The organism is Streptomyces sp. NPDC046870 (assembly GCF_040704595.1).
Lineage (GTDB): Bacteria > Actinomycetota > Actinomycetes > Streptomycetales > Streptomycetaceae > Streptomyces > Streptomyces argyrophylli.
Genome location: NZ_JBEYXM010000014.1, coordinates 55,819 through 112,585, shown reverse-complemented (window position 1 = coordinate 112,585; position 56,767 = coordinate 55,819). Strand labels below are relative to the sequence as shown.

Sequence of the window (56,767 nt, the reverse complement as noted above, 5' to 3'; positions counted from 1 at the left end):
GGCACCGTCCGGCGCGGCCGCCTCAAACAGCTCCTCATCTGCCGAGGCAGCGCGGACTGGCCGACTGGTGCGCTGTCGACTGGGCGGCGCTCGGCCGGACTGTACGTCGCCCGTACCTCGCACGAGGCGCTGGCGGCCCGGCCCGGACTCTGCTCGTGAACCCAGAAGCTCGGTGCTCAGTGGCCGCCGGACGGCTCGAAACAGCCGGTTTCCAGGAACCGGCCGTTGACTGTGACTTGGTAGTTGGTCGTCTGCACGAACGCGGTCACACAGGCGTCGTGACGGACGTTGAGGGCGATGCTGGTGCCTGGGTTGCTGTCGGGGTCGTGGGCCCGCACGAAGAGTGTTCCGCGCCCCCGCTCGCTGTCCGGACCCTCGTTTCGGTAGCCGAGCTTGAGCAGCGCCGTGCGCACACTCTCGGCATCCCATGTCCTGGCCGTCCAGAGCCGCTTGAGGACGGGCTCCATGCGGGCAGCTTCCGCGCGCGCAGCCTCCTCACTGGCAGGCGACATCTCTTTGGGGATCTTGAAGCCGTTGTTCTCGTGGTAATGCGGGGCTCCGTCATGGGAGCCGGGTTCCACGTTGCCCCGAGCAGGGCCGGCGGGGGAGCCGCTGCGTGAGGGGGAGACGGGGCCGCTGAGGCTCGGGGCGGGGCCGGCCGCCGTCGGGCCTGAGTGCTCCTTGCCGCAGGCGGTCAGGGTCAGGGCAGTGCCCAGGAGAAGTCCCGCAGCAACGTATCTCGGTCTGGGTATCCGCATGAGGACGACTCTGCCACAGTGCCGATGCGGTCAACTCGCTCACCATGGACGGTCGAGGCTTCGTCTCCTCACACGAGTGCCGACACCGTCTCCGAGCTCTATGCGCTCAGCTAGAGGGAGGTCACTCGGTCACGGTCGGGTTCGACCCGCGTGGCCTGGGGATCATGCCCGGCGAGCACTGTCTCCTCCATCTGGTCCGCCCGCAGATCGAGCACGATCTCGGCATCCGCGGCCCCGTCGTCCGCGTCCCGCATCACTGAGCGATGCTCGGCATCGACCGAACGGGGAGATTCGTCGGCCACCGCGCGCGAACGCGACAGATCACCTGTCTGCATCGCGTACACGATGATCGGACCGTCGCTCGTGTCGATGATCATCGCGGTCTCGTGATCGACTCCCTCAGCGGCGAGCGACTCCAAGGCTTCAGCACGACGCGGACCATCTACCTCGCGCAACCAGGCGACCACTCGCTCGCGTTGGTCGGGACGCACGCGACGGGCGATGAGATGGATCACGAAGAAAGCGTAGGGCAAGTCAGGCCGGACGACGGCTTCATCAGACGGGTTCGCTCGGCACCACGCACCCGGCCCTCGTCCGGGGAAGGGGGCCGGGTGCGCGGCGATCCTCGGGGTATCGCTCAGAGCGCGTGGCGGGCCTTGCGGCGGCGTACTGCGAGAGCGGTGCCGCCACCGGCGGCGATCAGCGCGGCAGCCACGCCGACGATCACCGGGGTGTTGTCGTTCGTGCCCGCCTCGGCGAGGTCGGAGCCCTTGGCCGCGGTTGACGGAGCACTGTTAGTCCTCATGGTCTTGTCGATCCAGCCCGCGTAGGCAGGCGCGCTGGTGTAGAGGCCGGGGCCGTGCGAGCACGGCACGTTCGGAGCACCGGGCCCCGAGGTGACGCCGATCAGCTCCCAGCGGCCGTCCCGGCCTTTTTGGACCTGCGGTCCTCCGGAGTCCCCGAAACACGCCATGGCCTTCGGCACGGTGGTGATCGTGCACAGCCGGGTCCGGTCCGCGTAGCCGGGCGCGCACTCGGACTCGGCGCCCCTGCGGGTGTTCAGCTCCTGCAGTCGGTCCGGGAACTTGAACTCGGTGTCGACGGTGGTGCCGAAGCCCAGGAGCCGGGTCGGGGTGCCGGGCGGCCCTGCCTGCTCGGCGATCTTGATGGGCTGCTGGGCGACCGGGCGGTCCAGGCGTATCAGCGCGATGTCGTTCTTGTTGGCGGCCTTGTTGTCACCGTTCACATAGCCGGGATGGACGAAGGTCCGGTCGATCTTCCGGACGGTGCCGCCGGACTTGCGGTGGTCGTTGCCGACACGCACGATGCCGTCCAGCTCGAGCCCCTCGCCCTCTATGCAGTGGGCCGCCGTCAGCACCCACTGCCGATCGATCAGCGACGCCCCACAGTTTCCGTCGATCAGACCCTGGTCCGGGGCCGACTCCGGGATGACCGCCATGAAAGGGTAACTGGCGGTGGAGTCCGACCCGTTGACGATGGCTCCGGCGCTGGCGGCCATGACAGTGACGCAGCCCGCGGCGACGAGAGCGCCGACTGCAGCGGTACGGGCGGTGCGGGCGGTACGGCGGCGCGGCGGCGCGAAGCTGGACACAGAGGGTTTCCTTTTGCTTGGTGATCCGTGCGCGATCAGCCTCGTCGGCCGGAACTTGCCGCACCATCCAGGCAACGGGTCGGTCGATGGTGTGGCCAGCCCCCTTCTGTACTGCGGGAACCCCGCAGAGGGGGGCACCGGCCGGGAGCCGAGACACAGACGTAGGCCCTACTCGCGCTGGGGCACGTCGTACTGCAGACCGGCTAGGACGCGGAACGGTCGAAGCGGCGAACGCCCCGCCGACGACTGGACAGACAGACCCATCCCAGCGACCGGCAAGAACCACGTCGCCTGCGGCATGAGCAGGAAAGCGGTCGGCACCGTTATGCACGACGGCTGCCCACCCTGCCCCGAGGAGACGTGGCCGCCTTCCGCGAGGAGTGCAAGTGCCGCCTGAACAAGGCCGACTTCGCCCACACAGGCGGCTGGTGACAGGCGGGCTACGCCGCCCGCACCTGGCTCGCCCGCCGACCCGCACCAACAGCCGCGAACCAAGGACACCAAGAGCGCTGTCCCCGCGGGGCCAGGACGGGCGTCGGCGAAGACAGCGGTGACTGGCCGGACGTGGAAGGGTCGCGCCTGTTCCTGGCCCGCCTCACCGTCTCAAGCCCCAGCCCCCAGTCCCCAGCACACCCTCGCCCACGTACGCGGAGCCCAGAGAGGATGCCTCAGCCAGCACCTCCCACTCGACGTCCGGGACGACCTCAGCGAGCGGGGCCGGCACACGGATCAGTCCCTGCCGGCCACGACCCAGATGGCCGGCGTCGACGAGCATTCCACCCGCCTGGCCAGCGACCGCGACGCGCGGATCCACATCGGCATGCGTCCCGCCCTGCGACACATGTACGCCATCCCGCCCTGTGCCCGCCCCATGCTCGCCGCTGCGCTCACCTTCCGCCGCCGCATCCCGCGCACCACCGACCACCTCGGGCTGTTCGCCTGCTGTTTCGGCACCCCATCCGCTTCGACAACCGCGTGCGCGACACCGGCCTCGACATCCCGGCCGTCACGCACCCGCACCCGCACCCGCACCCCACACACGACTGGCACACCGCCGCCCGCTGCCGGCACCTGCCCGCCGCACTCGGGGCATGATGGTCGAGTGCAGCAGCCCCCTCCCGAACCAACACCGGTCATCCTCGCCATTGACGACCTCAGAGCGCTGCCCCAAGCGACACGGCTCGCCCGCACCAGCCGTGAAGGAGTCCAACTCCTCCAAGAGCACCGGGACATCTTCATCGACGAGCTCTGGCTCGACCACGACCTCGGCGGGGATGACAGCATCCTGCCGGTGGTGACCCTCCTGGAGGAGGCCGCCTTTCATGGAAACCCGTTCCAGGTCGGCACTGTCTACGTGCACAGTGCCAACCCCATCGGCGCCGAGACTGTTGTGCGCTCTCTTTCGCATTGGAAGTACCGCGTGAAAAGAGCCGTCGCCCAATGAGTAGCCAGTGCTCTGACCGGGAAGGTTCGCCGGATTGGCGGATCATTCCTGCTCGGAGGCAGCAGCGAGGTGACGGCGGCAGAAGTCGGCAGCCGTGAGGTGGGGCCTGTGCAGCGCATCGCTGTGAAGCCGCATCTCACGAGCCGCCTGGTCCAAGTGCTGCCAGAAACTGAGGGGCAGGTCGAGGGCGTCACCGAGATCGACCAGGCAGTCGAAGGCGAGTCCCAGCTCGTTGTGCTCCAGGAACTGCAGCGTTGTTGAGAGATCGATGTCCGGCAGACGTGTGAGGTGGGCGCGGGCGGCGTCGAGGTGGTCACGGATCTGATTCCAGCCCGCCCTCAGAGCCTCACGATCATCGGTCATGGCGCCAGTGTCGCCGGTGCCCTGATCGAGGTCACGCGACTTTCGCTGGTCGTCCGCCCCAGCGCAGGCCCTTGCGGCTGCGGATGCGAGCCCGCTCCTTGCGCTGCGCGGCGAGGACGTCGGGTTGCCGGGCATTCTCGTTGTGCCACCGCAGGCGGGCGTGCAGGGCCCGGGTCTGGGGGAGGGGGCGACGACGGTGTCGTTGACCTTGGCCTTCGCCGCCGCCACGTGCGCGACGCTTCGTTGCTCCAGCCAGTACCGCAGCCGCATGACCTGCCCCCACGCCTCGTCCGCGGTCACCCACGCGAACGGCACCTCAGCGCCCAGAGCGCAATGGAGCATGCCTGCACGCGCTCGCTCTTCGTGGCGAACGGCACCTCGTCCGGGATGCCAGGCGCCCGTCACCGCTCCCGGTCGTCCGTCCGGTCCTACGGCAGATACAACACCCGGTCGATCAACGCCCGCCCCCGCCGGGAGCCGTAGGCGAGGGAGGTGCCGATCCGGCAGTCCTCCCGTCCGCCCCGCAGTGGCCGAACACCGCCGCTGCACCCCAGCCGGTCACCGGGTTCTTGAAGAAGGCGATCCGCTCGTCACCGGTCAGCACCGCGCCCTCGCCACCGATGCCGTCGATGACTTGCACGCAATCACACCGGACCCATGACTGTGATCGCGGTACTGACCGGCAGAGGGGCACGGCACAGCAGGCCCACCCTGGCAAGGTGATCGGGTCCGCACACGTCTCGACGAGGTACCGGCCCGCGGCGGCGGAACCGATTCCTGCCGCCCGCAGTGGTCGAGCGAGCCGCCCTTCGGCCATCGCGGCACCGGTCGCGGGCGGCTGGCGCGGCGCCCCCTGTTCCCAGGTTTCCGGCCGAAGGTATTGACGCTCACGACAGCCGGTGAGAACGTTCTCTCACTCCGCAACGAGAGAACGTTCTCTCGCGGCGGAGGGACATGCCGCACGTGTCATCGCTTCGGCCCCGTCGGCATCTGTCCCACCTGTCCTCTCGTCCGGGTCGGTCAGTCGGATCCGGACCTCAAGCACACGCGCGAGTGTCTCGGCATGCATGGAGGAGTTATGGGGAAGGCCCGTCCAGCGAAGAGAGGGGTCGCCGCGGTGGCCCTGCTGCTGCTCGCGGTGACCGGCTGCGGTTCCGGAGGAACGCCCACGGGGGCGGGCTCCGGAGGGCAGGCACATGGGGTCGGCCGAGCGGGCGTACTGAAGATCGGTACCTCGAACAACATGAAGCCCTACGCCTACGAGGAGAACGGCAAGCTGACCGGCTTCGAGGTCGATCTCATCTCGGCAGCCGCGCGCGAGCTCAAGCTGGAGCCGCAGATCGTGTCCCTGGACTTCTCGGCGCTGCTGCCGGCGGTCAGCAACCGGCAGTTCGACGTGGCCGCCGCCGCGATCGGCATCACCGCGCCGCGCAAGAAGATGGTCGACTTCTCCGACGGCTATCTCGCCGGCTACTTCGGCGTCCTGACCAAGCCGGACAGCGGGATCACCTCCTCCGTCGCGAGCGTCAAGGGCAAGCGCATCGCCGTACTGCAGGGGTCCATCGAGGACGCCAACGCCGGCACGTTCCTGCCGGGCGCGGACATCGTCCGGTTCCCCGACGACAACTCGGCCGACCTGGCGCTGAAGAACAACCGGGTCGCCGGATTCTTCAACGACTTCGGACCCAACCTCGGCATCGTCAAGAAGTACCCGGACCTGCACCTGAAGCAGCCCATCACCCTCCCGGCCACCGACTTCCCCGCCGGCTGGGCGGTACGCAAGGGCAACACCGAGCTGACCGGCGAACTCGACGGCGCGCTGCGGCAGCTGGTCGACGACGGCACCTGGCTGAAGCTGTACAAGAAGTATTTCCCGCAGGACCCGGTGCCCACCGCCAGCCAGATGCCCCCCTACACCCCCAAGGGGTAGCCATGAACGCGTTCCTGCACAACTTCTTCGACTGGCAATTGATCGGCCAGGTGCTGCCGGACCTGCTCACCTACGGGCTGCGCAACACCCTGGTCCTCGCGGTGGCCTCCGCGCTGCTGGGCAGCGTCATCGGCATGGTCCTGGCGGTCATGGGCCTGTCGCACCGCTGGTGGCTGCGTATGCCCGCCCGGATCTACACCGACCTCTTCCGGGGCCTTCCTGCGGCCCTGACCATCCTCATCGTCGGCGAGGGAGTGTTCTCCGCGCAGGTCAGCTGGCTGACCTCGCCGTACCCGGTGGCCATCCTGGCGATGAGCCTGATGTCGGGCGCGTACATCGGCGAGATCTTCCGCTCGGGCATCCAGAGCGTGGACAAGGGCCAGGGGGAGGCGTGCCGGGCCCTCGGGCTCACCCACGGCCAGGCGCTGCGCCTGGTGGTGGTCCCGCAGGGCGTGCGCAGGGTCCTGCCGGCCATGGTCAACCAGTTCATCGCCATCATCAAGGACTCCAGCCTGGTGTACTTCCTGGGCCTGGTCACCAGCCAGCGGGAGCTGTTCCGCATCGGCCAGGACGACGCCATGACGACCGGCAACCTCTCCCCGCTGCTGGCCACGGGACTGTGCTACCTGCTGCTGACCGTACCGCTGACCCACCTGGTCAACTCCATCGACCGGCGGCTGCGCGAAGGCTCCCGCCCGGCCCCCGCGGCCGACGAACCGTCCCTCGTGGACCCGAAAGAGGCGCTGGTATGACGACGCCGGATGTGGCGGTCCCCTCCCACTCGCACCGCTACGAGGGGACCTCGCTCGAAGCCCGCGACGTGCGGATGAGGTTCGGGCCTGTCGAGGTCCTGCGCGGCGCGGACCTCCTCGCCCCGGCCGGCGAGGTGGTGTGCGTCATCGGCCCGTCCGGTTCGGGCAAGTCGACGCTGCTGCGCTGCCTGAACGGGCTGGAGACCCGCTCGGCGGGCCGGATCCTGCTGGGCGGCGAGGACACCTCGACCATGGACATCAACGTGCTGCGCCAGCGGGTCGGCATGGTCTTCCAGCACTTCAACCTGTTCCCGCACAAGACCGCGGCGCAGAACATCATGCTCGCGCTGCGGCACGTGAAGAAGATGCCGCGGGAACAGGCGGAGGCCATCGCCCGGCAGCGGCTGCGGGACGTGGGCCTGGCCGACCGCGCGGGACACCGTCCGACCCAGCTGTCCGGCGGTCAGCAGCAGCGGGTCGCCATCGCGCGGGCCCTGGCCATGGAGCCGCAGGTGATGCTCTTCGACGAGGTCACCAGCGCGCTCGACCCCGAACTGGTCAAGGGTATCCTCCAATTGATGGCAGACTTGGCCCGGGGCGGCATGACCATGGTCGTGGTGACCCACGAGATGGGGTTCGCCCGGAAGGTCGCCGATACGGTGGTGTTCATGGACGCGGGAGTCGTGGTGGAGTCCGGGCCGCCCGAGCAGATCTTCGACGCGCCCTCCTCGCCGCGGCTGAAGACCTTCCTGTCGCAGGTGCTGTGATGCCGGCCGGCACAGGAGCCGCACCGGGGCGCAGGCGCCCGACGGTGGCCGACGTGGCCCGCGAGGCGGGTGTCTCGGTGGCCACGGCCGGCCGCGCGCTGGGCAACTACGGTCGGGTCAGGGACGACCTGCGCGAACAGGTGCAGGCGGCCGCACAACGGCTCGGATACTCACCCAACGCCGTGGCGCGCAGCATGCGCTCCGGTGGCACGCGCAGCATCGGCTTCGTCGGCGCCGACATCTCCAACCCCTACTTCGCCACCGCGATGCGCGGCATCTGCGACGTGGCCCGCGAACAGGGCTACGAGCCGATCCTCGCCAACAGCGACGACCGGCTGGAGGTGGAGCGCGCCGCGGTCAGTGTCCTGCTGGACAAGCAGGTCGAGGGCATCGTCGTGGCGCCGACCTCGGTCACCGACGTCGCCCACCTGGAGCGGGCGAAGGAACTGGGCGTGCCGATCGTCCTGCTCGACCGGCACACCGGTGCGCTCGAAGCCGACAGCGTGGTGATCGACAACGAGGCGGCGGCGTATCAGGCGGTCGCGCACCTGCTCGGCCTCGGCCACCGCCGGGTCGGCCTGCTCGCGTGCGTCGACCCCGCGGAGGGCCCGGAACTGGTGACGCGGACCGGCACCGGGCGGCTGACGGTCCGGGGCGCCGCCCGCCCGTCCATCGACCGTATCCGGGGCTACCTGGCGGCCGTCGACGACCACCGGGCGACCTCCTCGGCCGAGCTGATCCAGTACACGCCGCTCAGCGACGCGGCACAGGCCGAGCGGAGAGCGGAGGCCCTGCTGACGCAGCCGCAGCCGCCCACGGCCGTCTTCGCCACCGACAACGTCACCACGCAGGGCCTGTTCATGGCGGCACGCCGGCGTGGACTGGCGATCCCCGCGGACGTCTCCCTGGTCGGCTTCGACGACCTGGACTGGACCACGCTCGTCGATCCGCCGCTCACCGTGGTGGCCCAGTCACCGCTGGACATGGGCCGCGCCGCCGCGGTGCGCCTCTTCGAGCGGATCAAGGGCGACGACCGCCCGGCCGAGCGGATCGTGCTGCCGACCGAACTCGTCGTCCGCTCCAGCACCGCCGAGCACAGCCACGGCGTGCGCGAACACTCCGGCTGAAGCCACTCCGACCCCGGCTGATCCCCGTACCACGACTCCCGGCTGATCCACCGCACCCGCGTCGTCGGCCGGAACACCCGCGGGGCACCGTACCCGGCCCACGAGCAAGCGCCGTGCCCCGGGCGTCTCGTCCATGCCCTTCTCATGAACACCGAGAGGTCTTTCCATGCGTACTTCCCTTTCCCGCCCTCGCGTCGCCGTCCTGGGCGGCGGTGTCATCGGGGTGGCGACCGCGACGCGGCTCGCCCTCCGCGGAGCCCAGGTCGTCCTGGTCACCGAGTCCGAACTGGCCGACGGTGCGTCGGGCCGCTCGCTGTCCTGGCTCAACTCCTTCGGCGGCATGCGCTCCGAGGCCTACCACCACCTGCGGGTCCTGGGCATCGACCGCTACCGCACCTTCGCCACCCGCGTGCCGTCCTCCGGCTTCCTGAGGTTCGACGGCGGACTGACCTGGGCGGCGCCGGGTGAGGATGCGCACCGCGCGGCGTTCGAGCACATGCGGCGCAACGGCTACGACGCCGTGTGGCTGACCCGGGACGAGGTCCCGCGGTGGGCGCCCGGCGTGAACCCGGCCGCGGTCCCCGAGGAGGGCGCCATCCTCAACCCCGGTGAGGGCTGGGTGGATCTGGTCGCGCTCGTCCGGCACCTCGCCGGTGCGTTCACCGAGGCCGGCGGTGTGATCCGCGCCGGTGGCGGCGCCGCCGACGTGGTCGTCGAAGGCGGCCGGGCGGTCGCGGTGCGCACGGGCACGGGGGAGCGGATCGACGTCGACGCGGTCCTGCTGGCGACGGGCGCCGACGTACCGCGCATGGTGCGCCCCTACGGGGTCCGGATCCCGGACGCGACGCCGCTGGCGCTGCTGGTACGCACCAAGCCGGTCGACACGGCCCTGCGCGCCACGCTGAACACGCCGCGCGTGGCGCTGCGGCCCGCCACGGGCGGAGCGCTGGTGATGGACTCCGATGCCTCGGCGGCCGAGGTGGTCGACCACGGGGACGGCAGCTACGAGGTCAAGGACTCCACCGTCGAGCAATTGCTGCGCGAGGCGACGGCGGTGCTGGCCGGCGATCCACGGCTGGAGCTGGACTCCTACGGCGTGGGCCGCAAGCCGATCCCCGGCGACGGCGAGCCGGTCCTCGGCGAACTCGACGAGGTCCCGGGCCTGTTCGTCGCGTTCACGCACAGCGGGGCGACCCTCGCCCTCATCGCCGGCGAACTGCTCGCCGACGAGATCACCACCGGCGAGCGCAGCCCGCTGCTGGCCGCGTTCAGGCCCGGCCGCTTCCGCTGACCACCGCCCCGGCACAGGAAGGACAACGCATGACCACGCCTGTACGCATCGGCCTGGTCGGTTACGGCTTCGGCGGCCGGTACTTCCACGCGCCGCTGATCGACTCCGCGCGGGACTGCGCGTTCCTCGGGGTGGTCACCACTTCGCCCGAGCGCCGCGCCCAGGTCGCCCGCGACCTGGGCCGGCCGACGTACGCCTCGCTCGACGAACTGGTCCGGGCCGGCGCCGAGGCGGTCGCGATCTCCACTCCGGCGGCCACCCACGTGACACTGGCGCGGCAGGCGCTGAAGCTGGGCCTGGCGGTGGTCTGCGACAAGCCGTTCGCGCTCGACGCGGAGTCGGCGCGGGAGACCGTACGGCTGGCGGACCGGCTCGGTGTTCCGCTGACGGTTTATCAGAACCGGCGGTGGGACTCGGACTTCCGCACGCTGCGGCAGTTGGTCGACGACCGGAGGCTGGGCACGCTGATCCGGTTCGAGTCGCGTTTCGAACGCTTCGAGCCCGAGCCGGGCCCGCCCGCCGCGGGCGGCGGCACCCTGCTCGACTTCGGCAGTCATCTGGTCGACCAGGCCCTCGTGCTGTCCGGGCCCGTTCAGCGGGTGTACGCGCAGACGCACCACCGCGACGACGCAGGCGGCCTCGACGACGACGTCTTCATCACGCTGACGCACCACAGCGGCGTGCAGTCACACCTGTGGGGAAGCTGGCGCCAGGGTGCTCCGGGCCCGCGCGTCCGGGCCACCGGCACCTCGGGCACCTACGTCGTGGACCGGATGGACGGGCAGGAGGCGCTGCTGGTCGCGGGCGTCCGCCCGGCATCGGAGGGCGACCGCTGGGGTACCGAGCCCGAGGACCACTGGGGACAGGTGCTGCGCGGAGCGCACGCCGAGCCCGTGCCGTCCGCCCGTGGCGCGTGGGACCTGTTCTACCCCGCCTTCGCCGCGGCGGTCCGCGGCACCGGTGCGGTGCCCGTCGATCCATGGGACGCGGTCGAGACCGCCACCGTGCTGGACGCCGCCCGTACCAGCGCCCACACCGGCCAGGCCGTACGCCTGCCCTGACCCCACACCCGTTGCCCCCACCGATCCGGCGAAGGAGTCCAGCCCCGTGCGCGTCAACGACCCCGTCCTGCAACCCCTGCGGATCAACAACCTGACCCTCAAGAACCGGATCTACAGCACCGGACACGCGCCGTCCGGCTACCTTGACGGCGGCGTGCCGGGCCTGCGGTACGAGCTGTACCACGAGGAGAAGGCCAAGGGCGGCATCGCCCTGACGATCATCGGGGGTTCGAGCAACGTCGCGGCGGACTCCGCCAACGTCTTCGACCAGATCAACGCCGGGGACGACGCCATTCTGCCGTTCTACCGCTCCATCGCCGGCCGGGTGCACCGGCACGGGACCGCCATCATGATCCAGCTCACCCACCTGGGCCGGCGCTCCAAGTGGGACATCGACCAGTGGCTGCCCGCCCTCGCCCCGTCCCCGGTGCGCGAGCGGGCCCACCGCAGCTTCCCCAAACAGATCGAGCGCTTCGACATCGACCGGATCATCACGGCTTACGGCACGGCCGCGCGAAGGGCACGCGAGGGCGGCCTGGACGGCATCGAGATCGCGGCCATGGCCGGCCACCTGATCGACCAGTTCTGGTCGCCGCGGACCAACCACCGCACGGACGAGTTCGGCGGAACCCTGCGGAACCGGCTGCGCTTCGGTCACATGGTGCTCGAAGAGGTCCGCAGACAGGTCGGCGACGACTTCGTCGTCGGCATGCGTGTCCCCGGCGACGAGGGCGTGGCCGACGGCCTCACAGCCGCCGACTGCGCCGACATCGCGACGGCCATGGCCGGTACCGGCAAGCTCGACTTCCTGTCCGTCGTCTACGGCTCCGGCAACACCGACCGCGAACTGGCCGAGGTCATCCCCGTCTTCGGCCGGCCGCTGGGCGCCCACCTCCCGGTGGCGGCCGCGATCCGCGAGGCGGCCGGCGGCATCCCGATCTTCCACGCCGGCCGGATCGCCGACCTGCCCACCGCCCGGCACGCCATCGACGGCGGTCACGCCGACATGGTCGGCATGACCCGGGCGCACATCGCCGACCCGCACATCGTGGCCAAACTCCTCGCCGGACAGGAGGAGCGTATCCGCCCCTGCGTCGGCGCCACCTACTGCGCCTCCCGCGTGGAGACCTTCTGCCTGCACAACCCCGCCACCGGCCGGGAAGAGGTGATCCCACAGCTCGTCGGCCCCGCACCGGCCGCCAAACGGGTGGTCGTGGTCGGCGGCGGTCCGGCGGGACTGGAGGCCGCCCGCGTCTGCGCGGCACGCGGTCACCAGGTCACGCTGCTGGAAGCCGCCGACCGGCTCGGCGGGCAGGTGATCCTCGCCGCGCGCACCCCACGGCACGCCGAAAAGGCCGGCATCGTCCACTGGCTGGCCAAGGAGGTGGAGCACCTGGGAGTGACCGTCCGACGCGGCTGTCTCGCGGAACCCGCCGACGTCCTCGCCCTGCGGCCCGACGTCGTGGTGGTCGCCACCGGCGGGCTCCCCAACACCGCCGTGGTCCAGAACGGGGAGGAACTGGTCGACTCGACCTGGGACGTACTCGGCCGCAGGCCCCGGCCCGGCCACCGGGTACTGATCTTCGACGACCACGGCGGTGAGCAGGCACTGACCGCGGCTGAGCACCTGACCACCGCCGGCGCGCACGTGGAGCTCGTCACCCCCGACCGCACGGTCGGCGCCGATGTGACCGGTACCCTCTACCCGGACTACCTGCGTGCCCTGTACGCACACGGCACGGTGCTGACCCCGGACCATCTCCTGCGCGCGGTCCGCCGCGAGGGCGGCGCGCTGGTGGCCACGCTGGCCAACGCCTACACCGACGCGGTGTGCGAGCGGACCGTCGACCAGGTCGTCGTCGAACACGGCACCATCCCGGCCGACGACCTCTACCACCAGCTGCGGGCGTGCTCCCGCAACCTCGGCGAGACCGACGTGACCGCGCTGGCCGAGGGCCGGCCACAGGACCGGGTGACCCATGAGGGCGGTACCTACCAGCTGTTCCGCATCGGTGACGCGGTGGCCCACCGCAACGTCCACGCCGCGCTCCTCGACGCCCGTCGGCTGTGCGGGTCCCTGTGAGGGCCCCATCGCACCGGGCGTCGGCTGGCCGGACTCCGTGATGGTGATCTTCGAGACAGGAACTCGCCTCGGGCCTGCTCAACACCAGCCTCCAGTGGGACCACGCCCGGACATTAAGTCGGTCTGCTCGGCGCGGGACGTGTGCTTGCGCTGGGGGCTCAGCGCGGCGCCCTCATAGTTCTGCGAGGCCGGGCTGAAGTCCCCTACGTCAGCCGCGCAGTCCGCGCTGTTCCCGACAGTCACCCGGCCGTGCAACGCGGGCGCCGGCGCCTGTACTCCCCACAACCTCCGGACCTGCTCCGACCCCGCGCGAGCGGGGCCGGGCAGAGTGGATTGTCGGCCAACATCGGTCCCGAACAAGGCATCACGTCCTGCAGGCCTCTCTCGTCGGGTCCAGAAGCAGTTGGATGACTTCCACTCGGCACCCTCGTCCGGGTGCCGTACCCAAGACAGGAGTGGAAGATGTTCCCAGTCAAACGAAGCCTCGCGGCAGCGGCCGTTGCCGGAGGGCTTCTGCTCAGCATGGCCGGTCCCGCCATAGCTGCTGACGCACGTGAGTCAAAAGCATCAGCCCGAGCCTCCGTCGTCTGCTCCGTCGTACCCATCGACGCCACCATCCGCAGCACACCTGGAGGCCAGACTGTCGGAACCATGCGCTCCGGCGACCGGTTCCGCGTGGACAACTTCAACGACAACGTGTGGGTGATCGGCGCGGGGTATCGCCTGGACACCGGCTACCTCATTGCCGCCGGGTACACCCTGCGCAGCAATCTCATCTGCAACCTCTGAGCCCAGACCACGGACGCCGGAACCTCTCACCCCCCGGTGCACAGCCCACCCGGGGGGAGAGGCGGCCCTCACCTCGACCTGACCGGCATCACCCGAGCAGTGGCCACGCTGAAAACGCTCGGTGCTTCCGTTCGCTCGTCGAGCCGGCACGGTAGCCGCGAACGAAGGTGCGCACCGCCGCGGTTGAGGGCTCAGGAGCTCTTGTACATCGAGACCGTGAAGCTGACATTCTTACCGCTGTGGTAGTCGGTGCTGTCCCACACCGAGATGTGAGACCTGTCCTGCATCCGCAGTTGCAGCACCTCATCGGCGTTGCTCCAGTTGTATCCGACGAACTGGAAGTTCGGCTCGGGACTGTCTCCCGTTCTCCTGTTGCCCCAGCTGCAGATATGCGACGAGTCGTTCTCGCAGACGGACCAGGCCCTGGCATACAGGTGACAGTCCTCTCCCTGCCATAGGTCGATGCGCTTGAGCCTCGCGTCGGATGAGCGCCACGTTCCGTTGAACCGGTTGGCGGAGCACAAGGCAGCTGCTTCTTTCGCCGAGGTGACGGTGAGCACCACCGAGAGGGAGAGCGTCAGTGCGACCGTCAGGAGCACGGCCATGATCTGGCGTAGTGGAATGCGGGCAGAAGATACCTGTGTCATCGTGAACCTCCGATAGCGGGTCGCAGCGCGGGGCATCCCGTCGTCACACGACGTGTCGTCCCCCTCGCTTCGGCTGAACGCCACTCATTCAAGCCCGCATCATTCAGCCCTTTACCCCCTGCATATTCCAGGGCAGCACTCCGCAATCCTGATCGCAAGTCGGCAGGATCTTACATTTCGCGCGCGATTCAATGATGAATGCGGTCGCTCAAAGAGGATCGGTCAAAACGAACCAGCGTCCGCACCAAGTCCCGTCCGAGCGACTTCCGTCGGGCCGCCGCCCGCCCGGGGGCCCTCTGTCCGTCCAGCCCGGGCCGGCACCGCCGGTTCCAAGGAACGACCGCCTTGGCGTCCGCGGTCTCGCCTGAAGCAGTGGCGCTGTCCTGGCCGGGGTGCACGGTGTACCTCACGGCCTTGTGCTGGCGTGACCTTTCGATGCGGCCCTTCTTGGCGAGGAGTTGGGAGGTGCTGCGCACGACTTGGACGGACGTCACCCGTTCGGGGTGCGCCACGTTGACCGTGTCGAAAACCTCACGCGCGGGATGCGGGTGTCCCGCAGACTTCACCAGCAGCTGTACCCCCCGGCGTGCGCGCTCGTGGAAGCCGACCGTGCCCGGCCCGGCACCGCGGAACACCTGGCCGGCGCTGCCGAGCATCACCGTGCTCGACCTCGACCTTCCCGCCGCGTGGACCGTCGCCCGCCAGGACACCTGGGCGGCGGCCCACTGCCGGAACGCGATCAGACTCAGTCGCTGTCGGCGTACGCATCCATTCACGGGCCCCATGACCGAGGCACCAACCACCCTCCCGGGAGCCGTTCGATGAGGGGAGAGCGCACTGCGGAGCACACCACGGCGCGACCTGCCACTGGTCTCGGCTGCCCCGTCAATCGCCACCTTGCTCGACGCCCAGATGGATCGGCCCGCGCAGAATGGGGCTGGGCCGGTACGGCGGTGGATCGGCGACCAGCCTGGGGCGGTGGAGTCGGCGTACCAGCTCGGTCAGCGCGATCTGGGTTTCCCGCCGGGCCAGCGCGGCGCCGAAGCACGAGTGGATGCCGCTGCCGAACCCCAGGTGCTGGTTGTCACGCCGATCCGGGTCGAAGTGGTCGGGATCGTGGAAGCGCTTAGGATCGCGGCTGCCCGAGGCCAGCATGAGCATGATCCGGGCGCCCTTGGGGATGACGGTGCCGGCTACGGTGATGTCGCTGTAGGCCGCCCGCCAGGGAATGATGTGCACGGAGGGCTCGTAGCGCAGCAGTTCCTCGACCAGTGGCACGACGAGCTCGGGTTCCTGGCGCAGTCGCTGCAGCACCTGCGGGTGGCGCAGCAGTGTCAGCATGCCGTTGGCGATGAGGTTGACGACGGTCTCGTGGCCGGCGATGAGCAGCAGTTTGGCTGTGGCGGCGATCTCTTCGTCGGTCATCCGGCCGTCGGGCCCGTCATCGTTGGCCAGCCGGGCCAGCAGACCGTGGCCGGGCCGGCCGTGGCGCTGTTGCACGAGCCCGCCGAGGTGCCGGCGCAAGTCCTTGCGGGCCTGTACGCCTTTGTCCAGCTTCTCCTTCGGGTCCGTCTCGGGGTTGTAGTCGACCGAGTTCATGATGTCGTTCACCCAGAGGTGGAACCGCGGTTCGTCCTCGCGTGGAACACCGAGCAAGTGGCAGGTCACGGTCACGGGGAACCGGCAGGCGAAATCGTCGACGACGTCGATCCGCTCCTTGCCCGCGAAGTCGTCGATCAGACTGTTGACGATGGAGGTCAGGTCGCCATCCATGCCCGCCACCAACCCCGGGGTGTGCGGGGGGCCGAAGTGGCGCATCGCCATACGCCGCAGGCGATCGTGCTCGGGCGGGTCCCTCTTGATGAACGCCGTCGTGACGCCTTCCTCGAGTGCGGGCAGAGGACGCGACAGGTTGCGCACGTCGGAACTCAGGCGCGGGTCGTGCAGTAGGTCGGTGATCTCGCGATAGGTGCTGACGACGTAGCTGCCGTCCTCCTGCACAGCCACCGGGGTCTGGCGCAACTCGGCGTACAGCGGGTACGGGTCGGCCCGAGTGGAGTAGTCGAAGATCCGCCGCAGTGTGTCGGACGTCCCGGTCGTGGTCATCCGGCCCTCTTCCTGCCGATGCTGGTGTACGGCCGTTACGCGGTGCTGACCCGGGTCCGGCCGGTGACGACGGCGGTGGCGCCCTGAGCGAGCAGGCTGGGACCGGGCAGGTCGACGGGTACCGGTTTCAGGCCGGCCGGCCGGTCCGGCGTGGGGCAGCGTGGCGGGAAAGGCGCGGCCGTCTCGATCAACCGTCGGTAGTGGCGCAGCCACTTCGCGTTGTCGAAGCTCACCGCAGCCGTGACGCGGCCCCGATAACCATATGCGGCGACGAAACGGTGGCAGTCCGGCGATCCCTGGGTGACGACCACCTCGTCGGCGAAGGTCGGCACGCCGACGGACTTGATGTTGACGCCGAACTGGATCGACCAGAACACCGGGATCGACAGATGGGGCCGGCGGTCCGCCTCGGCGCTGACCATGTTGTGCGCCGCGACCTCGGCCTGCTCCACCGCGTTGGCCCAGTGCTCCATCGAAACGAGCCGGTCTTCGTAGAGGGGATGCGGGCAGCGCGCCACGTCCCCCGCGGCGAAGACGTCGGCGGCGGCTCGGCCATCGACATCGAGGGCGCAGCAGCCCGTGTCGCAGGCGACTCCCCACACGCCCGCCGCCAGCCCCGACCCTCGTAGCCACTCGGTGTTGCGGATGCTCCCCAGCGCCACTACCACCACCTCGGCGTCGACCGTGCTTCCGTCGTCGAAGTGAGCGCGGCGGAACCGACCCTGAGCGTCACCCTCAAGCCGGGTGACCTTGACACCGCACCGCAGATCGACGCCACGAGCGCGCTGCAAGTCCGCCGCAACCTCACCGATCACGGCACCCAGCGCCCCGGCCAGCGGGGCCGCCGCGAGTTCTGCGACCGTCACCGGCAGTTCCCGCTCCCGGCAGACGGAGGCGATCTCGGAGCCGGTGAATCCTGCCCCGATGATCAGAACGCGGGAAGGCCTTGCGGCGAGGGCCCGATGCAGGCTCTCGGCATGCTCGCGCGTACGCACCACGAACACCCTGTCCAGAGCCGCCTCGGACTCGGTGAACCACGGCCGGGCCCGTACGCCGGTAGCGATCAGTACCCGGTCGAAGGGAACGTCGCGCCCGTCGGCGAGTCGTACGTGGTTCGTCGCGAGGTCCAGCCCGCTGGCAGGCACGCCCAGCAGCCACTCCGCATCGACGCTGCGACGGCGGGGCAACGTGGTGGCCCCGGCCGGCACCCACCCGGTCAGTACCTGCTTGGACAGGGGAGGCCGGTCGTAGGGCTCGCCCGACTCGTCACCGATCATGGTCAACGATCCTGTGAAGCCCTCGGCGCGCAGTGCCTCCGCAGCCCGCAGTCCCGCCAGTGACGCCCCGACGACCACGATGCGGCCATGGCGCTTGAACGCCCGCAGAGTGCCGGCACTGGTCACGGCGCCGACGCCTCCACCGGAGCGTTCCGCTCTTCCAGCCGGTCGACCAGAATCGCCTGGACCGGACAGGCTGCCGCGGCGCGCAGCACAAGGTCGCGCTGAGCGTCGTCGGGGTTCGAGTCGTACATCAGCGCCTCCTCACCGTGCATCCGGAACGCCTCCGGAGCCAGGAAGGCGCACTGTGCGTACCCTTCACATCGGGAAAGATCAACGACCACTCTCATCCCGGTCTCCACGGGGAGGGCGAACTCCGTACCCCCGAACCGGCCCCGCTCCGGCCCGAGACAAGCCTCGAAAGGGCTGTGCCGTCGCCGCCTACCCCTGCGAAGTGCGTCGGTCTCCATGGAAGGGCCTGATCATCGCAGTGCAGACGATCGACGTTCGAAAACATCTACGAAGCTCATGGTAGGTCCCGAAACACGCAAAGAGGGGGTGGCCGGCTGGCTGATGTCGAAGCCACGGACCGTTGAGGCCCGAGCCGGCCCTCCCCGGCCGCCGTATGGTTGCGCTGGGGCGCACCCGACCCGGTCCCCGTCGGCCCGCACCGCCGCCATCACCGCAGCTCGGTCAGAAGAGTGCAGGGATGGCTCAACAGCTGCTTGTGACCTCCCCTGCACGGCTGCCAACCTCCCGATGAGCCACTGTGGTAGCTGTGTGTCAGCACATCGTGACACCCCGTGGGCCGGGAACAGTAGGAAGACAGCCCAGCAGGGCGTCAGTCGGTGCCCGAGCCACGACCACCGGAACCTGAGTATCAGCATCGATGCCGCTCCTGCGTCCGCACACCCTGGTGTCCGTGACTGGAGTGGAGCGGACCGACGACGACAAAGTGGGCTGATCACTCGCCGGGAGCGGAAGACATGCGACGCTGGGCGTCGGACGCGGAGGTGCCCACACTCAGCGCGACCCTCTTCACCTCCGGATCGGCGTCTGCCTTCCGCACACTCGTCGCGAGCATCCGTTTCTGCTTGAGGTGCTCACCTAGCGCGGACCGTAGAAGGCGGTCGAACTGCGAGCCTCGGGCGGCCTCCAACGCCCGCAGCTCGCGTGTGCTGACCATGCCGGGCATCTCGTGACCCGCGTGGGGGTTGTCATCGGGTATCCCGGCTTTGGCCAACAAGGCTCGCAGCGTGCCGAGTTCGGCGCGGTGGCTCTCGGCGGTGTCGTCCGCCCAGTCCAGCAGGCCCTTGTTGGCGGTCCGGCCCCGTGCCAACCTGAGGATGTGGTGTGCTTGATCGTCCATGGCGATCATCAGCTGGATCCAGCCGATGTCCGTGGCGTTCAGGCCGCCGTTCGCGGTGGTGGTGCCGCTGTGGTTCTGCCCGGGTCCGTGAGCCGAGGCATGTGGTGGGGCGGTCGTCGTCGCGCTCGCGGGCGGGACGGACGGTTGTGGCGCACCGGCACACCCCGGCACGGTGAGAGCGCACAGCAGAGCCGCGGCGAGCAAAGTCGCCCTCGGTGCGCCGGCCGCGGCATCTGCCATGTCTGCTCCCTGACCTCATCACTGTGGGACGTTCGGTGCGTCAGCGGTCAGCGGTCAGGACGGATTGCCGTCCGCTCCGCACTTGACGATCGCGTTGATGCAGTTGGTGACCCTGCGGGCGAGCTCGTTCTCGGGCCAGGCGTTGAAGAAGTCACCGTGCATGGTGTACCCGGGGCCGGAGGCCAGTCGCAGGCCCTGGGTGCTTCCGGAGACGGGATAGCGCAGGACCTGGCGGAGCTTGGGCACGGGCACCGGGTGGCTGGCCGGGCACGCGCCGCCGACCGGGTAGGCCATGTGGCTCTTGTGGTCGGCGGAGTCGAGGTCCTTGCCGTTCCAGCACTGCGGGAAGTCGAGGTAGGACTCCAGCATCGAGCCCGCGGGGCAGGTGACGAAGTCCTTGGACGGGTTGACCTCGCCGTGGTGCAGGCAGGACCAGCGGGCCACCGACGTGGGGTCGTCGACGCCTGTGGCCTTGGCGTTGCCGGCCACGATCCGCAGGCCCTGCGGGAAGGGCCGGATGCGCTGGATGACGTCGTCCCGTACCCCCTCGCCGAGGTAGTAGAAGGTGGTGCCGGTGGGCTCGACGGGCTGGTCGTTGCGGTACATCGTCGGGACCCAGTACGACGACGAGTCGATAGCCGGGTTGCAGGTGGAGGCGGAGCCCAGCAGTTGGGTCACGTCGGTGTGCGCGTTCGTCACATGGCTGCCGAAGAAGCTGTGCATGTGGGAAGCGCCAGGTAGACCGGGAAAGACGATCGGGTCGTCCGGGAGCCGGTGACTGTACGGGCACTCCGCGAGGAACTCTGCGACACGGACCACTTGGGCGCCCTGGGGAGCGGCCTTGATCTTCGTGATCTGCGGTTCGCCGGCGGTGGAGGCGGAGCCGCCGTACCAGGTGGCGAGTATGAGTCCGAGTGCCGCCAGGGCAGTCAAGCAGGCGCTTCGTGCGCGAGAACGCCCTGTGGGCGGGGAGGGGGAACGGTTGAGCACGGCATTCCTCCTAGGGAAGCGGTGGGGGTGCTCTGTTCCGGGACCGGTTCCGGAACCGGTCCCGGCCCTTACCGTGAGTGAAGCGACGTGTCATGCTGCCGTCAATACTTCGCGCAATCCGGGAGTCAACGAGTCTCACCGCCTTCAGTAGTTGACGGGTCCGTCGCCCCACGGGTCATGGCCTCCGGACGCCCGTCGCGGCCGGGCGCCGTCCAGGCCTGGTTCGCGACGCCAGGGTGTTGACATCGCGGAGACGCCGCTGTTTCACTCGGCGCACACGGGGTGGTCCTGCTGCCGGTCACGGCGTGTCCCGCGCGGTGGAGGTGTGCGGTGCGTATCACCATCGCGGACGTGGCCCGAGCGGCCGGCGTGAGCAAGACGACCGTGTCCCGGGTCCTCAACACCCGGGGTGAGGTGGATCGTTCGACCGCCGCCCGCGTCCGCGAGGTCATCGACCAACTGGGGTACGTGCCCAGTTCGGGCGCGGTGGGTCTGGCCCGCGGGCAGAGCCGTACCGTCGGCATGCTCGTGCCGTCGCTGACCTGGCCGTGGATGGGCGAAGTCGTCCAAGGTGTCGTCGATACAGTAGAGGCGGCCGATTTCGGGCTGTTGCTGTTCACCTGTAATCGAGGCGCGGACTCGGTCGAACGGTTCACCAGGCAGGTCTTCGCAGGAGCTTTCGACGGACTGCTGGTCGTGGAGCCGGAGAACACCCTGGCGATGCTGACAGCCCTCCACCGCAGAGGGCTCCCGGTCGTTCTGATCGACGACCGCGGCCGTCATCCCGAGTTCCCTCACGTCACCGCCGCGAACCACGAGGGGGGTGCCGCGGCTGCCCGACATCTGCTGGCCGTGGGACGGCGTAGACCGCTCGTCCTGACGGGACCGCTACGTTTCGGCTGCGTACGCGACCGACTCGACGGCTTCCGCACGGCTTTCGACGAGAGCGGCCACCCGCTCGAACCCGCGCTCATCGTCGAGAGTGACTTCACCGAGGCGGGCGGACGAGAGGCGGTACGTCACCTGCTGGAACAGGGCCTCGACTTCGACGCCGTCTTCGCCCACAACGATCTCGCGGCCGTGGGTGCCATGGCTGCCCTGCGCACCACGGGCATGCGGGTACCGGAGGACGTCGCCATCGTCGGTTTCGACGACATCCCGATGGCCCGCCTGACCCAGCCCCCGCTCACGACCATCCGACAGCCGATGCGGGAGATGGGCGAGGTGGCGGCACGCATGCTCCTCGCCCGCCTGACGGACACGGAGGCCCCCGGCCCGGTCACTGAACTTCCGACGTCGATCGTCGTCCGCCAATCCACGGTCAACAGCTGAGCCCCCGCTACCGAACGGCCGCAGCCGGTTCGGTCACCGCCCGGGAGAGGCCGATGAGAACTGGGCTCCCTACAGGGGCGGTACGCGAAGACGGTTCTGCACGGCCTCATCGGACGTCGAGACCGCCGCGCGCAACCCGCAGGAAAGGGGGTTCGTTCCGCAGCCGAAGCGGTGGGGGCGGGGCAGACTGCACCGATGTCTGGTCCGCGACTACGCATACCACCCGGCCTCGTCCGCCTTCCGCGTCTACTCCCTGCCCTGCCGGACCCGTCCGAGCACACGGACTACCGAACTGCTGCCGGAAAACATCGACGGCACCCGCGCCACACTGAAGGTCAGGCTCGGCATTCTCACCGAAGCCGACACCGGCAGCTTCACCAGGAAGCGCAGCAGCCGGCCGAGCACCGTGACCAGCAGACCCGTCCCAGCCTCACTCGGAAACAGAACATCACGAACCGCCCCCTCAGAAATCGATCACCCGCACCGATCCGCAGCAGTTCTGTGTGATCCAGGCGTGACGGCCGTCCGGCGTCAGCGCGATACGGGTGGGCCCGCCGACGCGGACGGTGTCGGTCACCTTGTTCGTGCTCGTGTCGATCACGGACAGGCTGTCCGAGTGTTCGTTGGTTACGTAAGCACGGTGGCCGTCGGGGCTCACCACGACGTCCTTCGGGTACGAGCCGACGGTGACGGGGCCGCCGGTCGCCTTGCCGGTCGCCGTGTCGACGACGGAAACGCTGCCCAGCAGGTCCGTGACGTACAGCCGGCGTCCGTCGGGTGTCACCGCCAGGCCGTACGTGAAGTTGCCGAGGCGGCCGGGCCGGCCGACGACCTTGTCCGTGGCCGTGTCGATCACGGACAGGGAGGTGGGGGTCCCGTAGCCGGAGTTGGCGACGTACACCCGGCGGCCGTCGGGGGAGATCACCACGTCGACCGGGGTGCTGCCGACCTTGATCTCGTCGACGACCTTGTCGCTCGCCGTGTCGATCACGGACAGGGAGTCGGAGTAGGCGTCGGCGACGTAGACACGGCGGCCGTCGGGACTGACCGCCAGGCCGAACGGACCGTCGCCGACGGGGACATCGTCGATTTTCATGTTCGTGGCCGTGTCGATCACACTCACCGTGGGAGACGCCTTCGAGGGACTGGTGACGTAGGCCCGGCGCCCGTCGGGGCTGATCGCGACGTCCTGCGACTCACCGGCTTCGATGCGGGAGGTTCGCTGCTGCGTGTGCGTATCGATCACCCACAGCTTGCCGAACCAGCCGCTGGTGACATACGCGTGGCCGCCGTCCGGCGATATCGCGACGCCGTACGGCCTGCCGGTGACGCTGACGGAAGAGCGGGGCGATGGGGGCGGCTCGGTCGACGCCGCGGCGGACGGTTGCGCCAGCGGACCCACCAGAGCGAACAGAGCTGCGGCGAGGCCGCACCGGATCCTTGACCGGGAACTCATGGGCGCCTCCTGCCCCTCTTCCAGGATGCCGCGCCCGGCAGCGCCCGCAAGCGGAGTTCAGCTACGCCCCTACGCCGCCGACGGGCGGGCCGGCCATCACCGACCACCAGACCAGCGGGGACTGGGGTCTGTCTCTCTGGTCAGCACCGTGCCCAGATGAGGATGGCAGCGAGGTGGAGCGCGGCCGGGCAGGCGAACGACACCACGGCGCACCACCACAGCCAACCGCGCCCTCGCCGATCCCGACGACTGATCACCGCCGTCCGACGCGGTCCACGGCAGCTCCAGTACCGACACGACGTCCTCGACGGCTGCCTTACCGGCACCGCCCTGCCGAAGACGATCCGGTAGTCGCTCCCGGCGTTCGGCTGATGGGCGGCCGGCCGCCGAGCACGGCGTGCGGCCGCTCGTGGTCGTAGGAATTCACCAGTTCCGGCGAGCGCGTCAGCCCAGGGCGTGGACCGGTGGCACGGGCCGTTGTCGGTGAGACAGCGGCAGATCGGTGTGATGCCGTGGGCGGCGACGAAGGCAACGGCCCGGCGGCGGAAGGGGACCGCGGTGACGGCCTTCTCATCGTCCAACGCCTCGGCTGATGGTGGGGCGGGAGGAGCCGAGGGTCAGCTGTGCGTTCCGATGTCCCCTGCAAGTGGCGTTCCTGCACTCGGCGGCCGCGTTCACCAGGAGCCTCGCGATCTCAGGTGCTCCCACGTGAGCGGCTGTGCTTGGCGTCAGCGTGCGAACTTCTCGATGGCCGCTGGGGTGACGGGGGTGAAGAAGTTGACGAGGTTGCCGTCGGGGTCACGGAACAGCAGCGAACGGTTGCCCCAGGGCATCGTGGTGGGCTGGGTGACGAAGTCGGTGACGAAGCCGGTCAGGTTGTTGTAGACGCGGTCCACGTCGTCTACGAGGAACTCGGTGATCACGCTGTGGTTGTCCGCCGGGCGGGCAGAGCCCGGGGCGAACAGCGGGACGGTGCGGGTGCTGCCGATCGCGAGCGTGGCGCCCGCGGTCTTGAGTTCGGCGAAGTCCTCGTTGGCCCACCTTGCCTGCCCTCCTGTGACGTGCTCGTAGAACGCGACGAGGCGCGCTACGTCGCCGGTGATGATGCGGACCGAGACGAAATCCATGGGAATCTCCTTGGCTGTGCTGGTGGCGTACACGTCGCAGGCTAGGAGAAATAGTGGACAGAATCGGTCCTGTATTCGCGTTAGGCTGCGAACATGCCTCGACCCACCGGCCGCGTGCTGACACTCCTGGAGCTGCTGCAGTCGGGCGGCATCCGAACTGTGGCGGAGCTCGCGGACCGTCTCGGCGTAGAAGGACGCACTGTGCGGCGGTACGTGGACCAGCTGATCGACCTGGACGTGCCCGTGGAGTCGGTGCGCGGCCGCTACGGCGGGTACCGGCTGGCTCCCGGGTACCGCCTGCCTCCGCTCATGCTCAGCGACGACGAGGCGCTGGCCGTGCTGCTCGGCCTGGTGGCCGGTCGCAGGGCAGGGCTGACGACGACGGAGCGCACGGCGAACGAGACGGCGTCGGCGAAGATCCGGCGGGTGCTGCCCAAGCACATCGCCCGTCGGCTCGACACACTCCTGGAAGCTCTCGCCTTCACGGATCAGCCCGGCGAGTTCGACACCCCGGACGCCGGGGTCCTGCTCACCATCGCCGATGCGGTGCGCCACCGCCGGCCGGTCTCGATCCGCTACACCGACCGTGACGGACGGCCCAGCGAACGCACACTGCACGCGTACGGGATCGTCGCCCACGCGGGCCGGTGGTACGTCACGGGGAAGGACGCCCGGATCGGCGAGGACCGAACCTTCCGGCTCGATCGGATCGCAGACGCGCGGACCCTGCCCGGCTCGTTCGAAGCGCCCGTGGGTCCCGCTCCCGCACAGCGTGTGTTGTCAGGGTTCGCCACGGCCGGGTACCGGCATGAGGTGACCTTGCGGATCCGCGGGACAGTTGAACAGATCCGCGCCCACCTTCCCGTCAGCGTCGCGAGCCTGGAGGAGCACGAGCCCGCCGCCGGCGAGGACCGGGCGACCGAGCGCTGGCTGCGCGTCGAGCTGCGGGCGGAGCGGCTCGACTGGTTGCCTCCGGTACTCGCCTCACTCGACCGGCCGTTCGTCATCGAGCGCCCCGACGAACTGCGCGACCTCGTCATCGCGCTCGCCGATCGCCTCACGTCCTGTGCCCGCCGAACCTGACCCGAGGAAACCAACGTCATGAGAGGGCACACCTGAGCAGCGGCGCCACGTCCAGAGGGTCATGATCGCCCCGCAGACGACCGTGGTCGATGCGCTGAGCACCGCCCCCGCTTGCCCCCGCACGGGCGGTACGGCCTGGGGGAGCGGGACCAGGTGGGTGACGTCGTCGCGGCGCGCGTCAGCCGGGGCACATCCACCGAGACGCGCAAGGTGGATACGTGCTGCCCCGGCCCGCGAACATGCTGCTGCTCGCAGAGGCGCTCTCGCCCCGCATCGGCGGCAATGCCTCCGAGCCCGGCGCGCACCTCGTCCGCCGCCTGGGCGGGGGTCAGGACCCCGTGCAGGCTGCGCCGTTGAGGGTGTAGGCGCCGGGCGGCGCGGTGTTGCCCTCGTGGACGGCCTGGAAGCCGATGTCGACGGAGGCACCGGGGGCGATGATGGCGTTGTGAGCCACGTTCCTGGCGGTCACCCGGCCGGAGACGGGGGAGTAGTCCGCGTTCCAGCCGGAGGTGATGGTCTGGCCGTCGGGAAGGGTGAACCCGAGGGACCAGCCGTCGACCGCCGTGGTGCCGGTGTTGGTGATGGTGATGGCCGAGGTGAGCCCGGTGTTCCACGCGCTGACGGTGCCGGTGACCCGGCAGGTCGCGGTCCCCGGTGGCGGCTCGGAGGTCTGGAATTGGGTGAAGAACCTCCACACCTCCGCCGGCAGCCAGGTCCTGGAACCGCTGTCACCCGGAGCCCCGTCCTGGGGAGCCGCGATGTGCCCTTCGTCGAACGCGGCCCAGACGACCGGATGCCCGGCCGAGCAGCCCGAGTATGCGGTGACCCGGTGGGTCAGGCTGCCCGGCGTGGGCTCCGGCGGGTTCTGGGGCGTGCAGCCGTTGTTCGTGACGAACCTGTCCCGCAGCGCCCGTCCACCGGAGATGCCGAGGACGTCGTCCCTGAGGCCGTGCACTCCGAGGTAGGCGATGGGCTGGGTACCGCCGTTGCATCCGCTGAGCAGCCCGCCGCTCTGGACCGCGACCGCGCGGAAGACCGTCGCGCGCGAACACGCCAGGGCGTACGACATCGCGGCGCCGTAGCTGAAGCCGAGGGCGAAGCGCTGGGCGGTGTCGACACACAGGTCCGCCTCGATCCGCCTGAGCAGGTCGTCGACGAAGGTGACGTCCTCTCCACCGGCGTTGGCCCAGCCGTTGTTCAGACCCTGGGGTGCGACGAAGACGGCGCTGTCGTTCGCCAGCCGCTGGAGCCCGTAGTAGGCCCAGGTGCCCGTCTCCACGGTGCGGCCGGTGGCGACGTCGGTCGCGGTGCCGCCCAGCCAGTGGAACCCGAAGACCAGCCGGTAGGGGCGGTTCCGGTCGTAGCCGTCGGGGACCCGCAGGATGAACGCGCGGCTCTTGCCGTTGGTCTGGATCGTGTGCGTCCCGCTCGTCAGCGTGGGGGCCTTGCCGCAACCGGAACTCACGGCGCTGCCGGCCGGTGCGGCAGCGGTCCGGGTGGCCCCGCGCGGGGTGCCCTCGCTCTGGCCCAGTGCTGTGCCGCCCATGCTCAGGACGACCAGCACCGCGACCATGGCGGGCCATAAGAGAGATCTTGTCCTTGTCATCATGCGACTCGCCTTCGGTTGTGGACCGGCACGGCATGGAACGAGGGGCCGAGGTGCGGGGGCGAGGCAGCGCGGGTGTCCGTCCCCCACTGCCGGGGCCGTGGCGGTCTCGGCGGCCCGGCACGTGATGTCGGGAACGCCGGTGCGGGCGAAGCCGGCCGCACCGGCGGGCGGTGGTTGCTCAGGCGCGGGTCCACTTCTGGCCGGCCTGGCCGTTGCAGGTCCACAGGACCAGCGGCGTTCCGTCGGCGGTGCCGGCCCCGTCGGCGTCGAGGCACAGGCCCGCGTGGACGTTGCGGATCGACCCGTCCGGGCCGAGGGTCCACTTCTGGTTGTCCTGGCCGTTGCAGGGCCACGTGATGACGCGGGTGCCGTTGGCGGTGCCCTGGTTGTACGCGTCCAGGCACTTGTCGCCGTACACGCGGATCTCCCCGCCGGCCCATGTGGTCCACAGCTGGTTGGCAGCCGTGTGGCAGTCCCAGAGCAGTACCGTGGCACCGGCGGCGGTGGAGGCGTTGTCCACGTCCGCGCAGCGGCCGGACGCGTTGCCCCGCAGACGTGAGGTGGTGGCGGCCAGGGGGCTGCCGCCGGTCACCCGGAACACGGCCACGCCGTGGGCGGGGACGCTCGCCGAGATCTGCCCGGACGTGCTCGACGTGCCGCCGGTCCACAGGTCGGTGAGGGTGAACGGGCCGCCGGAGAGGCCGACTTGCGCGGCCGTCGTGGTGACCGTAGCGGTGCCGCCTCCCCGGTTGAACAGACCCACCGCGACGGAGCCGTCCGACAGGGGTTCGGCGAACACCTCGGTGGCGCCGTCGTCGCGCACCCTGCGCCCGCCCGCGCCCAGCGGATCCTGGTTCACCGCAATCAGGCGCGGGTTGCGCAGGATCGCGCTCACGTCCGCGGACATGGTGCGGATGTCGTTGCCGGCCATGAGCGGGGCGCTCAGCAGTGCCCAGAGGGCGAAGTGGGAGCGGGACTCGGTCAGTGTCAGGCCGGGACGGCCGACGACCAGCATGTCCGGGTCGTTCCAGTGTCCCGGACCCGACTGCGCCGCCAGCGGCGCGGTGACGTCCAGGACGTTGCCGACCCCCATCGGGTAGCTGTTGGTGTTGCCGTTCTGCCAGATGTCGAGCAGGTCCTCGGTCGTCCGCCACAGATCGGCGACCTCGCCCCAGTTGTAGGTCGAGCCGGTGATGGCGTGGAAGCTGTTGGGGTTGATGGAGTAGACGATCGGCCGGCCGGTGGCGCGCAGGGCGTCACGCATCAGCGTGAACCGCGCGACCTGCTCGTCGCGGGTGCCGCTGGGGGAACACCAGTCGTACTTGAGGTAGTCGACGCCCCAGGAGGCGAACGTGGCGGCGTCCTGGGCCTCGTGCCCCCTGCTTCCGGTCGAGCCCGGATAGGCGCCGCTGGTCTGCGCGCAGGTGCGTTCGCCCGGCACCTGGTAGATCCCGAACTTCAGGCCCTTGCCGTGGATGTAGTCCCCGAGCGCCTTCATCCCGCTCGGGAACTTGGCCGGATCGGCCCGCAGGTTGCCCGCCGTGTCACGCTGCGGGTCGAACCAGCAGTCGTCGACCACGACGTACCGGTAGCCGGCGTCCCGCATGCCCGAGGAGACCATCGCGTCGGCGGCCTGGCGCACCTGTGCCTCGGTGATTCCGCATCCGAAGCTGTTCCAGCTGTTCCACCCCAGCGGTGGTGTGAGCGCGGGGCTGCCCGGCGCGGCCGAGGCAGTGGAGTGGGCCGAGACCGTCACGGTCGCGGTGATGGTCAGTGCGGCGGCCGCGAGGAGGCGGAGCAGTCGTCCGCCTGATCGTCTGAGCACGTGGGGCTCCTTCGGCACGGCGAGGAACGGACAGTTCGAAATTTCGATCGGCATTCGGAAATCCGAGGCTCCCACGGATACTAGAGCGGAGCCTGAGCATGTCAACGTCGACGGAACAAGCCAACCGCGCTTCGGGCCGATGGCCGTCGCAGGGGCCACTACCTGGGTCAATGGTGAAAAGGCCGGTGGCAGTGCGGTCCGTCCGATGCCGAATGTGTCGATCGACGTGTCGAAACTGCAGGAGGTCTTGACGGGGGCAATCGGTCTCCTATCATCCAGCATGCTCGATAAATCGACCGATGTTCGATATCGCGAACACATAGAGCCGTTCCACCCAAACGGAAGCCGAGGAGGGCGCCGCACATGGATATGTCATGGCCCCAACAACCATTATCCCGTCGGCGTGCGCTGACGGCCGCCGGCGGCCTGGCCGCCGGCGCCCTCCTGCCCCGTGGAGCCGCCCTCGCGGCCGCCTCCACGTACACGAACCCGGTGATCTGGCAGGACTTCGCGGACATCGACGTCATCCGGGTCGGCGACACGTACTACGCCTCCGCCTCGACGATGCACTACTCACCGGGCGCGCCCGTCCTGCGCTCGTACGACCTGGTGCACTGGGAGATCGCCGGCCACTCGGTGCCCGTGCTCGACTTCGGTGCCAAGTACGACCTGAACGGCGCCCGCGGCTATGTCAGAGGAATCTGGGCCTCGTCACTGGCCTACCGGCCGAGCAACAGAACCTTCTACTGGCTCGGCCAGATCGACTTCACCCGGACGTACGTCTACACCGCCACCGCCGTCGAGGGGCCGTGGAACAGGCTGACGACGATCGGCACGCCCTACTACGACGCGGGACTGCTCGTCGACACGGACGACTCCCTGTACGTGGCGTACGGGAACACCGCCATCAGCGTGGCCCAGCTCTCGCCCGACGGCCGTGACCAGGTCCGCGCACAGCAGGTGTTCACGACGCCGTCGAGCGTCGGCACCCTCGAAGGCTCACGCTTCTACAAGATCAACGGGCAGTACTACATCTTCCTGACCCGCCCCGCGAACGGTCAGTACGTCCTGAAGTCGTCCAGCGGCCCCTTCGGCCCCTACACGATGCGACAGGTCCTCCTCGACCTGCGCGGGCCGATCCCCGGCGGCGGCGTCCCGCACCAGGGCGGGCTGGTGCAGACGCAGAGCGGCGCCTGGTACTACCTGGCCTTCGTGGACGCCTATCCCGGCGGCCGGGTGCCCGCGCTGGCCCCCGTCACCTGGACCTCGGACGGCTGGCCTGTCGTACAACTCGTCGACGGCGCATGGGGCACCTCGTATCCCAGCCCCGTCGTGCCCCCTCCGCCCCGTCAGGTCACCCCCATGACCGGTGTCGACACCTTCGACGGTACGACCCTCAAGCCGAGATGGGAATGGAACCACAACCCGGACAACACCAAGTGGTCGGTCGGCAACGGGCTGACCCTGCGGACCGCCACCGTCACCAACGACCTGTACTGGGCCCGCAACACCCTCACGCACCGCATCCAGGGTCCGACCTCCACGGCCACCGTGCAGATCGACCACTCCGCCATGCGGGACGGCGACCGCGCCGGACTCGCACTGCTGCGGGACGCCTCCGCGTGGATCGGTCTCAAACGCGACGGCGGCGTGACACGGGTGGTGATGGTCACCGGGCTGACCATGGACACGAACTGGAACACCACCGGCACCGGCTCCGAGGTCGCGAGCGCGCCCGTCTCCGGTGGCCGCGTCTGGCTGCGCGCGACCGCGGACATCCGCCCCGGCGCACCACGCCCCGGCACCTTCTCCTACAGCACCGACGGCACCACCTTCACCCGCCTCGGACCCGCCTTCTCCATGGGCAACGACTGGCGGTTCTTCATGGGCTACCGATTCGCCCTCTTCAACCACGCCACGCAGGCACTCGGCGGCGCTGTCCGCGTCACGCGGTTCGAGCTGTCCACACCCTGACCCGGTCCACCGATCGCAGGACCCGACCACCTGCTGACAGCCGGGGCCCCGCCACAGCCGTCAGGCACTGGAACGGACGACCAGATGGGTCGGCAGGATCAGCGCAGTGGGGTCCTGCCCGTTGACGAGGGCGACCAGCATGCGCGCCATCTCCCGCCCCAGAGCCTCTATGGGCTGATGGACGGTGGTGAGCGGCGGATCGGCGTTCCGGGAGACGCTCAGGTCGTCGAATCCGACCACGGCGACGTCGGCGGGGACCTGCCGGCCGGCCTGCCGCAGCGTGCGCAGCGCTCCCACCGCCATGTTGTCGCCGGCTGCGAACACCCCCTCCACCTCAGGGCGGTTCGCCAGCAGCGCGGCCATGGCGGCGGCTCCGCTGTGCTCGGTGAAGTCCCCCTCCTGCGGCGGCAACGGATCGAGGCCCGCGGCGAGCATGGCGTCCCGGTAGCCGCGGTACCGGGCGCGCCCGGCCTCGGTGTCCAGCCGCCCGCAGATCGCGGCCACACGGGTCAGGCCGCGGGAGAGCAGATGCTCGGTCGCCTTGCGCGCCCCGCCGACGTTGTCGACATCGACGTACCACCGGGGAGTCGTACCGACCGGGCGTCCGCCGAACACGACGGGCATCTGCGCCTTCTCGGCCACTGGGGTCAACGGGTCGTCCTCGCGCAGCGCCATCAGCATGGCGCCGTCGGCGCCCCTGGAGCGAAGGAGTTCCGCAACCCGCTTGCGACCGCGGTCGGAAGCGGCCAGGCACAGCATCAGATGCAGGCCCGCCTCCTCGAGAGCGGCTGACGCCCCCACGATGACCTGGGCGAAGAAGGGATCGGCGAAGATCGACGGATCTTCCCCGGAGACGACCAGGGCGGCCGCTCCCGTCTGCCGGGTGGCCAGGGCGCGGGCGGTCGGGTTGGGGACGTAACCGAGCTGCCGGACGGCCCGTTCGACGGCTTCACGTTTGGCGCGGCTGACGTGCGGAGCGTTGTTGAGGGCGCGGGAGGCCACGGAACGGGAAACGCCGGCGCGTTCGGCCACCTCGTCGAGCGTCGGCTGCCGCCGCGGCGCATCTTCTGCCATGAGCCGGGAGTCTCTCACAGGTCAGCAGCGCGCGGAGCGATCGGCTGGGACCGCTTCCAGTCACTACTCCTTCATTGCGGTCAAGGCCAGTCATGCGCCGAGTATTGACAGCTTAATCAGCCCACTCCACGATTGGGACCGCTTCCAATGGGAGCGCTCCCAATGCACTCGAATCCCGCTCAGGAAATCGAGGTACAGCCATGCGCCGCAGCATGCGACTACTGGTGGCAGCCCTCTTCGCCCTGCCGTCCGCGCTCGCCCTCGCACCGTCCGCCCACGCGGCCGACCCGACCACCATGACCAGCGGGTTCTACGTCGACCCGGACTCCAGCGCCAAGCGGTGGGTGGCCGCCAACCCCGGCGACGGCCGGGCGCCCGCGATCAACGCCTCCGTCGCCAACACCCCGATGGCCCGCTGGTTCGGCTCCTGGAGCGGCACCATCGGCACGGCCACGGGGGCGTACGTCGGAGCGGCGGACTACTCCGACAAGCTGCCCGTCCTCGTCGCCTACAACATCTACAACCGTGACTACTGCGGCGGGCACTCCGCGGGCGGGGCCGCCTCACCGTCCGCCTACGCGAACTGGATCGCCCAGTTCGCCGGCGGAATCGCAGGCCGCCCGGCGGTCGTCATCCTCGAACCGGACTCCCTCGGGGACTACGGCTGTATGACCCAGGCTCAGATCGACGAACGAGAGGCGATGCTCACCAACGCCCTCGCCCAGTTCAGCCGCCAGGCCCCCAACACCTGGGTCTACATGGACGCCGGCAACCCGGGTTGGGTCAGTCCGGCGACCATGGCCAAGCGCCTGCACGAAGCCGGCCTCCGTCAGGCCCACGGCTTCTCGCTCAACGTCTCCAACTACTTCACGACCGCCGAGAACACCGCCTTCGGCAACGCCGTCAACAGCGAGCTCAGTGCCCGCTACGGCTACACCAAGCCCTTCGTCGTGGACACCAGCCGCAACGGCAACGGCTCCAACGGCCAGTGGTGCAACCCCGCGGGCCGCCGCATCGGCACCCCCACCCGGACGGGCGGAGGCGCCGAGATGCTGCTGTGGATCAAGACCCCTGGCGAGTCCGACGGCAACTGCGGCGTCGGAGCCGGCTCCACGGCCGGACAGTTCCTCCCCGAGGTCGCCTACAAGATGATCTACGGCTACTGATCCGGGACTCCCGCCGCCCGCACAGACGGATCGGCGTTCCGCCCGGCCGGCGGGCATCCGCCACCACCACCTCACCGACCAGGAAGCAACCATGAATCCACGCAGCCTTCGGCGCCGCGCGGCCGTCGTCGTCGCGGCCCTCACCGCAGGCGCCGCTCTGACCGCGACGCAGGCGCAGGCCACACCCACGCAGGACGTGATCACCCCGGCCACGAAGTTCTACGTGGACCCGCACAGCAAGGCCGCGCGGCAGGCCCTCGCCGACCTCGGAAACGGCGACACCGAGAACGCCGTGAACATGGCCAAGCTCGCCAGCTGGCCGCAGGCCGCGTGGTTCACCGAGGGCACGCCCGACGAGGTGCGCGGCAAGGTCGGTAAGCTCGTCCACCGAGCCCGCGCCGTGGGCCGGACCCCGGTCCTGGTCGCCTACAACGTCCCGGGCCGGGACTGCACGCAGTACTCCAGTGGCGGAGCCGCATCCTCCGCCGCCTACCGGCAATGGATCGATGCCTTCGCCGCCGGCATCGGCTCCAGCAAGGCGGTGGTCGTCCTCGAACCCGACGGCACGGCCCTCCTCCCCAAGGACTGCGGACCCACCACCGACCCGACGGGCGAACTCACCGCCGCCCGCATCGCCGACCTCGCCTACGCCGTGAAGACCCTGAAGGCCAAGCCGCGCACCGCGGTCTACCTGGACGCGGGGAACGTCCAATGGCGGCCCGTCGGCGAGATGGCCCAGCGGCTGCTGGACGCCGGGGTCCGCCACAGTGACGGCTTCGCCCTGAACGTGTCCAACACCCATCCCACCGACCACAACACCAGATACGGCACCTGGATCGCCAAGTGCATGTGGTTCGCCACCGAAGGACCCGAGGAGGCGCGCGGCCACGCCGAGCGCTGCGCCGACCAGTACTACTCGGCGGCCGCCCCCAACGACGGCACCCCCGGCAACGCGGTCTCCTCCACCGATCCCGCCACCTGGCGGTGGACCGACGCCTGGTACGACCAGAACGTGGGCACCCCGCCGGCCGACCGGCTGCAGCACTTCGTGATCGACACCAGCCGCAACGGTCTGGGCGCCTGGACCCCGGAGCCGGGCAAGTACACCGGGGATCCGGAAGCCTGGTGCAACGCACCCGGCCGCGGTCTCGGCCCGCGCCCCACCGCCGACACCGGCGTACCCCTCGTCGACGCCTACCTGTGGATCAAGATCCCCGGTGAGTCCGACGGCAGCTGCACGCGCAACACCGGCGGCACCATCGACCCCGAGTACGGCATCGTCGACCCGCCCGCCGGTACCTGGTGGCCCGACCAGGCCCACACCCTGGCCCGCAAAGCGGCACCGCGCCTGACCTTCAACCGCTGAGCGGTCGAGGCTGCGAGCCGTCCTCCGGCTTCCCGGAGAAGAGCGCACCTGAGGCACCGTCGGATCGAGGAGGGGTTTCTGCATGCGGCGGGGCGCGCGAGTCAGTGCCGTCGCCTGGGATCTCCGCGCCGCTCACCTGGGCACGGGCGTTCCGTCCCAGGAGAAGAAGCCACCGGTGGGGCCGTCGTCCGGCAGCAGGGCCAGGTCGTCGCCGGGAGCGGCGGATGTTGACGATGCGCGGCTGCGGGGACCGGCATAGGGCGGGCAGGAAGGCATTGGTCACCGTCACCACCCCGGAGCCGTTGGTCGGCAGCCGGAGGAAGTCGCCCAGGCCGCGGGCGACGCCGGTTGTGCGCGGGGGTTGTACCTCGGGGGGCGTTCCCGGTCCTCCCGAACGGCCGGGGGACGTGAGAGATCGGGTGCCCCGGGAGTTCTCCGGGGCACCCGCGGGTGGATGGGACGGCCCGTTGTGCGGTCAGCTCACGGTGTTGAGGCCGTAGTCGCCGAGGAGGTCGATGTCGACGTCGACGGCGGTGGAGCCGGCGTTGTAGAGGTCGATCTCGCCGTTCGCGCCCACCTTGACCAGCGCGGCGCCGGCCGCGGGGTGTCCGCTGGTGTAGTCGGCCGAGTGCACGTCCGGTCGGGTGGTGCCGTCGGCGTAGGCGACGAGGTAGCCGCTGCCGGTCGGCGAGGGCACGGTGAGATTGAGGTCGACCGCGTTCACCGCGCTCGCCGGTACCCCGTGGGCGCCGGTGACCTTGAGCCTGAGCGTGGCGTGCGCGCCGAGCTTGGTGGTCCTCCCGCCGCTGCCCGTACGGGTGTTGAGGATCCGGACCGGGCTGACCGGCTGGAACGTCGTCCCGCTCGCGGTGGGGCCGTACCAGCCGACCACGTCCGCGACGAGGTGCGCCGAGGACTTGCTGTTGTTGCGGAGTACGACCTTGCCGTTGATCAGCGGAACCATGGGGACGACAATCTGCGCGCCGGCGGTCTGCCCTGTGGTCCAGTACGGGCCGCTCACACCGGAGTTGACGGTGCCGGCGGGGGAGGCGGTGAGGCTGCCGGAGCCCTTGGTGGCGGTGGCCACCACGTTGAGCACCACGGCGTTCGCGTCGGCCGGGACGCCGTGGGCGCCCGAGACGGTCAGGGTGACCGAGTGGCCGCCGGGGACCGCCCCGGTGTGGCCGCCGGTGGCGCCGCGGGTGTCGAGCAGACGGATCGGCGTGGCGGGGTGGTAGGTACGGCCGAACTGCGTGTGCGACTGGAGGCCGAGCGTGGCGACGTTGACGGTGACCGGGCCGGAGCTGCTGTTGTAGAGGTCGATCGCACCGGTGGGAGTCACCTTCACCGTCGCCTCGTTGGAGACCGTCCGGCCCGGCTCGAAGCCGACGGTGGAGGTGCCCGGCCGGGTGGTGCCGTCGGTGTAGAGGGTGAGGGTGCCCCTCGCCTTGGCACCGCTGGTGACGACCTGCAGGCGCGCCGCGTCGACGCCGGCGGAGTCGGCGTGCACGGTGGCCGCGGAGAGCTTCAGCACGCCGTGGGCGGGGATCGTCCTCTCGGCGTCGTGCTGCGCGGTGATGGGCAGGAAGGCGTCCGCGGCGTGCATGGTCACCTTGGCGGTGGTGGTGCGGCCGAGCAGGTCGGTCTGGGTCAGCGTGGCCGTGTACGAGCCCGTTGCCGGATACTGGTGCTCGATCTTCTGCGGGCCGTCGGCCAGGCTCTCGTGGTCACCGTCACCGAACGTCATGACCCGGGAGGCGACTTCCCACGCGTCCGCCGGTTGCGCGACGGTGAACAACGCGTCCCCGGCGTCCACCTGCCCGTCGGCAGTGGTGACCAGGGCGCCGGAAAGCGAGGCGGCCGGTGGTGTGGCCGTACCCGCGTCGACGGCAGCGGACCGGACGGTACGGCTCGACCCGTCGACGTCGGTCACCGTGATGACCGGGGCGTACACGCCCGGCGTGGTGTAGGTGTGCGTGATCGGGGTGCCCGGTGCCTGGGTGACCGGGGCGCTGCCGTCCCCGAAGTCGACCGAGTACGTCGCGATGGGCTTCCCCCACGAAGTGGTGGCGTCGTCGGTTCTCACCGAGGTGACGAACGGCGCGACGCCCCGTGACGGCGACGGCATGTCGTCGCCGGGGACGGTGATGGAGTCCTGCCGTTCGACGGCGCCCCGGTCGGGGTGGGCCGCCGGGCCGGTGCCGGTGTCGTGGACGAGGGGGTCGTCGACGAGCGGGGAGCCGTCGACGTCGGTGGTGAGCTCACCCGGTGCGTCGGCGTCGGCGGAGTCGATGAGCGCGGAGTGTTCTGCCGGCGCCGTGGCGGTGGGCACGTTGAGCCCGTCGATGTCGTGCGCGCCCTGCCCGGTCGCGTCGTGCAGCGACACGGCCGTGGTGTAGGGGGTGCCGGCCCACGCGTACTCGGGCCGGGGCCGGGCGGAGGTACCGACACCGTTCGCCGCCACGTTGTAGTCGCCGGTGACCTGGTCAGCGGATGCGGCGGACACAGAGTAGAGCGGAGCCGTGGGCGCTGGGCAACTGTCGGTCTGCTTCGCTGCGACAGAGGCGACCACGTTGTTCTCCACGGTTCCCCGGCTCGCGCCTTCCAGCGAGATCCCGGTGGCGCACGGAGTGATGACCGTGTTGCTCGTCACGGCGGCGCCGGAGGTTCCCGTCAGCACGATTCCGCCCCGCCGCGGATCGGTCACCACGTTGGTGGTCACGGTGACCTGCGAGGCTCCCGACTGCGCCTGCACGCCGTAGGCGTACCCGTCCGGAACCCTGTTTCGCGACACGGTCACGTTCGAGGAGGCGCCGTCCACGCGGACCGCGGTACCGGTGCCGCCGGCCGACGGCACCGGGCGACGGAACGACAGCCGGTCGAGAGTGACGCCCGTGGAGCCCGTCACCGCCACCGCCTCCGCGCTCGCGTAGCCGATCCCCATCGACTGGATACGCACGTCGTGCACCGCATCGAGCGTCAGCGCCGGTGTGGACCCCCTCGGCGTGAGGACGGCCGGCGAGCCGCCGGGGACGAGGGCGGCCCCGGTGAACGTGATGGGGGCGTCCTTGGTGCCGGACCGGGTCAGGGTCACGGACTCGACGTAGGGAAGGCCGTTTGGTGACTCAACACGAACCGTCTGCCCCGGTACCACCGCGTCCGCCGCTGCCTGCACAGTGCAAAAAGGCATGCTCGCCGACCCCGTCGCCGTGTCGCTGCACACCCCGTCGTGATTCACATACAGCGTCCCGGCCGGGCTCGGCTCAGCCGCCGCCTCACCGGTTCCCCAGCCGCTCACCACCCCTGCCACGACGAGAACGGCCACGGACACACCGGATGCGGGGCGAGGTCTTCGCATATGAGCTCCAGGGAAGAGTCGGCGGTGCGGACGAGGGCACCGGGGCCTGATGCGCGGGTCGTCGACCCACCGCTCGTGAGGCGATGACGCGGTAGGAGCAAGCCGCCGGTCGCAGGCACGACCCACCGGTCCCGGACGGTTCGGCTCAGGAGCTGTACGCGGCCCTCATGATCTCAGCCCCACCCTAAAGGAACGGCCACGATCCGACCTGGCCTTGATCAAGTCATCGGGTGTCGCGCCGAGTTGCACGCCATGCCGCCCCCTCCGCGCAGCGAGCCGAACACGTCCTGCTGCCCGGTGGTGAGGTTGTCCCAGCCGAGCCGGACCAAGCGCACCCACAGGCCGAGGTCCTCGCCCTGGTGCACGACGTCGCTTGTTTCGGTCGGCAGCGGCCGGCCTCCAGTTGGATCACGGTGCCGGTGACCCGTCGCTGGGGGTGGAGGTGCGCCAGAGTGTGCGTATCTCCCTTTGCCCGGTGACGGCAGAGCCGATCACCGCTCAGGTCGCGACCTTCCGGGAAGTGGTGGACGGGTGTGAGTACCTGACGCTGTGCCTGGGGAGCGTCCAGGGCGGCGTGCCGCTGGTGCGGATGTACTCCGAGTGCCTGACCGGCGACGTGTTCGGCTCCGCCTGCTGCGACTGCGTCCGCTAGTGCCGCATCAGGCAACGTTCGTCCTGTCGACCACTTTGCGTAGGCGTTCGTCGGCGGCGTGCTTGTTCCGCCAGATGACGTAGCGGCGGATCATGCTGCCCTGCTCCTTGTGGGTGGCATGGTCGGTGCCGTCCAAGGCGAGTTGGTCGGGGTGTAGGCGAATTCGACGTTGTTGGCCGCGGCCCACTCGCCGACCTGGGTGTCGCGGACGCGTACTCGCTCTGCCACCCGCACAGCTTGACGGCCCGGACCACCCGAGCGGCCACGCGGCAGCGCTTCACATCATCAAAGGGCAGATGCCGCCTGGTGAGGCGCAGTAGTCTCCAGGCGTGCTCGCACACATGTACGTTGAGAGAAGCCCGGTCCCCTATGTGATGATCCTTGTCATTGCTGCACCATTGGCCCTCGCGGCATTGCCGTTTGCGGTCATCGAACTCGTTCCGCCGTTGCGGAAGAAGTACAGCCTGGCACGCGGAAAAGACCCCATTGATCAGAAACTGAATTCCTGTGGCTGCTACATCGCAGTCCTGGCCCTATCGGGACTGGTTGCGCTGGGTATATGGGGGCTGGTCACACGTCTCTGAACCTCCAACTGGAGGTTCGACGTCACTTCCGCTTGCTTACCACTCGGTTGAGGACGACCGGACAGCTTCGGGTGGAAGGCGACCTGCACGACCCCGGAGCGCACCATGAGCTCCACGTCATGTGACAGGTCAAAACTCACGCGGGAGCCAATGCCAGGCTACGAACCGTGGTCGAACAGAATGAACGTTGCCTGATGCGGCACTAGGAGCTGTCCGGCCGATCATGTGTCTGTCTCCTGCTCGGTTCCTGTCGAGGGCCGCTCGGGTTCCGCCTGAGGGGCTTCCAGTGGGAAGTGGATGGGGCTGAGCAGGTATTGCGCTCGTTCGGGGCTCGGCTGGTTGGCAAGTTTCGGAGCGATGGCCGCGCGCAGCTCGCCGATCAGTTCCTCCAGTTCCGCCGGGCTGAGCCAGAGTGCATGCTGCCGGTAACCGACCCGATCGGTCACAGGATCAGCTCTGTCGTGGTCGAGATAGGCGGTGAACTCGGCCAGCAGGGCGGTCATTGCGGTGGCGAATGCCTGTCGGTGGTCCTCGGCGGTGAGCGTGCGGACCACCTCAGAGCCGATCACAGCCCGGTCCTGTCGCAGCCGGTAGTGTCGTTCCACCGCGCCGCGCACCCTATGCTCCTCAGCCACCTCCAGGACCCCGCCGCCCACCAGCAGATCGATGTGCCGGTAGACGGTGGCTTTGGAGGCATCTGGGATGCGTGCGCAGAGCTGAGTGGTAGTTAGCAGCCTTCCACCGCCCATCGCATGCACGATCCGCAGCCGGATGGGGTGGGCGAGCAGTTCCAGGGAGTTCATGCCTAACTTTCTCACGGCTGCTACCTTTCTCAAACATGAGAACAAATGAGGGTGGGGTACTGGAGGCAGCGCGAGGCCTCGCCGCGCTGCTGCAGGCGGAGCGGTTCGGCGAAATCGTGGGGCTGTTCGCTCCCCCACTGAGGGCTGCGGTCTCTGCCGAGGCTCTGCGGCTCGCGTGGACGGCTGAGGCTGTCGGCCTGGGCGGGGTCGAAGTGATTGAGGAGCCGGTGACCGAGGCTGGCGAGGCCGACCTGGTGCGCGTACGCATCCCGGTGACCTGCGCCAACGGCAGATTCACCGTGGTCACGTCGGTGGGCGACGACGGTCTGTTGCACGGATTGAGACTCGATCCGCACGGTGGCGCTGAGTGGCAGCCGCCGCACTACGCGGATGCTGACCGGTTCACCGAGCAGGACGTCCTGCTCGGTACCGGGCCGCTTGCAGTCCCCGGTACGCTCAGCCTGCCCGTAGGCCCAGGGCCGTGGCCCGCCGTGGTGCTGCTCAGCGGTGGCGGGGCGTTCGACCGGGACGAAAGCAGCGGCCCGAACAAGCCGCTGAAGGACCTCGCCTGGGGGCTCGCCTCCCGACAGGTGGCCGTGCTGCGCTTCGACAAGGTGACCTTCGCGCACCCGGGCGGTCTGCCAACGGACTTCACCATGGCTGACGAGTACCTGCCCCAGGCACTCGCCGCCGTCCGGCTGCTCCGGCAGCAGCCCGAGGTGGCACCGGAGCGGATCCACCTGCTCGGGCACAGCATGGGCGGCAAGGTGGCGCCCCGGATCGCCGCCGCCGACCCATCGATCGCGGGCCTGGTGCTGCTCGCCGCAGACACGCAGCCGATGCATGAGGCGGCCGTCCGGGTGGCCCGCTATCTCGCGGAGCTCGCCCCCGGTCCGAGCGCGGAGGAGGCGGTGTCAGCCATGGTCCAGCAGGCCGCGTCGGTGGCGGACCCGGAACTTACGCCTGACACGCCGTCAATCCTGTTGCCGCTTGGCCTCTCCGCCGCCTACTGGCTCGATCTGCGCGCCTACGACCCGGTGGCCACGGCAGCCCAACTGGTCCGCCCGATGCTGATCCTTCAGGGCGGACGGGACTACCAAGTGACCGTCGCCGACGACCTGACAGGCTGGCAGCGTGCCCTGGCGCACCGGCCTGAGGTGACAATCAGGATCCACGAGGAGGCCAACCACCTCTTCTTTCCCGGCAGCGGCCAACCCACGCCAGCCGAGTACGCGCGGCCAGGACATGTTGCCCCCGCGGTGGTGGACGAGATCGCGACCTGGCTGGCGCGACGGTAGGGGAGGGCATGCCCTATGGGGCAGCATGAACGCGGTGGTCTCACGGATGCCGAGTGGGAACGGCTCAGGCCGCACCTGCCGGTGAGCAACAGGCGGTGCGGGCGCTGGCGAGATCACCGACAGGTGATCGACGGGGTCCTTCACCGGGTGCGGACCGGGGTGCCATGGCGAGATCTGCCCGAGCGGTTCGGGCCGTGGAAGACGATCTATGAGCGCCACCGGTTATGGTCGGCGGACGGCACTTGGGAACGCTTGCTGCAGCACGTGCAGGCCATGGCCGACGCGGTGGGCGAGATTGACTGGGACGTGTCGGTGGACTCCACTATCGTGCGCGCCCACCAGCACGCGGCCGGCGCCCGAACCGAACCACCGGTGAGGCGCGCCGGGCCAAAAGGGGCCAAGGAGACAGAACACCAGATCGAAAGTCCATGGCGAAGTCTGGTGGGTCGGCCGGCGGCGGTGGCGAACGAAATGAGGGCCTGGGTCGCTCGCGCGGCGGCTTCACCAACAAGATCCATCTTAGTGCCGACGGCCTCTGCCGCCCGCTGTCCCTGATCGTCACTGCAGGACAACGGGCGGACTGCACCCAGTTCACATCGGTGCTGGAGAAGATCAGGGTGCCCCGCCTCGGAGCGGGCAGGCCCCGCAAGAAGCCCGACAGCGTCGCGGCGGATAAGGCTTACAGCAACGGTCCCTGCCGCCAATACCTGCGACAACGAGGAATCCGGCACACGATCCCGGAGAAGACCGACAGTAAGGCAGCTCGCCTGCGCAAAGGATCACGAGGTGGACGACCGCCCGGCTTCGACAAGGACCGCTACAAAAAGCGCAACACCGTCGAGCGGGCCGTCAACAGGCTGAAGAACTCCCGGGCAGTCGCCACCCGCTATGACAAGCGCGGTTATGTCTTCCTTGGCACAGTCACCGCAGCCGCCCTGGTCATCTGGCTCCGCACATGATCGCCCGGACAGTGCCTAGCTGCGCGGGGCCCTGCGCGTGATCGACACCGCTGGCCGGTTGCTGCTGTGCCTGTGTCGGGAAGGGCGGGTATCGGCCTGTATATCAAGCTGGACGTGGACGGGTTGCAGGACCACGGGCTGGACGACTACGAGGCTGACCGGGCCCTGGGACTGGGTGAGGACATGTGTGACCGCGCGGTGGCCGCGTAGATGCTGCTCGTTGCGGGCCACGAAGGGATCGGCCTGCTCGCCAACAATCCCCGCAAGTGGTGCGGCGGACCCTCGTCACGGGCGTCTTCGTCAATCCGCACGACACCGGCTACCTGACGGCGAAGGTCGCCCGCACCTCGCACACCATCCGACTGGAGGAGTCGGCGTGATACGCCATGACGGGCCGATCAGCGGCGTCGCGGCCTTCGGCGGCGCGTACGTGGCCACGGCCGGCTACGACAACCAGGTCGTCCTGTGGGGCGTGGCGGCGCGGGTACCGCTCGCCCCCACCGCGTGTCAGCGTCGTGGGGCACTGCAGTGCCACCGGTCCATCCAGTCACGAACTCCTGCTCGGCGATGCCGGTGACGCACAGTTCGGCGTCAGTTGTGCGAACCAGGCGCAGGAGCACGTCCGAGAGCTGTATCGCTTCACGCAGGTCTGAGGTGACCATCTGCCCATCGGTGACCTTGCTCGTCAGTGGTGAGGTGCGACTGCCGATGTCGGCCGCGGTCAACGTCGCCGCGTGCTTCCAGGCCTGCTCCGTAATGGGGTTGGCCTTCCCGCCGCCGTGCATCACGGCGTTGCGTACCTCCTTGTGATACCGGTACAGGACAAGGAGCGCGTCGAGGTGGCTCAGGCTGTACTTCTGCCGGGCGGCGTAGACAGGGTGGAACGCCCTTTGCATGTCGGAGGACCTGGTAGCGCGGGCGGTTGCCAGTGCCTCTTCCCAAGCTGTGTCGATGCAGGTGCCGCGGAGGTTACTGGCGGGAATCCCCGACCCGCGGGTGAAGCGGTCGGATAGGTCCTGCTTGGTGGCCTGAGGGGACACGCTGACGTAGCCCTGCACCTGCCAGCGCAGATTCCATAGAGCCGCGCTCGATGTGTGTATGAAGTCGAACAGCTGACTGTTACTGAGGTTGAACTCGCGATGTCGCCGGGTTGCTCAGGTGAGTCTGATTGTCGGGCCCGTCTCGGCGAGGCAGCCGTCTATGACCAGACCGCCGGCCGCCGCTGATTACCTGCTGTGCTCAGTGCGGTCGTCATACTCTTCGCGGGCGGTGATGACTTCTTCGATGTGCAGCACGGACCACTCCGTGAGCGCCTTCAGCGGTTCCCGCAGCGTCTGGCCGAGCGCGGTCAGCTCATACTCCACGTGCGGCGGCACCTCTGGGTAGACGGTCCGGCTGACCAGCCCGTCGCGTTCGAGGGTGCGCAGCGTCTGGGTGAGCATCTTCTCGCTCACGCCCGCCAGTGCCTGCCGGAGCTGGCCGAACCGGGAGGTTCCGTTCCGGCCGAGTTCGCCCAGCACGAGGACCGCCCACTTGCTGCCGATCTGGTCAAGCAGGTCCCGCGACGGGCAGCCGCGCTCGTACGGATCGAATGACGGTATGGGCCCGGTCACGTTGTCGACAGCAGCCATACGGCTCACCTCAATGCTTTCGCTCCGGTAAGTACCATACCAATAAGTGGCTACTCCCCAGCAGAGAGTGTCCAGGTCATTCTGTGTTCCATCCCGCGGCGGACAGACCGCGGCAGGCGTGCGAGGCACGCGCGGAAGGAAGGAATGACCACCATGCCGATCGTCGTCACCGGAGCCACCGGCCAGCTGGGCAGGCTCACCGTAGAGGCACTGCTGCGGCGCGGGATCCCGGCCGCGGACATCATCGCGACCGGCCGAGACATCACCAGGATCAAGGACCTGGCCGACCGAGGCATCACGGTACGCCGCGCCGACTTCGCGGACACCGACAGCCTGGCCGAGGCATTCGCGGGGGCGGACAGGCTGCTGCTGATCTCGGCCTCGGTCCCCGTGGGCGAGCGGGTCGCCAACCACCGCCGCGTGATCGACGCCGCAGCGTCCGCAGGCGTGTCGCTGGTGGCGTACACGAGCACGACGCACGCGGACACGGCCACCACCATCATCGGCGCCACGCACGGCGAGACGGAGAGGTATCTGCGGGACCGCGGAATCCCCAGCGTGCTGCTGCGCAACAGCTGGTACTTGGAGAACTACACCAGCCAACTGCCGCAGATCCTGCAGAACGGCGCCGTCGTCGGCGCCGCAGGCGAGGGGCGGATCAGCGCCGCGTCCCGCGCCGACTACGCCGAGGCCGCAGCGGTCGTCCTCACCGCCGAAGGCCACACCGGCGCCGTGTACGAGCTCGGCGGCGACGAATCCTTCACCCTGACTGAGCTCGCCGCCGCGATCTCCGCTGCGGCCGGGAAGCAGGTTACCTACGCTGACCTCCCGGAGACCGACTTCGCCAAGGGACTGGCCGCCGCGGGCCTACCCGCCGAGCTGGCGGAGGTCCTCGCCGACGCTGACCGCGGCATGAACCGCGGCGAGATGTACACCGATTCTGGCGACTTGCGCCGCCTGATCGGCCGCCCGCCCGTGACCCTGGCCGAGGCACTCGCGGTCGCCCTGCATGACTGAGGTTGAACTTGTGATGTGGCCGGGTCACTCAGGTGGGTCTGCTCCTACGAACAACTCGCCGTCGCCCGGCATCCCGGCACCGGGCATTCCAGCGCTTTGCCAATAACGCATTGAGCCGAGCACAGACGGTCCCCAGGAACCGGGGTGCGTCAGGGCTGAATGTTCTCCAGGTCCTCGAGGAGGCTGGGGTGGGTCGGCTGCCACCCGAGGGCATCGCGGGTGTGGGCGCTGGACGCCGGCTGGTCCATGGCAAATATCGGGCCGAACGGGCCGAAGCTGTCCTGCGGAACCTCCTCGACCGGCAGGCCCAGTCGCCGGCCGATGACTGTGGCGATGTCCCGCACCGCGTCGCCCTCGTCGCCGACGGCGTGCCAGGCTGTCCCGGCCGGTGCCGACTCAAGGACCAGACGGAACAGGACGGCTGCGTCGAGCGCGTGCACGGCCGGCCAGCGCTGGGTGCCGTCGCCCGGATAGCCGGCCACCCCGGTGCGGCGCGCCTGATCGGTCAACAGGCCGGCGAATCCCCCCTTGCCCTCGTTGTGGACCGTGCGCGGCATACGGACAGCCGTGCTGCGCACACCACGCGAGGCGAGGTCAAGCAGCGCGTTGACCGAACGGCCTCGGCCGCCCACCGGTCCGTCGGTCGGCAGCGGATCGGTCTCGGTGGAGGCCCGCCCCGGCACCCAGGGCGTGCCGGAGACCGCGACGATCGGGCGGTCGCTTCCGATGAGTTCCTGCCCCAGCACGGTGAGAGCGGCGCTCTCCTCGGCGATGGCCTGGGCGAGTGCGTCCGGACTGCTGTAGTCGCGTCCGAACGCCAGACTGATCACGCCGTCGCACTGCGCCGCGCCGGACCGCAGAGCGTCGAGGTCGGCCAGGTCTCCTCTCAGCACCTTGGCACCAGCGCGCTCAAGGGCCTGCGCGGAGCCGTCCGAACGAGCCAGTGCGAGAACGGTGTGGCCGTTGCCGAGCAGTTCGGCGACGACGGCGGAGCCGATGGTGCCGGTACCGCCGGTGACGAAGACATGCATGAGCTCTCCCTGAAAGTGATGGGACTCTTGTCCCATCACTGACACTACACGGTGACGGGACAGGTGTCCCATCACCTATCCTGGTCTCATGGCTAGATGGCAACCGGGAGCGGCCCAGCGACTCGTCGTCGCGGCCGTCGACCTGTTCACCGAGCAGGGGTACGACGCCACCACGGTGACGCAGATCGCCGAGCGCGCCGGCGTCACCAAGAGCACCTTCTTCCGATACTTCTCCGACAAGCGCGAGCTACTGGTCGCCGGTCAGGAGACGCTCAGCAGGCTGCTCGCCGACGGCATCACCGAGGCCCCCGCGAGCGCCAGCCCGCTCCAGGCGGTAGCAGCAGGTCTCGAGCGCGCATCGAGCGCTATGGGACCGGTGAACCGCGAACTCGGCCCCCGCCTCAAAGCAGCCGTGGCAGCCAGCACCGAGCTACAAGAGCGCGACGCCCTCAAGAGCGTCGGCCTCGCGGCCGCCATGACAGCCGCGCTCATCGCCCGCGGCGTCCCCGAGCCGACCGCGCAACTCGCGGCCGAGCTGGGAGTCCTCGCGTTCAAACGGGGATACGCCCAGTGGTCCGAAAGCGATCGTGACGGCATCGAAGGGCTCGCGCCACACGCACTGGCAGCCCTGGAAGACTTGCGTGCGGCAACTGCATCGCTGGGCTGATCTACGCCGCTCGGCTGTCGCCAGCCGGGCCCTGTCAGCCCCACGGGCACTTCGCCCGTCGACCGCCTCCGAGACGCCCTGCTCGTCCTGACAAACCTCGGAGCCGATCGCTGACAGAGGACCTACTGCGCAGACAGGCACCCACGACCAGCGTGAGCACCCCGAGAGCCGGTCCACGCCAGCCTTCTGACCCGCGGCTTCAAGTTGGCAGGCGCGTGCGAACGTCGTCTTGTCAGGAGACCTCTCGAAGTTCACGAAGGCGCCGTCGGTGTGTGGGGCGAGGGGCGTCCAGGCCGCGGTCAGCGTGGCGCGTTCGTCCGGCGGGAACGCCGAGGCGATGACGAGGGTGTTCTGATGGTGGTGTGTGAACGCCATAGCAGAGGGGGCCGGGTCGTGGGCCGCGCCGCCGAGCGCACGCAACTGGACCAGGACCGGGTCGGGGGCGGCGGACGCCGCGACCAGGGCGCGGGCGGCGTCCGGGGTCATGCCGGTGAGCAGGCCGTTGGTCGTGCTGGAGGGCATCTGCCCGGTGTTGGGGTGCAAGTGGAGTGGCGGGACCAGCTCTGTGTAGGGGACGACATGGGCCTGCTGGGCCATGACGTTACCGATGCTGAGTCGGCGACCTGCGCGAGGCCATGTGCACGGTGGCCAGGACCGGCCGGGCGCGGTACGCGCCGCCGCGCAGACGGGAGAGGGTGGGAGCGAGGGGCGTCGTCCCCCCCCGTGTGGATCAAGCATGTGTCAGCCCGCTCCTATGAGAGGGCAATCACATCCTATGGAGGGGCAAAGAATTCCCTCCCATACTGCCGAACACGCGTGCGTCAAAGCTACGTTCCTCGCGCACACTGTCATGTCATCATCAGATCTCCCCGGCCAGTAAGTGTCATGCTCATGACTGCGCGGTCGCCGCCGCTACGCGCGTCACGGGCCTGCCCCCACTCCGACCGCGACGCCCACTTCCCCACGGAGGCAGTACCCCATGCGTGAGTCACGCCCCAGCCGGCGCAGCCGGAGTCTGCGAAGACTCCTGTCCGTCGCCCTCCCCTCCCTCGCCCTCTGCGTCGCCGGCCTCGCTGCGGCGCCGACCGCCGGGGCCCAGTCCGGCACCGCCGCCACGGCCCACGTCACCCGGGCCGCACAGAACGCCAAGGCCCTGACCGCTCCCGAACGGCAGACCTTCCACTCCACCGGCAAGGCCGGTCAGAAGGTCCCCACGGCTCACCTGTGCGCCACCGCCGAGCCGGGCCACGCGTCCTGCTTCGCCCAGCGCCGGACCGACATCAAGCAGCGACTGGCCACCGCGCTCGCCGCCGCCACCCCCTCCGGCCTGTCCCCGGCCAACCTGCACAGCGCCTACAACCTGCCCTCCACTGGCGGCACCGGTATGACGGTCGCCATCGTCGACGCGTACAACGACCCCAACGCCGAAGCGGACCTGGGAACGTACCGATCCACCTACGGCCTGTCCTCCTGCACCAAGGCCAACGGCTGCTTCAAGCAGGTCAGCCAGACCGGTTCGACCACTTCGCTGCCCGCCAACGACACCGGCTGGGCCGGCGAGGAGGCCCTCGACCTCGACATGGTCAGCGCGGCCTGCCCCAACTGCAACATCATCCTGGTCGAGGCCAACTCCGCCAACGACACCGACCTCGGCATAGCCGAGAACGAGGCCGTCGCGCTCGGCGCCAAGTTCGTCTCCAACAGCTGGGGCGGCTCGGAGTCCTCAGGCCAGACCACCGAGGACACCCAGTACTTCAAGCACCCAGGCGTCGCGATCACCGTTTCCGCCGGCGACTCCGCCTACGGTGCCGAATACCCGGCGACCTCCCAGTACGTGACCGCCGTCGGCGGTACCGCGCTCACCACCGCCTCCAACTCCCGCGGCTGGACCGAGTCCGTCTGGCACACCAACTCCACCGAGGGCACCGGCTCCGGCTGCTCCGCCTACGACCCGAAGCCGACCTGGCAGACGGACACCGGCTGCGCCAAGCGCATGGAGGCCGACGTCTCCGCCGTCGCCGACCCGGCCACCGGCGTCGCGGTCTACGACACCTTCGGCGGCTCCGGCTGGGCGGTCTACGGCGGCACCAGCGCCTCCGCCCCGCTCATCGCCGGCGTCTACGCCCTCGCGGGCACCCCGGGCGCGACCGACTACCCGGCGAAGTACCCCTACAGCCACACCGCCAACCTCTACGACGTGACCACGGGCAACAACGGCTCCTGCTCCACCTCGTACTTCTGCACCGCCCGCACCGGCTACGACGGCCCGACCGGCTGGGGCACCCCCAACGGCATCGCGGCCTTCACCGCCGGTACCGGTGGTGGCGGCACCTGCACCTCCGCGCAACTGCTCGGCAACGCGGGCTTCGAGTCGGGCAACACCGTCTGGACCGCCACCACCGGCGTCATCACCAACGACACCGGTGAGGCCGCGCACGGCGGCTCGTACAAGGCCTGGCTCGACGGGTACGGCACCAGCCACACCGACACCGTGACCCAGTCGGTGACCATCCCGGCCGGCTGCCACGCCAGCTTCTCCTTCTACCTGCACACCGACACCGCCGAGACTGGCACCACCGCGTACGACAAGCTGACGGTGTCCGCCAACACGACCACCCTGGCGACGTACTCGAACGTCAACGCCTCCACCGGGTACTCGCTGAAGACCTTCGACCTGTCCGCCTTCGCGGGCCAGACGGTCACCCTGAAGTTCAGCGGTGTGGAGGACTCCTCCCTCCAGACCAGCTTCGTCGTGGACGACACCGCCCTGACGACCAGCTGATCCCCGCAGCGAGCAAACCGGTCCCGCACACGGCAGCCGTCGTGTGCGGGACATTCGCGTGTACGTCCCTGACAGGCCGCACGCGTGGTGGTGAGCGTGCTGGGCGGAGACGGAGACATCCCGCCCGAAGTGTCTGTCACCTCCGCCGTCGGCTCCTGCCCGGGCCCGCATGGCCAGCTTACTCTGCCGGCGTCCAGCCGTTCTTCCGTTGCAGCGGAAGCTTCGCGACCGTGCTGGTGCCCTCGCGCAGAGGACGGCCCGGCTCATGACACACCGAGTGTGCCGCGTGGGGCGAGGGACGGCGGAGGCCGCACCGGCCGAACCCCGTCAGGCCGGAGCGCGGCCGCATGTGCCGCACACATGCCGGGGCGTGGCCTTCTCGGGAACGACCAGCACGAGGTGGACGACCTCGTCGTCCTCCCTGCCGTCCTGCGCACCCCCCAGCATTTCCGGGGGCTCGACGTGTGCGCCGAGCGGGGTGCAGTTGGCGGTCATGCGACGGTTGTCAGGCGTTGTCACGACCGCCGCCTCCCGGACGCCGAAGAACGGCGCCTGGGACAGCGTCCAACACGCCAGCGCCGTGCCCCACGTCCTACCAGCCGTCCTCCACGAGTAAGGCCAGCTCACCGCGGCCTTCGGCACCGTCGTGCACCAGGTGGGTGGTGGCGAGGACCACGTCGGGACGGTTCACCGGGCTCGTCACCCAGCTCACACCCTGCCGGGTCAGACGGGCCCACTCGTGCTGCCGCAGGGCGGAACGCCCCGTCTGGTAACGGCTGAAGAGCGTATGCGGGGAACAGCGGCCGTGCATGGTTCACCGCCACGAGGTCCGCTGCCTCGGCTCGCCGGGGTCACGGTCATCCGGCCCGAACGGGTGCGGATCCGATGGCCCGCGGGTCCGGCCGTACCGGTGGAAGGGGCTGTCAGTGCATCAGGTGTCACGGTGAGGTCCTGTATCGGGCGCAGGGGCAGCGAAGCGCGAGGTCCCGCGTCCGCGCCGGGGTCGACATATGAGGACAGTCCAGCGCGGAAGGGAGCCGCCCGCTTCCGTCGAACGACTGCCGGCGGGCGAGGAATGACTGACACCTCGGACGGTGCAGTGAGAGATGTGTGCCCTATCGGGCACCATGGGCGTCCGGCACCGCCCCCGACACGCCGACGGCCGTAATGTCATGGCCAGTCGACGGGAGGGCATGCCGGCCTGGTTCGACATCATCGGCCGCCTCGGCAACGCCCCCTTCATCACGGTGGGTTCCCTGCGAGGCCGTGCGCGTGGCATCGGCAACGAGTTCCTGACCACGCTCGACGTGCGGTTCGCCAGCCGGGAGAAGGCCGTGCTCAGCCAGCTGGAGATCGGTACGGGGATCATCCCCGGCTGCGGCGGCATCCAGCGCCTGGTGCAGCTCACCGGGCGGTCCCGGGCCCTGGAGATCATCACCTCCGGTGAGGACTACGACGCCGACACGGCCGCGCTGTACGGCTGGGTCAACCGTGCCGTCCCCGACGCCGAACTGGACGCGGTCGTCGACCGGTTCGCGCGGCGGATCGCCTCCTTCGACACCGACGCCCTCCGCGCCGTCAAGGAGATCGTCAACGAGGAGGCCCCACTGCACAGCCCCGACGATCTGGCGGCCACCCACCAGCGCTTCGCCGGGCTGCTCGCCCGGGACTTCGTCCAGCAGCGCCTGCAACTGTCGGCGAAGGCGAGCCCCGAGGCCATCTACGACCTGGAACTGAACATGGGCGAGCGCCTCGGTCCCCGCGGCTAGCCCGGACACCTTCGCCGCTATGCCGTAGGACCGCATGTCGGCGGGCCACATACCCGCGGGCCACATACCCGAGGTCCGTACGCAGCGCCCCGCGAACCAGTGGGCTCGCGCGCTCGCGCCCGACCTTCCCAGTCCGCCCATCAGTGCTGAAAGGCGCTCACCTGGCCACCGAATCCACCCACAGCCAGATCACGACGCCCAACCTCCATGTCGAGGCCTGCCTCTGGCGAGGGCCGTTCCACATGCCCAAGATCGCAGTCGCGATACGGAACGTATCCGGCGATCCTGGCAGGGAAAGTGGGGTACGGGCTCGGGCGGCGACGCGCCCCCGGACAGGATCCGGGGGCCGTACGGCGCGTGATCGGGGCCGGGTGGCCTGCCCGGTCCCGATGGCACGTCACAGCGGCGTGATCACGTACTTCTCACCCGCTTGGGCGTCGAACACTACGACGGCGCTCTCGGGGCGCTTCACATCGGTGCGGGCACCGCCCTCGGCGTGCACCGCGACCGGTGCCGCGGTGCGCAGCCGGACCGCGCCCGTCCGGCGCGCCGCAAGGCGGGCGTGGGTCAGCGCGCCGTCGCTCCAGGAGACGTCGACGGTGAGGGCGCCGCGGGCGAGGAGGCCGGTGACCTGGCCCTGCGGAAGCTGCGGGGGCAGCGCCGGCAGGAGGTGGACCTCGTCGGTGTGGGACTGCACCAGCCATTCGGTCACTCCCGCGGTGGCGCCGAAGTTGCCGTCGATCTGGAACGGCGGGTGCAGGTCGAACAGGTTCGGAGCGGTGCGGTCGGGAGTGAGGAGGTCGGTGAGGAGTTTGTAGGAGCGCGATCCGTCTTCCGCGCGCGCCCAGAAATTAATCTTCCAGGCGAGGGACCAGCCGGTACCGGCGTCCCCGCGCATCTCCAGCGTCTTCAGTGCGGCCCGGAACAGTTCGGGGGTGCCACGCTTGGAGATCTGGTTGCTCGGATGGAGACCGTACAGGTGGGATACATGGCGGTGCTGTTGCTCGGGCGCGCCGGCGTCCCAGTCCTGCTGCCATTCCTGCAACTGCCCCAGCGTGCCGATCTTCATGGGCGGAAGCTGGCCGCGGGCCTGGCGCACCTGGGCGGCGTACGGGCTGGTGATGCCGAGCGCGTCACAGGCGGCGAGGTAACCGTCGAACAGGTCGCGCAGGATCTGGTTGTCCATGGTGGGACCGGCGCATGCGGACACGCCGGCGTGGTGGGCGTTCTCCGGCGAAACGGACGGGCAGGTCACCAGATACCCGCTGGTGGGGTCCGTGACGAGGGCGTCGAGGAAGAAGCGGACGGCGCCCTCGACGACCGGCAGGCGTCGGAGCAGTGCTTCGCGGTCACCGGTGAAGCGGTAGTGCTCCCAGACCGAGGTAGCCAGCCAGGCGCCACCGGTGGGCCACATGCCCCAGAACGCGCCGTCGACGGGCGCGGTGCCGCGCCAGGCGTCGGTGTTGTGGTGGGCGACCCAGCCGTTCGCGCCGTACTGCACCCGTGCGGTCCTCTGTCCCGCCTGGGCGAGGTCGTCGAGCAGGGCGAAGATCGGCTCCCAGCACTCCAGAAGGTTGGTGGTGGAGGCCGGCCAGTAGTTCATCTCCGTGTTGATGTTGATCGTGTACTTGGAGTCCCAGGGCGGGGAGAGTTGGTCGTTCCAGATGCCCTGCAGGTTGGCGGGCTGGGTGCCGGGGCGGGAGGAGGCGATGAGGAGGTAGCGGCCGAACTGGTAGTGCAGGGCCACCAGATGAGGATCGTCGGACTGGGCGAAGGCGGCCACCCGCTGGTCGGTCGGTGCGTTGGCGGCGTCCGTGACGCCGAGGTCTAGCGTGACGCGCCGGAAGAGGGTGCGGTGGTCGCGCACATGGCGGGCGCGCAGTTGCCCGTAGGGGGTGTCGGCGGCGGCGTTCAGCGGGCGCTCGGCGCGGGCTCGGTGGTCGCCGGAGACGTCGCGGTAGTCGTTGTAGTTGGTGCCCACGGACACCAGCAGGGTCACCGCGTCGGCGGCGGTCACGGTGAGGGTGCCGTTCTCGCTGCGCACGGTGCCGCCTTCGGCGCGGGCACGGACCAGCGCGCGGAAGCGGACCCGGCCGGTGACGCCCTCGCGGGTCTGCCCGGTGCCCTCCAGCGCGGCGGTGATCCGGTCGGGGGAGGACTTCTGGGTCTGCTGGGGGCTGTCGAAAGCGGCGGTGAGCGAGAGGGCGCCGGGGGTGTCGGCGGTCAGCCGCACCACGATCAGCTGGTCGGCATGGCTGGCGAACGCCTCGCGGCGGTAGGCCACCCCGCCGCGGGTGTACGTCGTGGTGGCCACGGCGGTGTCGAGGTCCAACTCCCGTCGGTAGGAGCCGACCTCGCCCGTGCCGGGGAACGCCAGGCGCAGATCGCCGACCGTCTGGTACATCAACTCCCCGACCGGGTTGCCCAGGAAGGTCGAGTTGATCAGGTCTTGGGCCGAGCCCCACTGGCCGGCGAAGATCCGGCGCCGGATCTCGGGGAGGTTCGTTAGACCCTGCGGGTTGGCCGGTTCGTAGGGGCCTCCCGCCCACAGTGTGTCCTCGTTGAGCTGGAGCCGGTCGGTGTCGACTCCGCCGAACACCATGGCGCCGAGGCGGCCGTTGCCGAGGGGCAGGGCCTCCAGCCACTGACCTGCGGGCTTGCCGTACCACAGGGCCAGGCGCGAGGCGTCCGGCGCGGCGGCGTCCTCCGCCTCCACCGCGGACTGTGGGGCCGCGGCCGCCGAGGCGGCCGGGAGACCGACGGCCAGTGCGGCCGAGGTCGCTGCGGAGGTGACGAGAAAGTCTCTTCGTTCCATGAGAATGCCTGCCTTTCGAGTGCGGGTTGGGCGGGTCATTCGGGAGTGGTGCGGGCCGCTGGGCAAACAGCGGGCGGTGTCTAGTCCTGCGCCTTGCCTCCGGTGATGCGGGACAGCGCCAGGGCGACGAGGATGATCGCGCCGTTGAGGGCGCCGATCCACTGGGCGGGGACACCGCCGAGGGTGAGGACGTTCTGGATCAGGAACAGCAGCAGGATGCCGGTGAACGCGCCGAAGACCGTTCCCTTGCCGCCGTTGAGGCTGATGCCGCCGATGACGGCGGCGGCGAACACGGTGAAGATGTAGCCGTTGCCCTGGGCGGAGGCCACCGAGGCCAGGCGTCCCGAGAGCAGCAGGCCGCTCAGCGCGGCGAGGACGCTCGCGGTGACGATGACGATCCACAGCACGCGGTCGGTGCGGATGCCGGCCGCCTTGGCCGCGTCGACGTTGCCGCCGATCGCGTAGAGGGAGCGGCCGAAGCTGGTGAAGCCGAGCACGACGATGCCGATGGCGAAGAGGATCAGGCAGATCCACACCGAGGCGGGCATGCCCAGCCACTGGGCGGTGCCGAGGTAGAGCATCGACTGGGGCAGTCGGAAGAAGGTCTGGCCGCCGGAGATGCCGGTCAGGATGCCGCGCAGCACGATCAGCATGCCGAGCGTCACGATGAAGCCGTTGAGCCCGAACCGGATGATGAACAGCGCGTTCACCGCGCCGATGAGGAGACCGACCGTCAGGGTGACGGGGACGGACCAGGCGCCGGGCAGCAGTCCGACGCCGTGTGCCGCGCCCGCCGGGACGGTGAGCCAGGCCGCGACGCCGGGGGCGAGCCCCACGGTGGACTCCAGGGAGAGGTCCATCTTCTTGACGATGAGCACCAGGGTCTGGGCGAGGACCAGCAGGGCGATCTCGGACATGGTCTGCAGCACGTTGATCAGGTTGTCGGGCTGCAGGAACACCGGATTGACCAGCTGGCCGACGATCGCCATGACGATGATCGCGGGGATGAGTGCCAGGTCCCGTAGCCGTGCGAAGGCCAGCCTCCGCCCGCCCGCTCTGCTGGTGGCCGGCTGGTCGCTCAGGAGGTCCGGCGGGCCGTCGTCAGGACTCTTCGCGGTGGCCGCAGTCGCGTTCTCAGACATCGAGGTCCACTCCTTCCATTGCGGCCACGAGCTCGTGGTCGTGCCAGCCCCGGGCCTTCTCGGCCACTACTCGGCCCTGGAACATCACCAGGACCCGGTCGCACATGCGCAGGTCGTCGAGTTCGTCGGAGGCGATCAGCACCCCGGTGCCGGACTCGGCGATCTCCTCGACCTTGCCGAGGAGGAACTCCTTGGACCGCACGTCGACGCCGGCGGTCGGATTGATCAGGACCAGCACCTTCGGATCGCTGGCCAGGGCGCGGGCCATGACGACCTTCTGCTGGTTGCCCCCGGAGAGCCCGGAGACGGGCAGTTCCGGCCCTGGCGTCTTGATCGCAAGGTTCTCGATCATGGAACGGGCGTAGGTGTCCCGGCGGCGTCCGTCGATGAAGCCGGGCGGACCGAGCCGTTCGGGGATAGTGAGGGTGCCGTTGTCCGCGATGGACATCTCCGGTACGTAGCCTTGGTGGTGGCGGTCCTGCGGGACGAAGCCGGCGCCGGCCTTCAGGGCCGCGGGCACGCTGCCGGGGCGTGGACGCATCCCGGCGATCCGCACCGTGCCGGTGTCGGCGGCGTGCAGTCCGACGACAGTCTCCGCCACTTCGATGCGGCCGCTGCTCGCCGCGCCCGCGAGACCGACGATCTCCCCGCCGCGGATACGGACGGACACGTCCTCGTAGATCCCGTCGAGCGTCGCGTCCTCCACGACGAGCACATCGGGGGATCTGCTGTCCGTCGGGTGGCGGCGGGCCCTGGCGGCCTCGGTGGCGCCCTCGCCGGTCATGGCGGCGACCAGTTCGGCGCGGGGCAGTTCGGCCACCGGGGCGGTCAGGATGTGCCGGGCGTCGCGGAACACCGTCACCGTGTCGCAGATCTCGTAGACCTCCTGGAGGTGATGGCTGATGAACAGGAAGGTCACGCCCTGCCGCTGAAGGTCCCGGATCCGGGCGAACAGCCGGTTGATCGCGGCTCCGTCCAGCTGCGCGGTGGGTTCGTCGAGGATGATGAAGCGGGCCCCGAAGGACAGGGCCCGGGCGATCTCCAGGAACTGGCGCTGTTCGACGTCGAGTTCTCCCGCCGGAGTGCGCACGTCCACGTCGATCGACCAGGTCCGCAGCAGTTCGCGTGCCCTGGCGCGCACCGTCCGCCAGCTGATCAGGCCGCCGCGACCGCGGTCGTGCCGGTTGAGGAAGAGGTTCTCGGCGACTGTCAGCTCGGGGATGACGGTGGACTTCTGGTACACGCAGGCCACTCGCTGCCGCCAGCCGTCCCGGTCCGCCAGCCGGGGCGCCGGTTCGCCGTTGAAGGTGACCGTGCCCTCGTCCGGTGCGTGCAGTCCGGTGAGGATGGAGACCAGCGTGGACTTGCCCGCGCCGTTGCGCCCGACGAGTGCGTGGGTCTGCCCGGGTGCGATCGTGATCCGGGCGTCGTACAGCGCCACCGTGGAACCGAACCGCTTCGTTATCGCCGCCGCCTGGGCGACGGGCGCAGCCGTAGACATGTCTGCGAATCGCCTTCCGGTCAGCTGAGGTTGTTGCCCCACAGGGTGCTGTCGTCGCTCTTGAGGCTGGGGACCCCGCCGTAGGTGCCGCCGTCCGCCGTCACCAGGGGCGCGGAGAGCTGGTCCTCCAGAAGGCCCTC

48 protein-coding genes and 7 pseudogenes (1 of these 55 cut by a window edge) are annotated in these 56,767 nt (G+C 69.6%); 24 read left to right on the top strand and 31 right to left on the bottom strand.

From position 1 onward, the window contains the following. Positions 1–176 precede the first annotated feature (176 nt). The 3 genes from AB0946_RS26880 to AB0946_RS26870 form a co-directional block, all read right to left on the bottom strand. Complete coding sequence (locus AB0946_RS26880; protein WP_366763207.1) at positions 177–581, bottom strand: hypothetical protein; 405 nt, start codon at positions 579–581, stop codon at positions 177–179. A 287-nt stretch (positions 582–868) separates the two neighbouring features. Further along, positions 869–1,273, bottom strand: coding sequence for a DUF6176 family protein (locus AB0946_RS26875; RefSeq protein ID WP_366763206.1), 405 nt, complete (start codon positions 1,271–1,273; stop codon positions 869–871). 122 nt (positions 1,274–1,395) lie between these two features. Next, on the bottom strand, positions 1,396–2,370 hold the full coding sequence (locus AB0946_RS26870; protein WP_366763205.1) for a serine protease: 975 nt from the start codon (positions 2,368–2,370) through the stop codon (positions 1,396–1,398). A gap of 754 nt (positions 2,371–3,124) precedes the next feature. Between AB0946_RS26870 and AB0946_RS26865 the strand changes: the two genes are divergently transcribed. Further along, positions 3,125–3,814 (top strand): cyclic-phosphate processing receiver domain-containing protein, encoded by a 690-nt coding sequence (locus AB0946_RS26865; RefSeq protein WP_366763204.1) that lies wholly within the window; start codon positions 3,125–3,127, stop codon positions 3,812–3,814. Positions 3,815–3,856: 42 nt separating this feature from the next. Here the strand turns inward: AB0946_RS26865 and AB0946_RS26860 are convergent, their stop codons facing one another. The 3 genes and pseudogenes from AB0946_RS26860 to AB0946_RS26850 form a co-directional block, all read right to left on the bottom strand. After that, complete coding sequence (locus tag AB0946_RS26860) at positions 3,857–4,177, bottom strand: MafI family immunity protein (protein WP_366763270.1); 321 nt, start codon at positions 4,175–4,177, stop codon at positions 3,857–3,859. Between the two features lie 31 nt (positions 4,178–4,208). After that, positions 4,209–4,355: pseudogene (locus tag AB0946_RS26855) on the bottom strand (IS630 family transposase); the annotation flags it as partial. 41 nt (positions 4,356–4,396) lie between these two features. Beyond that, positions 4,397–4,744: pseudogene (locus AB0946_RS26850) on the bottom strand (transposase); the annotation flags it as partial. 496 nt (positions 4,745–5,240) lie between these two features. Between AB0946_RS26850 and AB0946_RS26845 the strand changes: the two are divergent. The 8 genes from AB0946_RS26845 (at position 5,241) to AB0946_RS26810 (ending at position 13,977) form a co-directional block, all read left to right on the top strand. Beyond that, positions 5,241–6,107 carry an ABC transporter substrate-binding protein gene (locus tag AB0946_RS26845; RefSeq protein ID WP_366763203.1) on the top strand — a complete coding sequence of 289 codons (867 nt, stop codon included), beginning with the start codon at positions 5,241–5,243 and terminating at the stop codon, positions 6,105–6,107. Between the two features lie 2 nt (positions 6,108–6,109). Then, positions 6,110–6,859, top strand: a complete 750-nt coding sequence (locus AB0946_RS26840) for an amino acid ABC transporter permease (RefSeq protein ID WP_366763202.1) — start codon at positions 6,110–6,112, stop codon at positions 6,857–6,859. Next, the gene (locus AB0946_RS26835; protein ID WP_366763201.1) at positions 6,856–7,626 is read left to right on the top strand and encodes an amino acid ABC transporter ATP-binding protein; all 771 of its coding nucleotides are present in this window, start codon (positions 6,856–6,858) and stop codon (positions 7,624–7,626) included. The genes AB0946_RS26840 and AB0946_RS26835 overlap by 4 nt, the downstream gene beginning before the upstream one ends. A gap of 44 nt (positions 7,627–7,670) precedes the next feature. Further along, the gene (locus AB0946_RS26830; RefSeq protein ID WP_366763200.1) at positions 7,671–8,753 is read left to right on the top strand and encodes a LacI family DNA-binding transcriptional regulator; all 1,083 of its coding nucleotides are present in this window, start codon (positions 7,671–7,673) and stop codon (positions 8,751–8,753) included. Between the two features lie 166 nt (positions 8,754–8,919). Beyond that, positions 8,920–10,044: an FAD-binding oxidoreductase gene (locus AB0946_RS26825; RefSeq protein WP_366763199.1), complete on the top strand. Its 1,125-nt coding sequence runs from the start codon at positions 8,920–8,922 to the stop codon at positions 10,042–10,044. Positions 10,045–10,073: 29 nt separating this feature from the next. Continuing rightward, on the top strand, positions 10,074–11,105 hold the full coding sequence (locus AB0946_RS26820; RefSeq protein WP_366763198.1) for a Gfo/Idh/MocA family oxidoreductase: 1,032 nt from the start codon (positions 10,074–10,076) through the stop codon (positions 11,103–11,105). Positions 11,106–11,151: 46 nt separating this feature from the next. Further along, complete coding sequence (locus tag AB0946_RS26815; RefSeq protein ID WP_366763197.1) at positions 11,152–13,188, top strand: FAD-dependent oxidoreductase; 2,037 nt, start codon at positions 11,152–11,154, stop codon at positions 13,186–13,188. A gap of 651 nt (positions 13,189–13,839) precedes the next feature. Next, complete coding sequence (locus tag AB0946_RS26810) at positions 13,840–13,977, top strand: hypothetical protein (protein WP_366763196.1); 138 nt, start codon at positions 13,840–13,842, stop codon at positions 13,975–13,977. Positions 13,978–14,168: 191 nt separating this feature from the next. Here AB0946_RS26810 and AB0946_RS26805 read toward each other — a convergent pair whose 3' ends face one another. The 7 genes from AB0946_RS26805 to AB0946_RS26775 all read right to left on the bottom strand — a co-directional run bounded on the left by AB0946_RS26805 (position 14,169) and on the right by AB0946_RS26775 (position 20,549). Next, the gene (locus AB0946_RS26805; protein WP_366763195.1) at positions 14,169–14,624 is read right to left on the bottom strand and encodes a hypothetical protein; all 456 of its coding nucleotides are present in this window, start codon (positions 14,622–14,624) and stop codon (positions 14,169–14,171) included. A gap of 188 nt (positions 14,625–14,812) precedes the next feature. Next, a complete protein-coding gene (locus tag AB0946_RS26800; RefSeq protein ID WP_366763278.1) occupies positions 14,813–15,283 on the bottom strand; it encodes a hypothetical protein in 471 nt (156 codons plus the stop codon). 226 nt (positions 15,284–15,509) lie between these two features. Continuing rightward, complete coding sequence (locus AB0946_RS26795) at positions 15,510–16,730, bottom strand: cytochrome P450 (RefSeq protein WP_366763194.1); 1,221 nt, start codon at positions 16,728–16,730, stop codon at positions 15,510–15,512. A gap of 35 nt (positions 16,731–16,765) precedes the next feature. Then, the gene (locus tag AB0946_RS26790; protein WP_366763193.1) at positions 16,766–18,133 is read right to left on the bottom strand and encodes an FAD-dependent oxidoreductase; all 1,368 of its coding nucleotides are present in this window, start codon (positions 18,131–18,133) and stop codon (positions 16,766–16,768) included. Continuing rightward, positions 18,130–18,357: a ferredoxin gene (locus AB0946_RS26785; RefSeq protein ID WP_366763192.1), complete on the bottom strand. Its 228-nt coding sequence runs from the start codon at positions 18,355–18,357 to the stop codon at positions 18,130–18,132. The genes AB0946_RS26790 and AB0946_RS26785 overlap by 4 nt, the downstream gene beginning before the upstream one ends. A gap of 614 nt (positions 18,358–18,971) precedes the next feature. Further along, on the bottom strand, positions 18,972–19,616 hold the full coding sequence (locus tag AB0946_RS26780) for a DUF305 domain-containing protein (RefSeq protein WP_366763191.1): 645 nt from the start codon (positions 19,614–19,616) through the stop codon (positions 18,972–18,974). Between the two features lie 54 nt (positions 19,617–19,670). Next, positions 19,671–20,549 carry a DUF1996 domain-containing protein gene (locus AB0946_RS26775; protein ID WP_366763190.1) on the bottom strand — a complete coding sequence of 293 codons (879 nt, stop codon included), beginning with the start codon at positions 20,547–20,549 and terminating at the stop codon, positions 19,671–19,673. A gap of 387 nt (positions 20,550–20,936) precedes the next feature. Here AB0946_RS26775 and AB0946_RS26770 point away from each other — a divergent pair, with 387 nt between their 5' ends. Continuing rightward, entirely contained in the window at positions 20,937–21,938 is a 1,002-nt protein-coding gene (locus tag AB0946_RS26770) for a LacI family DNA-binding transcriptional regulator (RefSeq protein WP_366763189.1), read from the top strand. A 112-nt stretch (positions 21,939–22,050) separates the two neighbouring features. After that, positions 22,051–22,188: pseudogene (locus AB0946_RS26765) on the top strand (IS5/IS1182 family transposase); the annotation flags it as partial. A 213-nt stretch (positions 22,189–22,401) separates the two neighbouring features. On the opposite strand, the gene AB0946_RS26760 reads toward AB0946_RS26765, so the two are convergent. Next, positions 22,402–23,394, bottom strand: coding sequence for a YncE family protein (locus AB0946_RS26760; protein ID WP_366763188.1), 993 nt, complete (start codon positions 23,392–23,394; stop codon positions 22,402–22,404). A 205-nt stretch (positions 23,395–23,599) separates the two neighbouring features. On the opposite strand from AB0946_RS26760, the pseudogene AB0946_RS26755 reads away from it, so the two are divergent. Continuing rightward, positions 23,600–23,745: pseudogene (locus AB0946_RS26755) on the top strand (IS630 family transposase); the annotation flags it as partial. Positions 23,746–23,852: 107 nt separating this feature from the next. Here the strand turns inward: AB0946_RS26755 and AB0946_RS26750 are convergent. Both AB0946_RS26750 and AB0946_RS26745 read right to left on the bottom strand, forming a co-directional pair. After that, positions 23,853–23,972, bottom strand: a pseudogene (locus tag AB0946_RS26750) (IS481 family transposase); the annotation flags it as partial. 150 nt (positions 23,973–24,122) lie between these two features. Then, the gene (locus AB0946_RS26745) at positions 24,123–24,521 is read right to left on the bottom strand and encodes a VOC family protein (RefSeq protein WP_366763187.1); all 399 of its coding nucleotides are present in this window, start codon (positions 24,519–24,521) and stop codon (positions 24,123–24,125) included. A 93-nt stretch (positions 24,522–24,614) separates the two neighbouring features. Between AB0946_RS26745 and AB0946_RS26740 the strand changes: the two genes are divergently transcribed. Then, positions 24,615–25,604, top strand: coding sequence for a YafY family protein (locus AB0946_RS26740; RefSeq protein WP_366763186.1), 990 nt, complete (start codon positions 24,615–24,617; stop codon positions 25,602–25,604). A 328-nt stretch (positions 25,605–25,932) separates the two neighbouring features. Here the strand turns inward: AB0946_RS26740 and AB0946_RS26735 are convergent, their stop codons facing one another. Beyond that, positions 25,933–27,177 carry a cellulose binding domain-containing protein gene (locus AB0946_RS26735; RefSeq protein WP_366763185.1) on the bottom strand — a complete coding sequence of 415 codons (1,245 nt, stop codon included), beginning with the start codon at positions 27,175–27,177 and terminating at the stop codon, positions 25,933–25,935. Positions 27,178–27,391: 214 nt separating this feature from the next. After that, on the bottom strand, positions 27,392–29,038 hold the full coding sequence (locus AB0946_RS26730; RefSeq protein WP_366763184.1) for a ricin-type beta-trefoil lectin domain protein: 1,647 nt from the start codon (positions 29,036–29,038) through the stop codon (positions 27,392–27,394). A 369-nt stretch (positions 29,039–29,407) separates the two neighbouring features. On the opposite strand from AB0946_RS26730, the gene AB0946_RS26725 reads away from it, so the two are divergent. Beyond that, on the top strand, positions 29,408–31,012 hold the full coding sequence (locus tag AB0946_RS26725) for a glycoside hydrolase 43 family protein (protein ID WP_366763269.1): 1,605 nt from the start codon (positions 29,408–29,410) through the stop codon (positions 31,010–31,012). Positions 31,013–31,072: 60 nt separating this feature from the next. Here the strand turns inward: AB0946_RS26725 and AB0946_RS26720 are convergent, their stop codons facing one another. Further along, a complete protein-coding gene (locus AB0946_RS26720; protein WP_366763183.1) occupies positions 31,073–32,086 on the bottom strand; it encodes a LacI family DNA-binding transcriptional regulator in 1,014 nt (337 codons plus the stop codon). Between the two features lie 200 nt (positions 32,087–32,286). On the opposite strand from AB0946_RS26720, the gene AB0946_RS26715 reads away from it, so the two are divergent. Both AB0946_RS26715 and AB0946_RS26710 read left to right on the top strand, forming a co-directional pair. Beyond that, the gene (locus tag AB0946_RS26715) at positions 32,287–33,252 is read left to right on the top strand and encodes a glycoside hydrolase family 6 protein (protein WP_366763182.1); all 966 of its coding nucleotides are present in this window, start codon (positions 32,287–32,289) and stop codon (positions 33,250–33,252) included. A 91-nt stretch (positions 33,253–33,343) separates the two neighbouring features. Beyond that, positions 33,344–34,618 carry a glycoside hydrolase family 6 protein gene (locus tag AB0946_RS26710; protein ID WP_366763181.1) on the top strand — a complete coding sequence of 425 codons (1,275 nt, stop codon included), beginning with the start codon at positions 33,344–33,346 and terminating at the stop codon, positions 34,616–34,618. Positions 34,619–35,093: 475 nt separating this feature from the next. On the opposite strand, the gene AB0946_RS26705 is transcribed toward AB0946_RS26710, so the two are convergent. Both AB0946_RS26705 and AB0946_RS26700 read right to left on the bottom strand, forming a co-directional pair. Further along, entirely contained in the window at positions 35,094–37,712 is a 2,619-nt protein-coding gene (locus AB0946_RS26705; RefSeq protein WP_366763180.1) for a PKD domain-containing protein, read from the bottom strand. A gap of 482 nt (positions 37,713–38,194) precedes the next feature. Next, positions 38,195–38,341 carry a hypothetical protein gene (locus tag AB0946_RS26700; protein WP_366763179.1) on the bottom strand — a complete coding sequence of 49 codons (147 nt, stop codon included), beginning with the start codon at positions 38,339–38,341 and terminating at the stop codon, positions 38,195–38,197. Positions 38,342–38,451: 110 nt separating this feature from the next. Between AB0946_RS26700 and AB0946_RS26695 the strand changes: the two genes are divergently transcribed. Continuing rightward, positions 38,452–38,628, top strand: a complete 177-nt coding sequence (locus tag AB0946_RS26695; RefSeq protein ID WP_366763178.1) for a hypothetical protein — start codon at positions 38,452–38,454, stop codon at positions 38,626–38,628. A gap of 7 nt (positions 38,629–38,635) precedes the next feature. Here AB0946_RS26695 and AB0946_RS26690 read toward each other — a convergent pair. After that, a pseudogene (locus AB0946_RS26690) lies at positions 38,636–38,826 on the bottom strand (IS630 family transposase); the annotation flags it as partial. Between the two features lie 131 nt (positions 38,827–38,957). On the opposite strand from AB0946_RS26690, the gene AB0946_RS26685 reads away from it, so the two are divergent. Then, positions 38,958–39,212, top strand: coding sequence for a hypothetical protein (locus AB0946_RS26685; RefSeq protein WP_366763177.1), 255 nt, complete (start codon positions 38,958–38,960; stop codon positions 39,210–39,212). 221 nt (positions 39,213–39,433) lie between these two features. On the opposite strand, the gene AB0946_RS26680 is transcribed toward AB0946_RS26685, so the two are convergent. Then, a complete protein-coding gene (locus AB0946_RS26680; protein WP_366763176.1) occupies positions 39,434–40,015 on the bottom strand; it encodes a helix-turn-helix domain-containing protein in 582 nt (193 codons plus the stop codon). Between the two features lie 35 nt (positions 40,016–40,050). On the opposite strand from AB0946_RS26680, the gene AB0946_RS26675 reads away from it, so the two are divergent. Continuing rightward, positions 40,051–41,313 (top strand): alpha/beta fold hydrolase, encoded by a 1,263-nt coding sequence (locus AB0946_RS26675; protein ID WP_366763175.1) that lies wholly within the window; start codon positions 40,051–40,053, stop codon positions 41,311–41,313. Positions 41,314–41,328: 15 nt separating this feature from the next. Further along, positions 41,329–42,272: pseudogene (locus AB0946_RS26670) on the top strand (IS5 family transposase). A gap of 398 nt (positions 42,273–42,670) precedes the next feature. Here the strand turns inward: AB0946_RS26670 and AB0946_RS26665 are convergent. Further along, the gene (locus tag AB0946_RS26665) at positions 42,671–43,330 is read right to left on the bottom strand and encodes a hypothetical protein (RefSeq protein WP_366763174.1); all 660 of its coding nucleotides are present in this window, start codon (positions 43,328–43,330) and stop codon (positions 42,671–42,673) included. Between the two features lie 168 nt (positions 43,331–43,498). After that, a complete protein-coding gene (locus AB0946_RS26660; protein ID WP_366763173.1) occupies positions 43,499–43,903 on the bottom strand; it encodes a helix-turn-helix domain-containing protein in 405 nt (134 codons plus the stop codon). Positions 43,904–44,047: 144 nt separating this feature from the next. On the opposite strand from AB0946_RS26660, the gene AB0946_RS26655 reads away from it, so the two are divergent. Next, positions 44,048–44,920, top strand: a complete 873-nt coding sequence (locus AB0946_RS26655) for an SDR family oxidoreductase (protein WP_366763172.1) — start codon at positions 44,048–44,050, stop codon at positions 44,918–44,920. 149 nt (positions 44,921–45,069) lie between these two features. On the opposite strand, the gene AB0946_RS26650 is transcribed toward AB0946_RS26655, so the two are convergent. Next, the gene (locus AB0946_RS26650) at positions 45,070–45,951 is read right to left on the bottom strand and encodes an SDR family oxidoreductase (RefSeq protein WP_366763268.1); all 882 of its coding nucleotides are present in this window, start codon (positions 45,949–45,951) and stop codon (positions 45,070–45,072) included. An 88-nt stretch (positions 45,952–46,039) separates the two neighbouring features. On the opposite strand from AB0946_RS26650, the gene AB0946_RS26645 reads away from it, so the two are divergent. Together AB0946_RS26645 and AB0946_RS26640 are read left to right on the top strand one after the other, a co-directional pair. Beyond that, a complete protein-coding gene (locus AB0946_RS26645; protein ID WP_366763171.1) occupies positions 46,040–46,618 on the top strand; it encodes a helix-turn-helix domain-containing protein in 579 nt (192 codons plus the stop codon). Between the two features lie 979 nt (positions 46,619–47,597). Then, entirely contained in the window at positions 47,598–49,400 is a 1,803-nt protein-coding gene (locus AB0946_RS26640; protein WP_366763170.1) for a hypothetical protein, read from the top strand. A gap of 327 nt (positions 49,401–49,727) precedes the next feature. On the opposite strand, the gene AB0946_RS26635 is transcribed toward AB0946_RS26640, so the two are convergent. Further along, positions 49,728–49,895 (bottom strand): hypothetical protein, encoded by a 168-nt coding sequence (locus AB0946_RS26635; protein WP_366763169.1) that lies wholly within the window; start codon positions 49,893–49,895, stop codon positions 49,728–49,730. Between the two features lie 677 nt (positions 49,896–50,572). Here AB0946_RS26635 and AB0946_RS26630 point away from each other — a divergent pair. After that, positions 50,573–51,169 (top strand): enoyl-CoA hydratase/isomerase family protein, encoded by a 597-nt coding sequence (locus AB0946_RS26630; RefSeq protein WP_366763168.1) that lies wholly within the window; start codon positions 50,573–50,575, stop codon positions 51,167–51,169. 397 nt (positions 51,170–51,566) lie between these two features. Here the strand turns inward: AB0946_RS26630 and AB0946_RS26625 are convergent, their stop codons facing one another. From AB0946_RS26625 to AB0946_RS26610, 4 genes are all read right to left on the bottom strand, one after another. After that, positions 51,567–53,984, bottom strand: coding sequence for a glycoside hydrolase family 95 protein (locus AB0946_RS26625; protein WP_366763167.1), 2,418 nt, complete (start codon positions 53,982–53,984; stop codon positions 51,567–51,569). A gap of 80 nt (positions 53,985–54,064) precedes the next feature. Next, complete coding sequence (locus AB0946_RS26620) at positions 54,065–55,126, bottom strand: ABC transporter permease (RefSeq protein ID WP_366763166.1); 1,062 nt, start codon at positions 55,124–55,126, stop codon at positions 54,065–54,067. Beyond that, positions 55,119–56,627 (bottom strand): sugar ABC transporter ATP-binding protein, encoded by a 1,509-nt coding sequence (locus AB0946_RS26615; protein ID WP_366763165.1) that lies wholly within the window; start codon positions 56,625–56,627, stop codon positions 55,119–55,121. Before AB0946_RS26615 ends, AB0946_RS26620 begins: the two co-directional genes overlap by 8 nt. Before the next feature lie 20 nt (positions 56,628–56,647). Continuing rightward, a protein-coding gene (locus AB0946_RS26610) for a sugar ABC transporter substrate-binding protein (RefSeq protein WP_366763164.1) crosses the window boundary here: on the bottom strand, positions 56,648–56,767 show its final stretch. 957 nt of this gene lie beyond the right edge of the window; the window shows 120 of its 1,077 coding nt (coding positions 958–1,077); its start codon lies beyond the right edge, outside the window — the gene reads right to left on this strand; it ends in the stop codon at positions 56,648–56,650.

Excerpts from the sequence above, each read along its gene's own strand:
- AB0946_RS26780 (WP_366763191.1), bottom strand. The coding sequence starts at position 19,616 with ATGGCAGATGCCGCGGCCGGCGCACCGAGGGCGACTTTGCTCGCCGCG.
- AB0946_RS26845 (WP_366763203.1), top strand. The coding sequence starts at position 5,241 with ATGCATGGAGGAGTTATGGGGAAGGCCCGTCCAGCGAAGAGAGGGGTC.
- AB0946_RS26725 (WP_366763269.1), top strand. The coding sequence starts at position 29,408 with ATGTCATGGCCCCAACAACCATTATCCCGTCGGCGTGCGCTGACGGCC.
- AB0946_RS26620 (WP_366763166.1), bottom strand. The coding sequence starts at position 55,126 with ATGTCTGAGAACGCGACTGCGGCCACCGCGAAGAGTCCTGACGACGGC.
- AB0946_RS26720 (WP_366763183.1), bottom strand. The coding sequence starts at position 32,086 with ATGGCAGAAGATGCGCCGCGGCGGCAGCCGACGCTCGACGAGGTGGCC.
- AB0946_RS26630 (WP_366763168.1), top strand. The coding sequence starts at position 50,573 with ATGGCCAGTCGACGGGAGGGCATGCCGGCCTGGTTCGACATCATCGGC.
- AB0946_RS26640 (WP_366763170.1), top strand. The coding sequence starts at position 47,598 with ATGCGTGAGTCACGCCCCAGCCGGCGCAGCCGGAGTCTGCGAAGACTC.
- AB0946_RS26625 (WP_366763167.1), bottom strand. The coding sequence starts at position 53,984 with ATGGAACGAAGAGACTTTCTCGTCACCTCCGCAGCGACCTCGGCCGCA.
- AB0946_RS26820 (WP_366763198.1), top strand. The coding sequence starts at position 10,074 with ATGACCACGCCTGTACGCATCGGCCTGGTCGGTTACGGCTTCGGCGGC.
- AB0946_RS26710 (WP_366763181.1), top strand. The coding sequence starts at position 33,344 with ATGAATCCACGCAGCCTTCGGCGCCGCGCGGCCGTCGTCGTCGCGGCC.
- AB0946_RS26675 (WP_366763175.1), top strand. The coding sequence starts at position 40,051 with ATGAGAACAAATGAGGGTGGGGTACTGGAGGCAGCGCGAGGCCTCGCC.
- AB0946_RS26860 (WP_366763270.1), bottom strand. The coding sequence starts at position 4,177 with ATGACCGATGATCGTGAGGCTCTGAGGGCGGGCTGGAATCAGATCCGT.
- AB0946_RS26825 (WP_366763199.1), top strand. The coding sequence starts at position 8,920 with ATGCGTACTTCCCTTTCCCGCCCTCGCGTCGCCGTCCTGGGCGGCGGT.
- AB0946_RS26795 (WP_366763194.1), bottom strand. The coding sequence starts at position 16,730 with ATGACCACGACCGGGACGTCCGACACACTGCGGCGGATCTTCGACTAC.
- AB0946_RS26810 (WP_366763196.1), top strand. The coding sequence starts at position 13,840 with ATGCGCTCCGGCGACCGGTTCCGCGTGGACAACTTCAACGACAACGTG.
- AB0946_RS26655 (WP_366763172.1), top strand. The coding sequence starts at position 44,048 with ATGACCACCATGCCGATCGTCGTCACCGGAGCCACCGGCCAGCTGGGC.
- AB0946_RS26680 (WP_366763176.1), bottom strand. The coding sequence starts at position 40,015 with ATGAACTCCCTGGAACTGCTCGCCCACCCCATCCGGCTGCGGATCGTG.
- AB0946_RS26740 (WP_366763186.1), top strand. The coding sequence starts at position 24,615 with ATGCCTCGACCCACCGGCCGCGTGCTGACACTCCTGGAGCTGCTGCAG.
- AB0946_RS26615 (WP_366763165.1), bottom strand. The coding sequence starts at position 56,627 with ATGTCTACGGCTGCGCCCGTCGCCCAGGCGGCGGCGATAACGAAGCGG.
- AB0946_RS26840 (WP_366763202.1), top strand. The coding sequence starts at position 6,110 with ATGAACGCGTTCCTGCACAACTTCTTCGACTGGCAATTGATCGGCCAG.
- AB0946_RS26635 (WP_366763169.1), bottom strand. The coding sequence starts at position 49,895 with ATGACCGCCAACTGCACCCCGCTCGGCGCACACGTCGAGCCCCCGGAA.
- AB0946_RS26835 (WP_366763201.1), top strand. The coding sequence starts at position 6,856 with ATGACGACGCCGGATGTGGCGGTCCCCTCCCACTCGCACCGCTACGAG.
- AB0946_RS26805 (WP_366763195.1), bottom strand. The coding sequence starts at position 14,624 with ATGACACAGGTATCTTCTGCCCGCATTCCACTACGCCAGATCATGGCC.
- AB0946_RS26865 (WP_366763204.1), top strand. The coding sequence starts at position 3,125 with ATGGCCGGCGTCGACGAGCATTCCACCCGCCTGGCCAGCGACCGCGAC.
- AB0946_RS26660 (WP_366763173.1), bottom strand. The coding sequence starts at position 43,903 with ATGGCTGCTGTCGACAACGTGACCGGGCCCATACCGTCATTCGATCCG.
- AB0946_RS26745 (WP_366763187.1), bottom strand. The coding sequence starts at position 24,521 with ATGGATTTCGTCTCGGTCCGCATCATCACCGGCGACGTAGCGCGCCTC.
- AB0946_RS26735 (WP_366763185.1), bottom strand. The coding sequence starts at position 27,177 with ATGGTCGCGGTGCTGGTCGTCCTGAGCATGGGCGGCACAGCACTGGGC.
- AB0946_RS26645 (WP_366763171.1), top strand. The coding sequence starts at position 46,040 with ATGGCTAGATGGCAACCGGGAGCGGCCCAGCGACTCGTCGTCGCGGCC.
- AB0946_RS26785 (WP_366763192.1), bottom strand. The coding sequence starts at position 18,357 with ATGAGAGTGGTCGTTGATCTTTCCCGATGTGAAGGGTACGCACAGTGC.
- AB0946_RS26760 (WP_366763188.1), bottom strand. The coding sequence starts at position 23,394 with ATGAGTTCCCGGTCAAGGATCCGGTGCGGCCTCGCCGCAGCTCTGTTC.
- AB0946_RS26650 (WP_366763268.1), bottom strand. The coding sequence starts at position 45,951 with ATGCATGTCTTCGTCACCGGCGGTACCGGCACCATCGGCTCCGCCGTC.
- AB0946_RS26715 (WP_366763182.1), top strand. The coding sequence starts at position 32,287 with ATGCGCCGCAGCATGCGACTACTGGTGGCAGCCCTCTTCGCCCTGCCG.